Source organism: Mesorhizobium sp. L2C066B000 (assembly GCF_000502335.1).
Classification (GTDB): Bacteria; Pseudomonadota; Alphaproteobacteria; order Rhizobiales; family Rhizobiaceae; genus Mesorhizobium.
On sequence record NZ_AYWZ01000002.1, the window covers coordinates 283,575 to 338,237 of the forward strand.

General features: G+C 63.4%; 59 protein-coding genes and 1 pseudogene (2 of these 60 running past the window's edge). 21 read left to right on the forward strand and 39 right to left on the reverse strand.

Annotated features, from left to right (window positions below):
* The 4 genes from sdhA to X733_RS155795 form a co-directional block, all read right to left on the reverse strand.
* Positions 1 to 269: the 5' portion of a succinate dehydrogenase flavoprotein subunit gene (gene sdhA / locus X733_RS155810; protein ID WP_023706721.1), read on the reverse strand. The gene continues 1,561 nt to the left of window position 1, outside the view; 269 of the gene's 1,830 nt are visible here — the first part of the coding sequence; the start codon lies at positions 267 to 269; the stop codon falls past the left edge of the window.
* A 1-nt stretch (position 270) separates the two neighbouring features.
* Complete coding sequence (gene sdhD, locus X733_RS155805; RefSeq protein ID WP_023683885.1) at positions 271 to 669, reverse strand: succinate dehydrogenase, hydrophobic membrane anchor protein; 399 nt, start codon at positions 667 to 669, stop codon at positions 271 to 273.
* A complete protein-coding gene (gene sdhC / locus X733_RS155800; protein WP_023683884.1) occupies positions 669 to 1,088 on the reverse strand; it encodes a succinate dehydrogenase, cytochrome b556 subunit in 420 nt (139 codons plus the stop codon). The genes sdhD and sdhC overlap by 1 nt, the downstream gene beginning before the upstream one ends.
* 240 nt (positions 1,089 to 1,328) lie before the next feature.
* Complete coding sequence (locus X733_RS155795) at positions 1,329 to 1,799, reverse strand: hypothetical protein (RefSeq protein ID WP_023709350.1); 471 nt, start codon at positions 1,797 to 1,799, stop codon at positions 1,329 to 1,331.
* Between the two features lie 252 nt (positions 1,800 to 2,051).
* Here X733_RS155795 and X733_RS155790 point away from each other — a divergent pair, with 252 nt between their 5' ends.
* Positions 2,052 to 2,423: a hypothetical protein gene (locus tag X733_RS155790; protein ID WP_023687709.1), complete on the forward strand. Its 372-nt coding sequence runs from the start codon at positions 2,052 to 2,054 to the stop codon at positions 2,421 to 2,423.
* 37 nt (positions 2,424 to 2,460) lie between these two features.
* Here X733_RS155790 and X733_RS155785 read toward each other — a convergent pair whose 3' ends face one another.
* Positions 2,461 to 3,657, reverse strand: a complete 1,197-nt coding sequence (locus X733_RS155785) for a GGDEF domain-containing protein (RefSeq protein ID WP_023698369.1) — start codon at positions 3,655 to 3,657, stop codon at positions 2,461 to 2,463.
* Between the two features lie 163 nt (positions 3,658 to 3,820).
* Between X733_RS155785 and X733_RS155780 the strand changes: the two genes are divergently transcribed.
* Positions 3,821 to 4,132, forward strand: coding sequence for a hypothetical protein (locus X733_RS155780; RefSeq protein ID WP_023706723.1), 312 nt, complete (start codon positions 3,821 to 3,823; stop codon positions 4,130 to 4,132).
* Positions 4,133 to 4,240: 108 nt separating this feature from the next.
* Here the strand turns inward: X733_RS155780 and leuC are convergent, their stop codons facing one another.
* The 8 genes from leuC to rplS all read right to left on the reverse strand — a co-directional run bounded on the left by leuC (position 4,241) and on the right by rplS (position 10,343).
* Positions 4,241 to 5,650, reverse strand: coding sequence for a 3-isopropylmalate dehydratase large subunit (gene leuC / locus X733_RS155775; RefSeq protein ID WP_023670518.1), 1,410 nt, complete (start codon positions 5,648 to 5,650; stop codon positions 4,241 to 4,243).
* A gap of 71 nt (positions 5,651 to 5,721) precedes the next feature.
* Positions 5,722 to 5,931 carry a hypothetical protein gene (locus X733_RS1000000170155; RefSeq protein ID WP_196813720.1) on the reverse strand — a complete coding sequence of 70 codons (210 nt, stop codon included), beginning with the start codon at positions 5,929 to 5,931 and terminating at the stop codon, positions 5,722 to 5,724.
* On the reverse strand, positions 5,928 to 6,563 hold the full coding sequence (locus X733_RS155770) for a class I SAM-dependent methyltransferase (protein WP_023815323.1): 636 nt from the start codon (positions 6,561 to 6,563) through the stop codon (positions 5,928 to 5,930). The genes X733_RS1000000170155 and X733_RS155770 overlap by 4 nt, the downstream gene beginning before the upstream one ends.
* 58 nt (positions 6,564 to 6,621) lie before the next feature.
* Positions 6,622 to 7,428: an amino acid ABC transporter permease gene (locus X733_RS155765; RefSeq protein WP_023683878.1), complete on the reverse strand. Its 807-nt coding sequence runs from the start codon at positions 7,426 to 7,428 to the stop codon at positions 6,622 to 6,624.
* Between the two features lie 242 nt (positions 7,429 to 7,670).
* Complete coding sequence (locus X733_RS155760; RefSeq protein WP_023737994.1) at positions 7,671 to 8,471, reverse strand: transporter substrate-binding domain-containing protein; 801 nt, start codon at positions 8,469 to 8,471, stop codon at positions 7,671 to 7,673.
* 237 nt (positions 8,472 to 8,708) lie between these two features.
* On the reverse strand, positions 8,709 to 9,206 hold the full coding sequence (locus tag X733_RS155755) for a MarR family transcriptional regulator (protein ID WP_023683877.1): 498 nt from the start codon (positions 9,204 to 9,206) through the stop codon (positions 8,709 to 8,711).
* On the reverse strand, positions 9,203 to 9,631 hold the full coding sequence (locus tag X733_RS155750) for an organic hydroperoxide resistance protein (protein WP_023818317.1): 429 nt from the start codon (positions 9,629 to 9,631) through the stop codon (positions 9,203 to 9,205). Before X733_RS155750 ends, X733_RS155755 begins: the two co-directional genes overlap by 4 nt.
* Before the next feature lie 151 nt (positions 9,632 to 9,782).
* Positions 9,783 to 10,343 carry a 50S ribosomal protein L19 gene (rplS, locus tag X733_RS155745; RefSeq protein WP_023747377.1) on the reverse strand — a complete coding sequence of 187 codons (561 nt, stop codon included), beginning with the start codon at positions 10,341 to 10,343 and terminating at the stop codon, positions 9,783 to 9,785.
* Between the two features lie 326 nt (positions 10,344 to 10,669).
* Here rplS and X733_RS155740 point away from each other — a divergent pair, with 326 nt between their 5' ends.
* Positions 10,670 to 11,422, forward strand: a complete 753-nt coding sequence (locus tag X733_RS155740) for a sulfite exporter TauE/SafE family protein (RefSeq protein WP_023745412.1) — start codon at positions 10,670 to 10,672, stop codon at positions 11,420 to 11,422.
* Here the strand turns inward: X733_RS155740 and trmD are convergent.
* Both trmD and rimM read right to left on the reverse strand, forming a co-directional pair.
* Complete coding sequence (gene trmD / locus X733_RS155735) at positions 11,404 to 12,102, reverse strand: tRNA (guanosine(37)-N1)-methyltransferase TrmD (protein WP_023818318.1); 699 nt, start codon at positions 12,100 to 12,102, stop codon at positions 11,404 to 11,406. The genes X733_RS155740 and trmD overlap by 19 nt on opposite strands.
* On the reverse strand, positions 12,099 to 12,698 hold the full coding sequence (gene rimM, locus X733_RS155730; protein ID WP_023818319.1) for a ribosome maturation factor RimM: 600 nt from the start codon (positions 12,696 to 12,698) through the stop codon (positions 12,099 to 12,101). The genes trmD and rimM overlap by 4 nt, the downstream gene beginning before the upstream one ends.
* 118 nt (positions 12,699 to 12,816) lie before the next feature.
* Here rimM and X733_RS155725 point away from each other — a divergent pair, with 118 nt between their 5' ends.
* Together X733_RS155725 and X733_RS155720 are read left to right on the forward strand one after the other, a co-directional pair.
* Positions 12,817 to 13,755, forward strand: a complete 939-nt coding sequence (locus tag X733_RS155725; RefSeq protein WP_023818320.1) for a tyrosine recombinase XerC — start codon at positions 12,817 to 12,819, stop codon at positions 13,753 to 13,755.
* 73 nt (positions 13,756 to 13,828) lie between these two features.
* On the forward strand, positions 13,829 to 14,890 hold the full coding sequence (locus X733_RS155720) for a TraB/GumN family protein (RefSeq protein ID WP_023818321.1): 1,062 nt from the start codon (positions 13,829 to 13,831) through the stop codon (positions 14,888 to 14,890).
* A gap of 853 nt (positions 14,891 to 15,743) precedes the next feature.
* On the opposite strand, the gene lpdA is transcribed toward X733_RS155720, so the two are convergent.
* The 11 genes from lpdA to mdh all read right to left on the reverse strand — a co-directional run bounded on the left by lpdA (position 15,744) and on the right by mdh (position 27,609).
* Positions 15,744 to 17,150, reverse strand: a complete 1,407-nt coding sequence (gene lpdA / locus X733_RS155715) for a dihydrolipoyl dehydrogenase (RefSeq protein ID WP_023818322.1) — start codon at positions 17,148 to 17,150, stop codon at positions 15,744 to 15,746.
* 23 nt (positions 17,151 to 17,173) lie between these two features.
* The gene (locus tag X733_RS155710) at positions 17,174 to 17,929 is read right to left on the reverse strand and encodes an SDR family oxidoreductase (protein ID WP_023818323.1); all 756 of its coding nucleotides are present in this window, start codon (positions 17,927 to 17,929) and stop codon (positions 17,174 to 17,176) included.
* Positions 17,926 to 18,432 (reverse strand): hypothetical protein, encoded by a 507-nt coding sequence (locus X733_RS155705; RefSeq protein WP_023818324.1) that lies wholly within the window; start codon positions 18,430 to 18,432, stop codon positions 17,926 to 17,928. The genes X733_RS155710 and X733_RS155705 overlap by 4 nt, the downstream gene beginning before the upstream one ends.
* Positions 18,429 to 19,166: a DUF4241 domain-containing protein gene (locus X733_RS155700; protein ID WP_031193173.1), complete on the reverse strand. Its 738-nt coding sequence runs from the start codon at positions 19,164 to 19,166 to the stop codon at positions 18,429 to 18,431. Before X733_RS155700 ends, X733_RS155705 begins: the two co-directional genes overlap by 4 nt.
* Before the next feature lie 16 nt (positions 19,167 to 19,182).
* The gene (gene odhB, locus X733_RS155695; protein WP_023694512.1) at positions 19,183 to 20,475 is read right to left on the reverse strand and encodes a 2-oxoglutarate dehydrogenase complex dihydrolipoyllysine-residue succinyltransferase; all 1,293 of its coding nucleotides are present in this window, start codon (positions 20,473 to 20,475) and stop codon (positions 19,183 to 19,185) included.
* A gap of 46 nt (positions 20,476 to 20,521) precedes the next feature.
* Positions 20,522 to 23,509, reverse strand: coding sequence for a 2-oxoglutarate dehydrogenase E1 component (locus X733_RS155690; protein WP_023736764.1), 2,988 nt, complete (start codon positions 23,507 to 23,509; stop codon positions 20,522 to 20,524).
* Positions 23,510 to 23,637: 128 nt separating this feature from the next.
* A complete protein-coding gene (gene sucD / locus X733_RS155685) occupies positions 23,638 to 24,543 on the reverse strand; it encodes a succinate--CoA ligase subunit alpha (RefSeq protein WP_023687695.1) in 906 nt (301 codons plus the stop codon).
* A 12-nt stretch (positions 24,544 to 24,555) separates the two neighbouring features.
* Positions 24,556 to 25,047 (reverse strand): DUF1579 family protein, encoded by a 492-nt coding sequence (locus X733_RS155680; protein ID WP_023818326.1) that lies wholly within the window; start codon positions 25,045 to 25,047, stop codon positions 24,556 to 24,558.
* 2 nt (positions 25,048 to 25,049) lie between these two features.
* Positions 25,050 to 25,421: a cupin domain-containing protein gene (locus X733_RS155675; protein WP_023738005.1), complete on the reverse strand. Its 372-nt coding sequence runs from the start codon at positions 25,419 to 25,421 to the stop codon at positions 25,050 to 25,052.
* A gap of 6 nt (positions 25,422 to 25,427) precedes the next feature.
* Positions 25,428 to 26,621 (reverse strand): ADP-forming succinate--CoA ligase subunit beta, encoded by a 1,194-nt coding sequence (gene sucC / locus X733_RS155670; protein ID WP_023818327.1) that lies wholly within the window; start codon positions 26,619 to 26,621, stop codon positions 25,428 to 25,430.
* Positions 26,622 to 26,640: 19 nt separating this feature from the next.
* On the reverse strand, positions 26,641 to 27,609 hold the full coding sequence (gene mdh, locus X733_RS155665; protein WP_023670541.1) for a malate dehydrogenase: 969 nt from the start codon (positions 27,607 to 27,609) through the stop codon (positions 26,641 to 26,643).
* Between the two features lie 235 nt (positions 27,610 to 27,844).
* On the opposite strand from mdh, the gene X733_RS155660 reads away from it, so the two are divergent.
* On the forward strand, positions 27,845 to 28,273 hold the full coding sequence (locus tag X733_RS155660; protein WP_023818328.1) for a GNAT family N-acetyltransferase: 429 nt from the start codon (positions 27,845 to 27,847) through the stop codon (positions 28,271 to 28,273).
* 208 nt (positions 28,274 to 28,481) lie between these two features.
* On the opposite strand, the gene zapE is transcribed toward X733_RS155660, so the two are convergent.
* Together zapE and X733_RS155650 are read right to left on the reverse strand one after the other, a co-directional pair.
* Complete coding sequence (gene zapE / locus X733_RS155655; RefSeq protein ID WP_023818329.1) at positions 28,482 to 29,666, reverse strand: cell division protein ZapE; 1,185 nt, start codon at positions 29,664 to 29,666, stop codon at positions 28,482 to 28,484.
* Between the two features lie 30 nt (positions 29,667 to 29,696).
* Positions 29,697 to 30,236 carry a protease inhibitor Inh/omp19 family protein gene (locus X733_RS155650; protein ID WP_023687689.1) on the reverse strand — a complete coding sequence of 180 codons (540 nt, stop codon included), beginning with the start codon at positions 30,234 to 30,236 and terminating at the stop codon, positions 29,697 to 29,699.
* A 433-nt stretch (positions 30,237 to 30,669) separates the two neighbouring features.
* Here X733_RS155650 and X733_RS155645 point away from each other — a divergent pair, with 433 nt between their 5' ends.
* The 8 genes from X733_RS155645 to X733_RS155610 all read left to right on the forward strand — a co-directional run bounded on the left by X733_RS155645 (position 30,670) and on the right by X733_RS155610 (position 37,783).
* Positions 30,670 to 31,236 (forward strand): hypothetical protein, encoded by a 567-nt coding sequence (locus tag X733_RS155645; protein WP_023726038.1) that lies wholly within the window; start codon positions 30,670 to 30,672, stop codon positions 31,234 to 31,236.
* Between the two features lie 98 nt (positions 31,237 to 31,334).
* Positions 31,335 to 31,496, forward strand: a complete 162-nt coding sequence (locus tag X733_RS1000000167830; RefSeq protein ID WP_023671746.1) for a DUF1328 family protein — start codon at positions 31,335 to 31,337, stop codon at positions 31,494 to 31,496.
* 73 nt (positions 31,497 to 31,569) lie between these two features.
* The gene (gene dapF, locus X733_RS155635; protein WP_023752716.1) at positions 31,570 to 32,454 is read left to right on the forward strand and encodes a diaminopimelate epimerase; all 885 of its coding nucleotides are present in this window, start codon (positions 31,570 to 31,572) and stop codon (positions 32,452 to 32,454) included.
* Complete coding sequence (mtaB, locus tag X733_RS155630; RefSeq protein WP_031193174.1) at positions 32,454 to 33,773, forward strand: tRNA (N(6)-L-threonylcarbamoyladenosine(37)-C(2))-methylthiotransferase MtaB; 1,320 nt, start codon at positions 32,454 to 32,456, stop codon at positions 33,771 to 33,773. The genes dapF and mtaB overlap by 1 nt, the downstream gene beginning before the upstream one ends.
* A gap of 12 nt (positions 33,774 to 33,785) precedes the next feature.
* Positions 33,786 to 35,762 carry a signal recognition particle-docking protein FtsY gene (gene ftsY / locus X733_RS155625; RefSeq protein ID WP_023818331.1) on the forward strand — a complete coding sequence of 659 codons (1,977 nt, stop codon included), beginning with the start codon at positions 33,786 to 33,788 and terminating at the stop codon, positions 35,760 to 35,762.
* A gap of 61 nt (positions 35,763 to 35,823) precedes the next feature.
* Entirely contained in the window at positions 35,824 to 36,495 is a 672-nt protein-coding gene (locus X733_RS155620) for a septation protein A (protein WP_023818332.1), read from the forward strand.
* 60 nt (positions 36,496 to 36,555) lie between these two features.
* The gene (locus tag X733_RS155615) at positions 36,556 to 37,176 is read left to right on the forward strand and encodes a pyridoxamine 5'-phosphate oxidase family protein (protein WP_023818333.1); all 621 of its coding nucleotides are present in this window, start codon (positions 36,556 to 36,558) and stop codon (positions 37,174 to 37,176) included.
* A gap of 58 nt (positions 37,177 to 37,234) precedes the next feature.
* Entirely contained in the window at positions 37,235 to 37,783 is a 549-nt protein-coding gene (locus X733_RS155610) for an NADPH-dependent FMN reductase (RefSeq protein ID WP_023683853.1), read from the forward strand.
* 83 nt (positions 37,784 to 37,866) lie between these two features.
* On the opposite strand, the gene X733_RS155605 is transcribed toward X733_RS155610, so the two are convergent.
* Both X733_RS155605 and X733_RS155600 read right to left on the reverse strand, forming a co-directional pair.
* Complete coding sequence (locus X733_RS155605; protein WP_023683852.1) at positions 37,867 to 38,073, reverse strand: 4-oxalocrotonate tautomerase family protein; 207 nt, start codon at positions 38,071 to 38,073, stop codon at positions 37,867 to 37,869.
* 165 nt (positions 38,074 to 38,238) lie between these two features.
* On the reverse strand, positions 38,239 to 39,159 hold the full coding sequence (locus X733_RS155600) for an SMP-30/gluconolactonase/LRE family protein (RefSeq protein ID WP_023671738.1): 921 nt from the start codon (positions 39,157 to 39,159) through the stop codon (positions 38,239 to 38,241).
* A 285-nt stretch (positions 39,160 to 39,444) separates the two neighbouring features.
* On the opposite strand from X733_RS155600, the gene X733_RS1000000170160 reads away from it, so the two are divergent.
* On the forward strand, positions 39,445 to 39,612 hold the full coding sequence (locus X733_RS1000000170160; RefSeq protein ID WP_023818334.1) for a hypothetical protein: 168 nt from the start codon (positions 39,445 to 39,447) through the stop codon (positions 39,610 to 39,612).
* Positions 39,613 to 39,796: 184 nt separating this feature from the next.
* Here X733_RS1000000170160 and X733_RS155595 read toward each other — a convergent pair whose 3' ends face one another.
* The 4 genes from X733_RS155595 to ccmA form a co-directional block, all read right to left on the reverse strand.
* Entirely contained in the window at positions 39,797 to 40,378 is a 582-nt protein-coding gene (locus X733_RS155595; RefSeq protein ID WP_023818335.1) for a DsbE family thiol:disulfide interchange protein, read from the reverse strand.
* Positions 40,375 to 40,566 (reverse strand): heme exporter protein CcmD, encoded by a 192-nt coding sequence (gene ccmD / locus X733_RS155590; protein ID WP_023671735.1) that lies wholly within the window; start codon positions 40,564 to 40,566, stop codon positions 40,375 to 40,377. The genes X733_RS155595 and ccmD overlap by 4 nt, the downstream gene beginning before the upstream one ends.
* A 122-nt stretch (positions 40,567 to 40,688) precedes the next feature.
* Entirely contained in the window at positions 40,689 to 41,354 is a 666-nt protein-coding gene (gene ccmB, locus X733_RS155585; RefSeq protein WP_023818336.1) for a heme exporter protein CcmB, read from the reverse strand.
* A 229-nt stretch (positions 41,355 to 41,583) separates the two neighbouring features.
* Entirely contained in the window at positions 41,584 to 42,192 is a 609-nt protein-coding gene (gene ccmA, locus X733_RS155580) for a heme ABC exporter ATP-binding protein CcmA (protein ID WP_023818337.1), read from the reverse strand.
* Positions 42,193 to 42,477: 285 nt separating this feature from the next.
* On the opposite strand from ccmA, the gene acnA reads away from it, so the two are divergent.
* The 3 genes from acnA (at position 42,478) to X733_RS155560 (ending at position 47,400) form a co-directional block, all read left to right on the forward strand.
* Entirely contained in the window at positions 42,478 to 45,168 is a 2,691-nt protein-coding gene (gene acnA, locus X733_RS155575) for an aconitate hydratase AcnA (protein WP_023818338.1), read from the forward strand.
* A gap of 393 nt (positions 45,169 to 45,561) precedes the next feature.
* On the forward strand, positions 45,562 to 46,341 hold the full coding sequence (locus X733_RS155570; protein ID WP_023683845.1) for a thioredoxin family protein: 780 nt from the start codon (positions 45,562 to 45,564) through the stop codon (positions 46,339 to 46,341).
* A gap of 672 nt (positions 46,342 to 47,013) precedes the next feature.
* Complete coding sequence (locus X733_RS155560) at positions 47,014 to 47,400, forward strand: DUF2794 domain-containing protein (RefSeq protein WP_023683844.1); 387 nt, start codon at positions 47,014 to 47,016, stop codon at positions 47,398 to 47,400.
* Between the two features lie 114 nt (positions 47,401 to 47,514).
* Here X733_RS155560 and X733_RS155555 read toward each other — a convergent pair whose 3' ends face one another.
* The 4 genes and pseudogenes from X733_RS155555 to X733_RS155545 form a co-directional block, all read right to left on the reverse strand.
* Positions 47,515 to 48,096, reverse strand: a complete 582-nt coding sequence (locus tag X733_RS155555) for a GNAT family N-acetyltransferase (protein WP_023818340.1) — start codon at positions 48,094 to 48,096, stop codon at positions 47,515 to 47,517.
* Positions 48,097 to 48,213: 117 nt separating this feature from the next.
* Positions 48,214 to 48,954: a Bax inhibitor-1/YccA family protein gene (locus X733_RS155550; protein WP_023671726.1), complete on the reverse strand. Its 741-nt coding sequence runs from the start codon at positions 48,952 to 48,954 to the stop codon at positions 48,214 to 48,216.
* 239 nt (positions 48,955 to 49,193) lie between these two features.
* Positions 49,194 to 51,757: pseudogene (locus X733_RS01000000166045) on the reverse strand (ABC transporter permease).
* Complete coding sequence (locus tag X733_RS155545; protein ID WP_023738019.1) at positions 51,757 to 52,458, reverse strand: ABC transporter ATP-binding protein; 702 nt, start codon at positions 52,456 to 52,458, stop codon at positions 51,757 to 51,759. Before X733_RS155545 ends, X733_RS01000000166045 begins: the two are co-directional and overlap by 1 nt.
* A gap of 103 nt (positions 52,459 to 52,561) precedes the next feature.
* On the opposite strand from X733_RS155545, the gene X733_RS155540 reads away from it, so the two are divergent.
* Together X733_RS155540 and thpR are read left to right on the forward strand one after the other, a co-directional pair.
* Positions 52,562 to 53,206, forward strand: coding sequence for an arylesterase (locus X733_RS155540; protein ID WP_023818341.1), 645 nt, complete (start codon positions 52,562 to 52,564; stop codon positions 53,204 to 53,206).
* Positions 53,207 to 53,476: 270 nt separating this feature from the next.
* Positions 53,477 to 54,073, forward strand: coding sequence for an RNA 2',3'-cyclic phosphodiesterase (gene thpR, locus X733_RS155535; protein ID WP_023818342.1), 597 nt, complete (start codon positions 53,477 to 53,479; stop codon positions 54,071 to 54,073).
* Here the strand turns inward: thpR and X733_RS1000000167845 are convergent.
* The gene (locus X733_RS1000000167845; protein ID WP_081740626.1) at positions 53,977 to 54,504 is read right to left on the reverse strand and encodes a low molecular weight protein-tyrosine-phosphatase; all 528 of its coding nucleotides are present in this window, start codon (positions 54,502 to 54,504) and stop codon (positions 53,977 to 53,979) included. The two genes, thpR and X733_RS1000000167845, sit on opposite strands and share 97 nt — an antisense overlap.
* A gap of 104 nt (positions 54,505 to 54,608) precedes the next feature.
* On the opposite strand from X733_RS1000000167845, the gene X733_RS155530 reads away from it, so the two are divergent.
* On the forward strand, positions 54,609 to 54,663 hold the 5' end (the start) of the coding sequence (locus tag X733_RS155530; RefSeq protein WP_023706758.1) for a 4a-hydroxytetrahydrobiopterin dehydratase. It continues 242 nt past the right edge of the window; only the first 55 of its 297 coding nucleotides appear in the window; its start codon is at positions 54,609 to 54,611; its stop codon lies off the right edge, out of view.

Here is a 54,663-nt window from a genome sequence, read left to right on the forward strand (position 1 = left end):
CCCAGCCAGTCCGAACCCTTGACGGTGTCGTACATGTGCCACTGCCAGGAGTCCGGACCCATGTTGGACAGCGACGCGGCAATGCCGCCTTGTGCCGCCACCGTGTGCGAGCGGGTCGGGAACACTTTGGTGATGCAGGCCGTGCGCAGGCCCTGCTCGGCCATGCCGAGCGTGGCGCGCAGGCCGGCGCCGCCGGCGCCGACGACCACCACGTCGAACTTGTGGTCGACAAAGGTATAGCCGGTGGCCGATTTCGCGTCCTTGGCCAAATCAGCCTCCGAATGCCAGTTTGAGCAGGGCGAAGATCGAGGCGACGCCGACCGCTATGGTGAAAAACGTGCTGAGTGCGATCAGCGCCAGCTTCATGCCTTCGGCATGCACGTAATCCTCGATAATGACCTGCATGCCGACACGCATATGGGTGAGACCGGAAACGAGCACCAGCGCCAACACCAGCGCCACGAACGGACTGGCGAGCGCCGCCCGCACCTCGGCGAAGCCGGCGCCATTGAGCGCGATCAGGAACCCGACGAAGAACAGTATCAGCGGGATGTTGGCAATGGCCGTCAGCCGCTGTCGCCAGAAATGCCCGGTGCCTTCGCGGGCCGAGCCCAGACCGCGGACCTTGGCCAGCGGCGTGCGCATATCGTTGTTGTTCGTGCCGCTCATCACAAGGTTCCCCGCGCCATGTAGCCGGCGACCCAGATCAGCAGCGTGAGCAGGATGGAACCGGCGAGCGTCGCCCAGGCGATCTTCGATGCCGTGTGTTTCTCCAGCCCGGCGCCGGTGTCCCAGACGAGATGGCGCACGCCGCCCAGCATGTGGTGCATCAGCGCCCAGGTGTAGCCGAACAGGATGAGCCGGCCGAGCCAGGTGCCGAAGGCCCAGTTGATCCAATCGAAAGCGCCTTGCGAACTCGCCGCCGCCATCAGCCACGCGGCGACCAGCAGCGTGCCGAAATACAGCGCCCCGCCAGTGATGCGGTGAATGATCGACATCGTCATGGTGATCGGTGGGCGGTAAATCGTCAGGTGCGGCGAGAGCGGCCGTTCACGTCTGGCGGTTCGGGTGGCTGGTGATTTGCTCATGGCTGCCCCAGTTCGATGTCCGGAGCCGCGGTGGAAAGCGGCACTTACCGCCTCGATATATGACTTCAGACAGCCGGTTTCTAATGCTCTTTTTGCACCGCGTCAAAGCCGGAAAATCGTTTTGAAAACGTCATTTAGTCTGACAAAAGGCTGCTGTTTCGCTTCAATCGATTTGGCCACCGTCGAAAGCCAGCGCACCGTTCGCTGCAGTGCGGCATTTCCTTTGCAATCGACGCCAGGCTATCGTTTGCAGGTCTGTGGTGTCGAGCCCCTCTTCATCACCAGCGCCTCGCGCGCGTCGATCACGATTGCGTCATGCGACGCAGCTTCCTGGTAGCGGCTGGACTGGTTGGCGGGTGATGCGGCAAACTCCTCGGTCGTGCCATCGGGCCTGACAACGCGCAACGCCGTGCCGAGGTTCTGGATGGTGATCATGCCGCCATTGCCGCATCTGTAAGTTGCCGTGCCGACAGCAGACCGCGGCGCGGTAAGGTCGGTGACGATCTTGGCTGAAGGTGCGGCAGGCGCTGTCGGAGCCGTTGCGGAAGCCGGGGGCGCCACAGGTGCGGCGGACTGCTGAGCCGGCACGGGCGCGACAGTGGGTGGTACGGTATTCACCGCCGTCGGCGCGCCGTTCTGCGGCACGCAGGCTGCGGCAGTCAGCAAGGGGATCGACAACAGCGTCACCCGAAACGTCCGGCGTAACGCCATATGCTGTCCTCCTGCGCGGCTAACTAGCCGCGATGTTCCACCAAGATCAAGCTCACCCGACGTCAGCGTAGTTGTGTGCGTCGCGGCCGATGGTGCGGGCAAGCATGGCCGAATGATGACGCCCGGGTTTCCATCCCGTCGGATATTAACCATGTTTGGCGAGAGATCGCCGCCGGATGCGCCTGCCCTCTTAACAAAGGTTAAGAAAAGGTTAATTTCCGATTCGATCGGGTCCACAGCAGAGAGGACACCATGCTTTCGAATTCAGGAAGAGCGCGCCTTGCGGCGCTTGTGCTGGCGACAGCCAGTCTCGGCTTCGCCGCCCCGGCAATGGCCTGGTCGCGCCATCATGACCGCGTCTATGCCGATTCCCTAGGCAATCTCGTCATCGACAGCGCCGCCGGCTACAAGCGCATCATTGTCGGCCAAGGCAGGCTGGCCAAGAAATTGTCCGACTACACCAGCGCCGGGCAGCCGGAAGCGGAACCGGAAGTCCTTTATGAAGACGAGGCGGATCACATCTCCAGGCGTGGCTGCTACCAGCCGCCGGTGTTCGTGAAGGGCCGCTCCTATATGTACGGCCTCTCCGATGGCGAAATGCCCAACCTCAGCCCTTGCCGCTGATGATCCGGCACGGCCGAGAGGCCGTTTAAGCGAGACGCTAACCGACGCTGCCTGTATCCGGGATGAACACCGTTTCCGCCCGCTCATAGGACAATCGCACGCTGTCGCGGCCGTTCTTCTTGGCCTTGTAGAGCGCTTCGTCGGCGCGCCGCATCAGCGGCTCCAGCCCTTCGTCGCCGGTGCGCGCCGCGACGCCGAAGCTCGCGGTCACCCTGGTGCCCGGCGGCAACCCGTCGACACTGCCGGCCGAATAGTGCGTGCGCACGGCTTCGGCAAACAGCCGCGCCGTGGCAAGATCGCTCAGCGACAGAAGCACAGCGAACTCCTCGCCGCCGATGCGGCCGGCAACCGCACGCGTGCCGGCGGCCGCGCGAAGCTTGGCGGCGAAGTCGGCGATCACCTGGTCGCCCGCGGCATGTCCGTATTTGTCGTTGAGCGCCTTGAAGTGATCGAGATCGGCCAGCACCAGCGCGACCGGCACCTTGGTAACAGCGCAATGCTGCAGCACCAGCAAGGCGCGCTCCTCGAAACCCCTGCGGTTGAGCAGGCCAGACAGCGGATCGGTGTGCGTCTCGGTCTTCAGCGCCTTCATCACGTCGAGCGCAGCTGCCGAGAACAGGCAGAGCGCGATCAGCAACGACAGCAGCGCGTGCGTCAAAAGCGCCGTCGTCCAGTAGGACGAGCCATAAAACCCGTCATAGCTGGTGAACGGCCCGTGCGAGATGACGACGAGCAGCGTGCGGCCGATGAAGTTCAGCCCGGACAGCAGCGACAACACGAACAGGATTTTTTCCGTCGGGCCGTTCTTGCGCACGGCGCGCAGCTCGGCAGCGACCAGCAGGCTGAGGCCGCCAAAGCCGAAATTGATCGACAGGATGCGCCAAGTCAAGTCCGGCTGGACGAACAGGAACCAGCAGAATGCCACCATCCCGCCACCCGCCAGAATGCCGATCGCGATATAGGGCACGCGCCTGCCGTAGCGTGAGATGATCGCACCGACGAGGCAACAGGCGGCGAGCGTGAAGCAGAGGTTGGAGACCAGCTTGGTCAGCACCATGCCGCCGGGCAGCGTGAAATACTGCAGCAGGAAGCCGGGCGCGGACACGCAATAGCTCGTGCCGAGCACAGCCAGATAGGGCCGGTGGCGCTGATAGAACCACAGCACGAGGAACGCCGCGCCGAGCGCCAGCGCGATCGTCGGATTGAGCAGCGCTATGAACAGGCCGGTGTCCAAAGGACGGTGACTTCCCCGCTTGACGTCAGGGAAGACCTTAGAGCGCAAGCCCCAACAAGCGGTTAAGCCGGGACGAATATGCAAGTCGCCACTCATGAAGCTGGTGCACGGAACCGGGACCTGAGGCCGGCGTTTCCTGACAGCAATCAAGGAGAAGTTGTTCATGGCCGACACGATCACGCTGACCGATCACGAAGCAATTCGCTCATGGGCCGCAGGGCGCGCCGGATTTCCGGCGATCGTCGATGTATCGCCCGAAACCGGAACGCAGCCGTTGCTGAGGCTCGTCTTCGGCCAGCACGCCTATCAGGACCAGGATCAGCCTGAACGCCCGGTCAACGCAGGGGGCTACGAGCTGGTCGAATGGGACGAGTGGTTCAAGATCTTCGACGAGCGCGAACTGGCGCTGGTGGTCGCGACCGACGAACCCGGCAGCCGGGAGGAATTTCATGAAATCATCCGGCGTGCCGGCTAGGGCATAATACCCCAAGGGTCTTAGAGCGGCGCGCTTTAAACAAAACCCCGAACGGTTTTGCCGTTCGGGGTTTTGCATACGCTCAGATCAGGCTTGAACCAGTCTGCGCTATTTCCAGTCGCGGATGTCGACGAAATGGCCGGCGATCGCCGCCGCCGCCGCCATTGCCGGCGATACCAGATGGGTGCGGCCCTTGAAGCCCTGCCGGCCTTCGAAATTGCGGTTCGAGGTCGAGGCGCAGCGCTCATGCGGCTTCAGCCGGTCGTCGTTCATGGCCAGGCACATCGAGCAGCCCGGCTCGCGCCAGTCGAAACCGGCGGCAATGAAGATCTTGTCGAGACCCTCGGCCTCCGCCTGTTCCTTGACCAGACCGGAGCCCGGCACGATCATCGCATCGACATGCGCACTCACCGTCTTGCCTTCGACCACCTTGGCCACCGCACGCAGATCCTCGATGCGGCCATTGGTGCAGGAGCCGATGAAGACGCGGTCGAGCGTGATGTCGGTGATCTTCGTGCCCGGCGTCAGCCCCATATAGTCGAGCGCGCGGATCTTTGACGTCCGCTTGTTCTCGTCCGTGATCTCTTCCGGATTGGGAACGACGCCCTGCACCGAAACGACGTCCTCGGGCGAGGAACCCCAGGAGACGATCGGCGGCAGCTTGGCCGCGTCGAGCACGATCACCTTGTCGAAATGCGCGCCCTCGTCGGACTGCAGCGTCTTCCAGTATTCGAGCGCGGCGTCCCACGACGCGCCCTTCGGCGCGCGCGGCTTGCCCTTGACATAGGCGAAGGTGGTTTCGTCGGCCGCGATCAGGCCGGCGCGCGCGCCGCCCTCGATCGACATGTTGCAAATCGTCATGCGGCCTTCCATCGACAGCGCGCGGATCGCCTCGCCGGCATATTCGATGACATAGCCGGTGCCGCCGGCGGTGCCGATCTCGCCGATGATGGCCAAGATGATGTCCTTGGCGGTGACGCCTTCCGGTAACTGGCCATCGACACGCACCAGCATGTTCTTGGCCTTGCGCTGGATCAGCGTCTGGGTCGCCAGCACATGCTCGACCTCGGAGGTGCCGATGCCATGTGCCAATGCGCCGAAGGCGCCATGCGTCGAGGTGTGGCTGTCGCCGCAGACAATGGTCATGCCAGGCAGCGTGAAGCCCTGCTCCGGCCCGATGATGTGGACGATGCCCTGGCGGATATCGTTTTCGGAGTAATATTCGACGCCGAAATCCCTAGCGTTCTTGGCCAAGGCCTCGACCTGGATGCGGCTTTCCTCGTTCTTGATGCCGAACTTGCGCTCGGGCGAGGTCGAGACATTGTGATCGACCACGGCCAGCGTCTTTTCCGGATGCCGGACTTTTCTGCCGGTCATGCGCAGACCTTCGAAGGCCTGCGGGCTGGTCACTTCATGGACGAGATGGCGGTCGATGTAGAGCAGACAGGTGCCATCATCCTGGCGGTCGACGACATGGTCGTCGAAAATCTTGTCGTAGAGGGTGCGCGGTGCGCTCATGTGCGTAAATCCGTCGATTTGCAAAAAGGGGAAGGGCAGACGCGCGAAGCCTTCGGCGCGGCGAAAGCGGCTTAGCTAAGTCGGCTGGTGAGCGCGCCGGAAATGCGCGAAGAGAAACGCGACGGCAGGCGTTTTCTGTCCTGCAGCACGAAACCCTTATAGGCCGGATCGCCAAAAAGCTCTTCCATGGCGTGGCTCATACCAATGTTTTGGCTTTTCGGCAATTGCGGCGTGTTTTCGCTTCTCCCCTTGTGAGAGAAGGCGAAGAGGGCGGCGCTCAAAGCACCTCGAACACAAAAGTCTTCACCAGCGCGTCCGGCTCGGCGATCGCATAGCAGCGGAACCATGGGCTTTGCTCGGCCGGCCGCCATTTCCCGGCCCGCTCCAGCCCGTCGAACACGTCCTGGAAGCCGCCGCTTTCGAAAACCTGGTCGCGCACGGTGAAGATGGCGTGGCCGCCTTTCCTGGTGATGCGGACAAGCTCGTGCAGGCCGGACGCCGGCGCATGGCCGATGGTGAACACGCCAGTCGAGAAGAAGGCGCGGAAATGCCCGTCCGGCCAGGGTAGCGGCCCGCCGAGCATGGCCTGCTTCAGATCGCCATAGGCATTGCGGCTGCCGGCGATCTTCAGCATGTCGTCGGAGAGGTCGAGGCCGGCAATGTCGTGATAACCCAGCGCCTTCAATGACGGGCCTGACAGGCCGGTGCCGCAGCCGGCGTCGAGCAGCGGGCCTTCACCCACCTTCACATGGCGCGCCACCCAGGCGGTGATCAGGAACGGCAGCAGATAGCCGAGCGAAGCGGTCTCGCCGTCATAGGTCGCGGCCCAGTCTGCATAGGCCTTGGCCAGCCCTTCCGGCGTGTCGGCCGAATAGACGGTACCCAGCGCCGCATTGGCCTTGTCGATCGTCATCGCCTGCATCCTCCGGAATCCTGTCCTCCGCGATCGTAGCCGTGCCCGCGTCGGACTTCTATTCCTGCTGCGCCCGCCGCAGTCGTTGCTCCAGCCCCCGCAGCGCCAGCGACAGGCTGACGGTGAGGATGAGATAGATATAGGCGACGATCGAATAGGTCTCGAAGAAGCGGAACGAGCCGGCGGCGTAGATCTTGCCCATCTGCGTGATGTCGGCGACGCCGAGCACCGAGACCAGCGAGGAATCCTTGACCATGGCGACGAAGTCATTGCCGAGCGGCGGCAGGATGGTGCGGATCGCCTGTGGGAAGACGATCAGCCGGAAGCGCTGCGTGCGCGTCAGCCCGAGCGCCTTGGCAGCCTCGATCTGGCCTTTCTCGACTGACTGGATGCCGGCGCGGAAGACCTCGGAGATGAAGGCGGAATAACCGATGGTCAGCGCCATGATCGCACGCCACAACAGCGACACGTCGCGCACCAAAAGCTCGCCGAGATAGCCGGCGTTTTGCAGCGGCGCGGTCAGCGCATTCCACGCAGCCACGAAGGCCGGCGCGCCGGCGAAGGCGATCCAGAACAACAGCACCAGGATCGGCACGCCGCGGATGATCTCGACATAGAAACGAGCGATCTGCTTGAGCCAACGCGACCCCGACAACCCCATCAGCGCAATGCCGAGCCCGACGGCGGAAGCCAGCGCGAAGGCGACCACGGTGACAAGAATGGTGATGCCGATGCCTTTGGCGACGGTGGCAAAAACCTGGGCGTAGAGATCGCTGGCGGCAATGGAGAGCGCAGCGACGACGGCGAGCGCGATCGCGGCGGCAAGCCACCAGGGAAAATCGGGTTTTGAGGTTGAGGCGAGCATCAATGCCCAACGCTGGTGAACAGCTGCGCTCGCAAGATCTGCCGATCTCCCCCCTTGCGGGGGAGATGTCCGGCAGGACAGAGGGGGGTGCTGTCCCTCCAACCTGTCAAACGGTTACAGTCACAACCTTTGGCCTCTTTGGAAAAGCTCAAAACAAAAGGGAGGCGATCCTTCACACCCCCCTCTGCCCTGCCGGGCATCTCCCCCGCAAGGGGGGTCAGCGGCCGTCGCGCCAAGACGGCCTACTGCCCCATCTTGTAGTCGAGAAACCACTTCTTGTTCAGCGCCTCGATCGTGCCGTCGGCCTTCAGCGCCGCGATCGCCGCGTTGACCGGCTTCACCAGGTCCGAGCCCTTCGGGAAGATGAAGCCAAAATCCTCGGTGCCGAGCGGGCCGCCGATCAGCTTGAGCTTGCCGCCGGAGGCATCGACATAGCCTTTGCCGGCGGTGCCGTCGGTCAGGACGACATCGACGTCGCCGGATTTCAGTGCCTGCACCGAAGCGCCGAAGGTCTCGAACTGCTTGATGCGCGGGTTCTGCTCATTGCCGTCGAGCACGCTGTAGACGGCGGTGTAGAACGGCGTCGTTCCGGCCTGCGCGCCGATCAACCCGTCGTTGAAGGCGGCGAAGGTCTTGGCGTCGGTGAAGCGGCTTTCATCGGCGCGCACCAGCATGAACTGCTCCGAACGCATATAGGGGTCGGAGAAATCGACCTTCTCCTTTCGGTCGTCCTTGATGGTGATGCCGGTCATGCCAATGTTGTACTGGTTGTCGGAAACCGCCTGGATCATCGCGTCCCAGGAGGTGTTCTGGTACTCCACCTTGAAGTTCAGCCGCTTGGCGATTTCGTCCATCGCGTCATACTCCCAGCCGATCTGCTTGCCGGTCTTGGCGTCGATGAACTGCAGCGGCGGATAGGCGTTTTCCGTCACCACCACGACCTTCTTGCCGCCGAGATCGGGCAGCGCATCGGCCGCCCATGCAGCGACGGGCGCGAGGAAACAGGCCGCGAGGGCGGCCAGCAGCAGCTTCGATTTGGTCATGACACGCTCCAGGATGAGAAGCCCGCTTGCAGCCGGGCTCGCATGAAAATCCAGGCGCGACTTTAGCCGTCCGCAGACGGCTTGCAAGCCGGTCCGGTGCTCAGCGTCCGGTGAAAGCGGATTCCAATGCCTTCAACCAACGCGGTTTTAGAACGCCCCGTGGTCGGAATTTATTCCGTGATTGCGCCGCCGGCAAACCAGACCCCTCCTGGACACGGGAACCCGTCAGATGACGGATCAGGATGGTGACGTAGCCTCACGCAGCTTGGCGACAAATCCGGTCAAGGTCCGGTGCAGCGACTTCAGCTCCTCGACTTCCAGCGGCATGGCGCAGGCAAGGCCTGCGGATACGTCCTTGATGCGGGCGCGCAGCGCCTGGCCCTTGGCAGTCGGCTCGACCAGCACGCGGCGCTCGTCGGCCGGATCGCGACGGCGGGTGACGAGACCAGCCGCTTCCATCCGCTTGAGCAGAGGCGTCAATGTCGCCGAATCCAGCCCCAGCGCCTCGCCGAGTTCGCCGACCGTGCTCGGCGCATGCTGCCACAGCGCCAGCATCGCCAAATATTGCGGATAGGTCAGGCCGAGCGGGTCAAGCAGCGGCCGATAGAGCTTGGTCATCAGCCCGCTCGCCGAATAGAGCGCGAAGCAGAGCTGTTGGTCGAGGCGCGGAACGGCGATCCTCCCGGCGGTGTCCGCCGGGACTTCGCTGGCCCTGGTTTCGGTCTTCGTCGTCATGCTGCCTTTGCCGGAAGCGCCACTGTCGAAAGCGCCACCTCGATATTGCCTTTGATCGCATTGGAATAGGGGCAAATCTGATGCGCTGCCGATACAAGCGCTTCCGCCACCGCCTGATCAAGGCCTTTCGTCTCCGCGGCGAGTGCGACACCAAGTTTGAAGCCTTCACCATTGGGAAGCAGGCTGACGGTGGCGCTCACCGCCGCATCCTGCAGCGGCAGCTTCTGCTTGCGCGCGACAAAGCGGATGGCGCTTTCGAAGCAAGCGGCATAGCCGACCGCGAACAGCTGCTCGGGATTGGTGGCGCCACCCTGTCCGCCGAGCTCCTTCGGCAAAGCGAGGTCGACCTTCAGCAGGCCGTCGCTGGTCTCGCCGTGGCCGGCGCGGCCGCCGGTGACGCGAGCCTGTGTGGTGTAGAGTGCCATGTCAGTTCTCCATTTGCTTTGTACGATCATTTAGTGTACAGGATAATTCGAGTCAACAGCCGCGGCGCAACTCTCGGCCGGCAATCGTTCACAGTCTGGTGAAACGAAAAAAGGCGGCCGAAGCCGCCTTTTCAAAATCCTTGGACCAGGTTTATTCGGCCGGGGTCGCTTCCGCCGCCTTTGCAGCCTCGTCGGCGGCCTTTGCAGCCTCGTCGGCGGCCTTCTTCTCGGCGGCTTCCTTGGCGGCCGTCTCGGCGGCCAGCGCCTGGGCAGCGGCAACCTTCTCGGCTTCGATGCGGGCCTTCTCGGCGTTCAGCGCGTCGCGCTCCTCATCGTTGAGCTTGCGGGCGCGCACGCCGGTGTTTTCCGAAATACGGGCCGACTTGCCGCGACGGTCGCGCAAATAATAGAGCTTGGCGCGGCGCACCTTGCCGCGGCGCACGATCTCGACGCCTTCGACCATCGGCGAGTAGACCGGGAAAACGCGCTCGACGCCTTCGCCGTAGGAGATCTTGCGGACGGTGAAATTTTCCTGGAAGCCCGCGCCGGCGCGGGCGATGACGACGCCCTCATAGGCCTGGACGCGGGTGCGGGTGCCTTCGGTCACGCGGACCTGGACGCGCACGGTGTCGCCGGGCTGAAACTCGGGAAGCTTGCGCTTGGCTTCGATCTTGGCGGCCTGTTCGGCCTCGAGCTGACGGATGATATCCATCTCAATAGTCCACTTCTTGTTCTTCCGACAGTCAGAGCGTCCGACACTCGCCTTGCAGTTCCATTGACCGCTCGGCTATGCCCTTTGTCCCCGAGACATCTTGTCTTCGAAACATTGGGCAGGGGCGACTACACCGTCATTGTTGACGGGTCCGGGAGATTTTTCTCGCCAGTACGGGCGGGCACATACAGCTATTTCACTGACTTGTCACGCCTTGGCCCTGTCTTTTTTGGTCGCATGCCACCACGCAATCGTCCAGTGCAGGGTTGCGCCGGCCCTTCAAGCTTCCTAATCCGGGAGCAGCACACTTGTCCGGCGGCCTCACAATGTCTGTTTTCGACGCAGTCCTGCTCTTCCTCGCGGGTTTTCTGTCAGGCGCCGTCAACGCCGTTGCCGGCGGCGGCACCTTCATAACCTTCGGCGCCATGACGCTGGCCGGCCTGCCGCCGATCGTCGCCAACGCCACCTCCTCGGTGACGCAGTTTCCCGGTTACATCACCTCGACGCTGGCTTACTGGACCGACATCAAGCATTTCTGGCGCGGCGCGCTGCTGCTTTGCCTGATCTCGGCTTTGGGCGCGCTGGCTGGTGCGCTCATCCTGCTGGCGCTCTCAAATCCGTCGTTCCGCGCGCTGGTGCCGTGGCTGCTGCTTGCGGCAACCGCCTTGTTCGCCGCCGGGCCGTGGCTCAAACCAACGCCGAAGCCTGGGCATGAAGCCACGGTCGGCTCTCTGACCGGTTCGCTGGCGCAGTTCGCCACCGCCATCTATGGCGGCTTCTTCGGCGCCGGCATGGGCGTCATGATGCTGGCGACGCTCGGCCTGACGCAATCCGGCGACTATCACCGACTGAACGCGCTGAAGAACATGCTGGCCGTGGTCATCGCCGCCGTTGCCATACTGGTCTTCGTTTCCGGCGGCGTTGTTGCCTGGCCGCAGGCAATCGTCATGATCCCCGGCGGCGCGCTCGGCGGCTATGCCGGCGTCTGGATCGCCAAGCGCGTGCCGCAAAACGCAGTACGCGGCTTCGTCATCGCCGTCGGCCTGTTTCTCGCCGTTTACTACTTTGCCAAGGGCTGAGCGGCGAGCAAATCCGGCCGGCGCTCCCTGGTCAGCTTCTCGGACTCCGCGCGCCGCCACGCGGCGATCTTCTTGTGATTACCGGAGACCAGCACGTCGGGGATGGGGCGGCCTTCGAACTCCTGCGGTCGCGTGTAATGCGGGTGTTCGAGCAGGCCGTTCTCGAAACTTTCTTCCTCGCCCGACACCGCATTGCCCATGACGCCGGGCAACAGCCGCACAACGGCGTCGAGCAGTACGAGCGCCGCCGGCTCGCCGCCCGACAGGATGAAATCGCCGATGGAGACCTCTTCCAGTCCACGCGCCTCGATCAGCCGCTGGTCGACGCCTTCGAACCGGCCGCAGACGATGACGGCGCCTGGCCCAGCGGCCAGTTCGCGCACACGTGCCTGCGTCAGCGGTTTTCCACGCGGGCTCATCAGCAAACGCGGCCGCGGATCGCCCGCCGGCGACGTGTGGTCGATCGCCTTGGCCAGCACATCGGCGCGCATCACCATGCCGGCGCCGCCGCCGGCCGGCGTGTCGTCGACGGTGTGATGGCGATCGCTGGCGAAGTCGCGGATCTGGATCGCTTCCAGCGACCATGTCCCGACTTCGAGCGCCCGTCCGGCCAGCGACAGGCCTAGCCCGCCCGGAAACATCTCGGGATAGAGCGTCAGCACCGACGCCTTGAACGTCACCGGTTGCCTCCGGCTTCGCGCGGCCCGCGCGGTCGGCCCTTCGCGCCGAAATCTTCTTCGCGCGGCGCGTCGCCATCCTCATCCTCGACAAGGCCGGCGGCTGCCGGGTCGACGCGGAGAAAACCTTCGGCAATCGAAACCTGAGGCACGGCGGCCTGGGTGAACGGGATCAGCACGCCTTTGCGCCCGCCGAGGGTAACGTCGAGAATGTCGCCGCCGCCGAAATTATGCACCGCCACCACCTTGCCGATGACCGCGCCCTTATCGTCGCGGACTTCAAGTCCGACGAGATCGGCGTGGTAGAATTCGTCCTCCTCGCCATCGTCGGGCAGCATCGAGCGGTCCACGAACAGCTCGGTTCCGGCCAGCGCCTCGGCGGCATTGCGATCGGCAATGCCCTTGAAGCGCACCACCACGACGGTGTTGGCCGGCCTTATGTCGGTGATCTGGAAAACGCGGCCGTCCTTGGCATAGAGCGGCCCATAATCGGCCAGCGCCATCGGCTCGCCAGTGAAGGTCTTCACCCGCAATTCGCCCTTGATGCCGTGGGCGGCGCCGATCACGGCCATTTGCACGGAGTTCTGGGGCTTCGACATGGCTGATATCCTTTGCCCTGCTCTAGCGCCCTACCGGCGTCATTTCAATGATCGCCCGTGGCCATTTCAATGACAGGTTCTTCACCGCTTCCTAACCCGGCTGCCTGACAATGGCGGCATGCAGGAATTTCTCATCCCGGCAAAGCCCGACCTCCAGGCAGCGCGCGAAAGCTGGCTGAAGATGCTGGCGCGCGAGCGCCGGCTGTCGCCGGCGACCGTCGAAGCCTATGAGCGCGACACGCGCCAGTTCCTGCATTTCCTCACAGGGCATCGCGGCGACTCGCCTGGTCTTTCCGACATCGCGACTCTCCGCCCGGCCGATCTGCGCGGCTTTCTTGCCGCGCGGCGCAACGCCGGCGCCGGCGCCCGCACGCTCGGACGCGGCCTCGCCGGCATCCGCTCGCTGCTGCGCTTCCTCGAACGGCGCGGTCTCGCCAATGCCGCCGGTGCCGCTGCGTTGCGCGCGCCGCGCCAGCCGAAATCGCTGCCCAAGCCGCTGACCGCCAGCGATGCCAAACATGTCGTGTCGGTGGAAGGCCAGCTGGCTGAAGAGCCCTGGATCGCCGCCCGCAACGCCGCCGTGCTGACGCTGCTTTATGGATCGGGCCTGCGCATTTCCGAAGCGCTGGGCCTCAGCGCCGCCGACCTGGCATCGGAAGCCGACACCGTGCTGCGCGTCACCGGCAAGGGTGGCAAGACACGGCTGGTGCCGGTGCTGCCGGTGGCGCTCAGGGCAATCGCCGAATACCGAAAACTGTGTCCCTACCATCTCGATCCCAAGGGCCTGCTGTTTCGCGGCGCCCGCGGCGGGCCGCTCAACCCGGCCATCGTCCAGCGCGACATGGCCAGGCTGCGCTCGGCGCTGAACCTGCCCGACACCGCGACGCCGCACGCGTTGCGCCATTCCTTCGCCACCCATCTGCTCGGGCGCGGCGGCGACCTGCGCACCATCCAGGAACTGCTCGGCCACGCCAGCTTGTCGACGACGCAGGTCTATACCGGCGTCGACACGGCAAGGCTGCTCGAGATCTACGAATCTGCCCATCCCCGCGCGTGACACTGTATAAGTCCAGGACAATTTCCCCACGCCGGTTAACCGTTTCGCCGCTTTTCAGTCCTAGAACCGCACCATGAAACGCGCCCTTGCCATCGCCGACCGCGCGGCCCTTGTGTCGCTGAAGCTGCTCGTCGCGCTCAACGCCCTGTTTTTCCTGTCTTTTCTCGTCGCGTTGCTGCTTGCCATGGGCAAGGCGCATGCCGAAGCCCCGGCCTGCGCCGGCGCCGATCTGCTATCGGCCCTGCAGAAGGAAGACCCCGCCGCCTATGCCAGGATCGAGACGGAAGCAGCAGCGACGCTGAACGGCAAGGGCCTGTTGTGGAAGTTGGAGAAATCAGGCGAAAAGCCGTCCTTCCTGTTCGGCACCATGCACATGACCGACCCGCGCGTGACCACTCTGCCGCCGGCAGCCAGGAAAGCCTATGACGCTGCCGGCACCATCATCATCGAGACCACCGACGTGCTCGACAAGCAGAAGATGATGGAGGCCATGCTCAAGGAACCCGAGCTGATGATGTTCACCGACAACACGACGTTGTCGTCGCTGTTGTCGCCGGAGGATGCGGCGGTGGTGAACAAAGGGCTCGATGCGCGCGGCATTCCGCCGGCGAGCGTCTCCAAGATGAAGCCGTGGCTGCTGTCGGCCATGGTCGCGCTGCCGGTCTGTGAGGTCGCCCGTCAGGCAGGCGGCGCACCGGTTCTCGACGTCAAGCTGGCGCAGGACGCCAAGGCTAATGGCAAGCCGGTGGAAGGGTTGGAGACCGCAGCCAGCCAGCTGCGCGCCATGGCCTCGCTGCCGCTTGCGTTCCACATCAAGGGGCTGGTCGAGACCCTGAAGCTCGGCGACAAGATAAACGACATCAACGAAACCATGATCGTGCTTTACCAGCGCGGCGACACCGGCACCTTCTGGCCGCTGTTGCGTTCGATCTCGCCCGACGAAGACGACGCAGGTTACGCCGAATTCGACCGGACGATGATCACCGGCCGCAACAAGGTCATGGCCGACCATGCCACACCGATCCTGGCCAAGGGCAATGCCTTCATGGCCGTCGGCGCCATGCATCTTCCCGGCCCCGAAGGCCTGGTCGAGGATTTTCGCAAGGCCGGCTATACCGTCACCGCCGTCGACTGAGCAGCGCCCGTCTTGAATACCGAATCACGTAAGCCCGGCTCTGTGCGGTGCGCAACTGATTCGCAAAGCGGAGGCGGTTGGCCCTATTTTTGGCGGAAAAGGCCAGCTAAGCTCGTTCTACCTCGTTCGTGATTGATTTTGCGGGGGAAATACAGGCCAACAAGCGGTTGCGAATCAGAATTTTCCTGCGTTCGTCAATTTGAAGGCCTAGTATGAACCCGTTCAACGGTTGCGCGTTGAGGGGTGTTGATTGATGCTTTTCATCCACGGAGGACACTTTTATGGCGAACCCTAACGATCCAGCGCCCAGGTCGGGTGGTGGCAGCGGCTGGCTGATTGCGCTGGTCGTCGTCATCCTTGCGATTGTCGCGTACTATGTTTTCGGCAGAAGCGGCGAACATCCTGCGCCCGCAGAGCCGCCGGCAGCCAGCACACCGGCGCCCGCACCTGCACCGGCTGAGCCGATGAAGCCCGCCGAACCGGCTCCCGCACCAGCCCCTGCGCCCGCACCGGCTCCTGCGCCAGCTCCGGCACCCGCGCCTGCTCCGGCGCCGAGCCCGTAATCTGGCCAACTGATCTGGCATCTTGTTCCAGCCAAGAACGGCCTGCTGAAAAGCGGGCCGTTTTGTTTGGGGCACCTATCGGCGAGCGTCGCGATTCTTCACCGCCCCCTCTGTCCTGCCGGACATCTCCCCCTCGAGAGGGGAGATCGGCAGTTCACGAACAGCGCCAGGTTAGAAACGTGAGAAACTTGAAAGCTCGCGACGCGGCGGTGAAGTCCAATCTCCCCCCTTGCTTGAGGGGGAGATTGCCGGCAGGCCAGAGGGGGGGGTGCTGTCCCTCCAGCGTTTCCTTAAATATGGATCGGCTTGAAGAACGTCGCCAGCGCCGCTTCCTTGACCGCTTCCGACATTGTCGGATGCGCGTGGCAGGTGCGGGCGAGGTCTTCGGAAGAGCCGCCGAACTCCATCAGCACCGCCGCCTCATGGATCATCTCGCCGGCGCCGAAGCCGACAATGTGGACGCCGAGCACGCGGTCGCTGGCTTTGTCGGCGAGGATCTTCACGAAGCCGTCTGTGTGCAGCATGGCGCGCGCGCGGCCGTTGGCGGTGAACGGGAATTTGCCCATCTTGTAGTCGATGCCGGCCTTCCTCAGCTCTTCCTCTGTCTTGCCGACCGAAGCGATTTCCGGGCTGGTGTAGACGACGCTCGGAATGACGTCGTAATTCACGTGGCCGGCCTGGCCGGCAATGGTCTCGGCCACCGCCACGCCTTCATCCTCGGCCTTGTGCGCCAGCATCGGCCCGGCGATGACGTCGCCAATGGCGTAGATGCCGGCCACGTTGGTCCTGAGATGCCCGTCGGTCTTGACCCGGCCGCGCTCGTCGACCTCGACGCCGGCTTCTTTCAACCCGAGGCTGTCGGAATAGGCCCGGCGTCCGGTCGAGATCAGCACCGCGTCGGCCTCGATGGTCTCGGCCGCACCACCCTTGACCGGCTCGAAGGTAACGGCGGCGCCCTTTTTGGCCTTGGTCACCCCTGTCACCTTGGAGCCGAGCTTGAACTCGAAACCCTGCTTGGAAAGCAGGCGCTGGAACTGCTTGGAGACCTCGCCGTCCATGCCGCCCAGGATGGTGTCGAGGAATTCGACCACGGTGACCTTGGCGCCGAGCCGTGCCCAGACCGAGCCGAGCTCCAGACCGATGACCCCACCGCCGACCACCACCAGATGTCCCGGCACTTTCTCCAGCGACAGCGCGCCGGTCGACGATACGATCACCTTCTCGTCGATGTCGACCTTGACGCCGGGAATGCCGGCGACATCGGAGCCCGTGGCAATAACGATATTTTTCGTCTCGATCTCCTCGACCTTGCCGTCCTCAGCCGTCACCAACACCTTGCCGGCCGCAACCACCTTCCCGGTGCCGCGGAAACTATCGATCTTGTTTTTCTTGAACAGGAAGGCGACGCCATTGACGTTGGCCGAAACGGTCGCGTCCTTGTGCGCCATCATCTTCTTCAGATTGAGTTTCGGCGCCGGTATCTCGACGCCCAGCGCATCGAAGGAATGGCCGGCCTCGGCAAACATTTCCGAGGCATAAAGCAGCGCCTTGGATGGGATGCAGCCGATGTTCAGGCAGGTGCCGCCGAAAGTGGCGTTCTTCTCGACCACCGCGACCTTGAGCCCGAGCTGTGCCGCCTTGATGGCGCAGACATAGCCGCCCGGTCCCGACCCGATGATAACGACATCATAAGCCATGTTCGTTTCCCTTAGCTTGGGGCTCAGCGGCCGCCGCTTACATTCAGGATTGCGCCCGTCGTGTAGGACGCTTCATCCGACAAAAGATAGAGAACGGCATACGCGACTTCATCGGCCGTGCCGGCTCGTTTCATTGGCAGCATGTCGCGGAACCGCTCGACCCGGTCCGGCTGGCCGCCCGAAGCATGGATCTCGGTGTCGATAATGCCCGGCCGTATCGCATTGACGCGCACGCCTTCGGTCGCGACTTCGCGCGCCAGCCCGAGCGTGAACGTGTCGATCGCCGCCTTGGACGCAGCATAGTCGACATATTCGCCGGGCGAACCGTGTATCGACGCCGCCGACGATATATTGACGATGGTGCCACCCTTGCCGCCATTCTTGCTCGACATGCGCCTGACCGCTTCGCGCGCGCACAGAAACGAGCCGATGACATTGATGCGCATCATGCGCTCCAGCCGCGCCAGGCTCATCTCGTCGACGCGCGCCTTGACGTCGACGACGCCGGCATTGTTGACCAGCGCGTCGAGCCGGCCATAGGCGCGATCGACGGCTTCGAACATGGCGACGATGTCGGCTTCGACGCCGACATCGCCCTTGACGGCAAATGCCTCGCCACCCGCCGCCTCGATTTCCTCGACCAGCGCCTTGGCGGCAGCCTCGTTCGAGGCATAGTTGACCGCGACCCGGTAGCGCGCCTTTGCCGCAAGCCGGCAGGTGGCCGCGCCAATGCCACGACTGCCGCCGGTGACCAGAAGCACCTTCTTGGACGCGCTCATTCCTGGCAACCTTTCAGCAGAAACACGTCCCATGGCAGTTTCGAGAAACCGTTCGGGCCGAAGGCCGTCGACATCTGCAGCGACGGCCCGAGATCGGGGAAGATCAGGCTCTGCGGCGCGTCCGTGCCTTCCGCCGCCAGAAGCGCGATGTTGCCCTTATCGTCGGCGCTGTAGATGACACCCTGCCAGACCGTGCAGGCGGCAAGCTCGTCACCGGTGACGTCGCCGGTCGGGCATTTGTACATCAGCGAACCTTGCGGTCGCGAAACACCGGATGTCCACATGACAATGCCGTCGAGAACGATGCCCTTGTCGAGCACCATCTTGAACGAGTTGGTGACGGTGACCGCATCCGTCGTCGGCCGGAAATCAATGCCGGCCTCGCTTTCGGCATCGCCATAGACAGCAAGCGCCAGCGGGCAGGCGGCATGCGCCTCGTAACCCGCTGCGAGAACAGCCAGCCCGGCCATAAATCCGATCATTGGCGAAGCGATGTTTGTCATGAATTGCTCTGGCTGCTCTCGCGGCCGTCGGCGTTTTCGAGCACCTCGAAATCGGTCATCAAGACCAGCGGCTCGCCGGCCGCATCCAGTCCCCAGAAGGAATGATAGTTCCCATCACCGAAGCCAGTGTCGAACATGGCTATATTAAGCGGATTTCCATCAACCGGATTATCCATGCGGAACTTGTCGAACGAGCATGCAACGTCAGCAAGATAGCTGTCGAGTTCCTCCTGGTCGGACATCAGCGTCAGAACCGACTTGTCCATGAACGAAGCAACATTATCATCGACAATAAATCCAGACTTCCAGGACGATGTGCCGACGTCGCGGACGAAGGCAGCCAACTCCCACCGCACCGGCAAGTCAGTGCCAAACCGCAATACCGCTGCACCAACACGGCCTTGCGCCTCAAGCAACGTGACTGGATAGCATCCCGGCCTGACCTTACGGCTAAACACAGGCCGTTCCAGCCCGGTAATCAGTGGATCGCAAGCGATGATTTCGCCGGTCGGTAGCTCAAGCTCACCGATCGCGGTGACGATGATCTTCCGCTCCGCCATTTCGGCTTCGCTGAGAGCGAAGACACCGAGATTGCTGCTCGCCGGCGCCGAATCCCATTCAGTCGATGTCGCCGGCGGAGAGATGGCGGCGGAAGCCGCCGGCCGGGAACGCCTCAATACGCTACCCGCTACTCGACCCAGCTTGAACCCAAACCGCGCCAGCCAGCCGCTCATGACGGATCAGCTCCGATCACAAATCAAGCACCAGCCGTTCCGGATCTTCCAGGCTGTCCTTGACGCGGACCAGGAAGGTCACCGCTTCCTTGCCGTCGACGATGCGGTGATCGTAGCTGAGCGCCAGGTACATCATCGGCCGGATGACGATCTGGCCGCCGACCACGACGGGCCGGTCCTGGATCTTGTGCATGCCAAGAATGCCCGACTGCGGCGCATTGAGGATCGGCGTCGACATCAGTGAGCCGTAAACGCCGCCATTGGAGATGGTGAACGTACCACCCTGCATGTCGGCGACCGACAGCTTGCCGTCCCGCGCGGCAATGCCCAGCCGGCCGATGTCCTTTTCGATCTCGGCAATCGACATTTGGTCGGCATTGCGCACCACTGGCACGACGAGACCCTTTTCGGTGCCGACGGCAACGCCGATATGGGCATAGTTCTTGAAGATGATGTCGGTGCCGTCGATCTCGGCATTGACCGAGGGGATTTCCTTCAAGGCGTGGGTGACCGCCTTGGTGAAGAAGCCCATGAAGCCGAGCTTCACGCCATGCTTCTTCTCGAAGATGTCCTTGTACTTGGTCCTGAGCGCCATCACCGCCGACATGTCGACCTCGTTGAAGGTGGTCAGCATGGCGGCGGTCGACTGCGCTTCCTTCAGCCGGCGCGCAATGGTCTGGCGCAGCTTGGTCATGCGCACGCGCTCCTCGCGCGACGCATCGTCGCCCGAGGACGGCGCACGCACGGCGACCGGAGCCGGTGCGGCTTTCGGAATTTCGGCCGGCTGCGACGGCGCGCCCTTGGAAATCGCGTCGAGCACATCGCCCTTCAGCACCTGGCCGCGCTTGCCCGAGCCAGAAACCTGGTCGACCGACAGATTGTTCTCGGCGATCAGCTTTGCGGCAGCTGGCGCCGGCGGCATTGTGCGCGGCTCGACCGGCCCGGCATCGCCGGCAATCTTGGCGGTCTCGGCCGCGGCCTGCTTGGTCGTATGTGCCGCGTCGGGGCTCGACGCCTGCGACACAGCTTGCGGCTTGGTCTCCTGCTTGGACGCCGGGGCGGCGGTAGCGCCTCCAGCCGAGATCGAACCCAGCAACGCGCCGACGCCGACGGTCTCGCCTTCCTTGGCGGTGATCTCGCCCAGCGTGCCGGCGGCGGCGGCAGGCACTTCCACCGTCACCTTGTCGGTTTCGAGCTCGACCAGCGGCTCGTCGACGGCAATGGCATCGCCGACCTTCTTGAACCACTTGCCGATGGTCGCCTCGGTGACGGATTCGCCGAGAGTGGGAACGCGGATTTCGGTAGCCATTGTGCTGTCCGTTTCTTCTCTGTCTGTTCTATTCGCCGGGTTTGTTCTATTCGCCGAGCGCGTCTTCGAGCAGGGCAGCGAGCTGCGCCAAATGCTTCGACATCAGACCGGTCGCCGGCGATGCCGCCGCCGGACGTCCTGTGTAGCGCACCCGCTGGTGCTTGGCGTCGATATGAGCCAGCACCCATTCCAGATACGGATCGATGAACGACCAGGCGCCCATATTCTTGGGTTCCTCCTGGCACCACACCATCTCGGCATTGCGGAAGCGCGACAGTTCGGTGATCAGCGCCTTGGCCGGGAACGGATAGAGCTGTTCGACGCGCAAGAGATAGATGTCGTTGATGCCGCGCTTCTCGCGTTCCTCGTACAGGTCGTAATAGACCTTGCCCGAGCACAGCACGACGCGGCGGATTTTGGAATCCTTGGTGAGCTTGATCGCCTGGTTCTGCAACAGCTGGGCGTCGTCCCACAACAGCCGGTGGAACGAGCTTTCGCCCGAAATCTCCGGCAGCGTCGACACTGCCCGCTTGTGGCGCAGCAGCGACTTCGGCGTCATCAGGATCAGCGGCTTGCGGAAGTCGCGCTTCAGTTGCCGGCGCAATATGTGGAAGTAGTTTGCCGGCGTGGTGCAGTTGGCGACTTGCATATTGTCTTCGGCGCAGAGCTGCAGGAAACGCTCGAGCCGGGCCGAGGAATGTTCCGGCCCCTGGCCCTCATAGCCATGCGGCAGCAGGCAGACCAGGCCCGACATGCGCAGCCACTTGCGCTCGCCCGACGAGATAAACTGGTCGAACACCACCTGGGCGCCGTTGGCGAAATCGCCGAACTGCGCTTCCCAGAGCGTCAGCGCCTTAGGCTCGGCCAGGCTGTAGCCATACTCGAAGCCGAGCACCGCCTCTTCCGACAGCATCGAGTTGATGACTTCGTAGCCGGCCTGTGCGGCCGAGAGATTGTTGAGCGGGATGTAGCGGGTCTCGTCGCGCTGGTCGTAGAGCACGGAATGGCGCTGCGAGAAGGTGCCGCGTTCTGAATCCTGGCCGGAGAGCCGGATCGGATTGCCGTCGAGCAGGATGGCGCCGAAGGCCAGCGCCTCGGCCGTCGACCAGTCGATGCCTTCGCCGGAGTCGATCGCCTGGCGGCGGTTTTCGAGGAAGCGGATGATGGTCTTGTGCGCCTCGAAACCTTTCGGCACCTCGGTCAGTTTCTTGCCGATGTCCTTCAGCACCTTGACCGGCACGGCGGTCTTGCCGCGGCGCTGTTCGTCCTGGTTGTCGGCGGTGCGCAGACCAGACCAGGCGCCGTCCAGCCAGTCGGCCTTGTTGGGCTTGTAGTGCTGGCCGACTTCCCATTCGGACTCCAGATGGGCGCGCCAGTCGGCCTTCATCTTGTCGAGTTCGGCCTGGCTGATATGGCCCTCGGCGATCAGCCGCTCGCCATAGATCTGCACCGTCGTCTTGTGGTTGCGGATGTTGGCGTACATGATCGGCTGGGTGAAAGCCGGCTCGTCACCCTCATTGTGGCCGAAGCGGCGATAGCAGAACATGTCCACCACCACCGGCTTGTGGAACTTCATGCGAAATTCGATCGCCACCTTCGTGGCATGCACCACCGCTTCCGGGTCGTCGCCATTGACGTGGAAGATCGGCGCCTCGATCATCTTGGCGACGTCGGACGGATAGGGCGACGAGCGCGAGAAGCGCGGATTGGTGGTGAAGCCGATCTGGTTGTTGATGATGAAATGCAGCGTGCCGGCGACGCGGTGGCCGCGCAGGCCCGACAGGCCGAGGATTTCGGCGATTACGCCCTGGCCAGCAAAGGCGGCGTCGCCATGCAGAAGCAGCGGCAGCACCTTGGCGCGCTCTTCCAGCGGCACGATCTCCTCGCGGCTGCGGCCGAACAGATAGTCCTGCTTGGCGCGCGCCTTGCCCATCACAACCGGATCGACGATTTCCAGATGCGAAGGATTGGCGGTCAGCGACAGATGCACCTTGTTGCCGTCGAATTCGCGGTCCGACGAGGCGCCGAGATGGTACTTGACGTCGCCCGAGCCCTCGACCTCGTCAGGAGCGGCCGAGCCGCCCTTGAATTCGTGGAAGATGGCGCGATGCGGTTTGGCCATCACCTGGGACAGCACGTTCAGCCGGCCGCGATGCGCCATGCCGAGCACGATCTCCTTCATGCCGAGCTGGCCGCCGCGCTTGATGATCTGCTCCAGCGCCGGGATCAGGCCTTCGCTGCCATCGAGGCCGAAGCGCTTGGTACCCTTGTACTTGACATCGATGAACTGCTCGAAGCCTTCGGCCTCGACCAGCTTCTGCAGGATCGCTTTTTTTCCCGTAGCGGTGAAGGAAATCTCCTTGTCGGCACCCTCGATGCGCGCCTGGATCCAGGCCTTCTCCTCGGGATCGGAAATGTGCATGAACTCGACACCGAGCGTCGAGCAATAGGTGCGGGTCAGGATCTCCAGCATCTGCCGGATGGTGCCGAATTCGAGGCCGAGCACATTGTCGAGGAAGATCGGCCGGTCGTAGTCGGCTGCGGTAAAACCGTAATTTTCCGGCGACAGCTCGTTATAGTCCTCAAGCGGCTTGGCGATGCCGAGCGGGTCGAGATTGGCGTGCAGATGGCCGCGCATGCGGAAGGCGCGGATCATCATGATGGCGCGCACCGAATCGCGCGTCGCCTGATGCACGTCGGCATCCGACAGCACGACGCCATTGGTGACCGCCTTGTCCTTGACCTTCTTTTCCAGATGCTTCTCGACGATGCCCCAATTGCCGTCCAGCGCCGACACCAGTTCGCCATTGGCCTGCAGCGGCCAGGACGGCTTTGCCCAGGAAGCGCCCTTGGCGTTCTTGCGCACATCGCCGGCGTCGTCCTTCAGCCCGGCGAAGAAGTCCTGCCATTCGGGGTTTACCGACTCTGGATCATCCTCATAGGAGGCGTACAGCGCGTCGATATAGTCGGCATTGCCGCCATAGAGGAAAGAGGTGAGCGAAAATTGGTCGTTGGCCTGATCTTGTCTTGCCATTTTTGTCCGCGGAGCCTGGCTCCGTCTCCTTTTCAAAAGCGAATAGTGAGTAGCGAATAGCGAGTAGGGATTTTTCCCGGGTCGCGCCGTTACTCTCTTTTCCCTATTCGCTATTCACTACTCGCTACTCACTTGGCCTTGATCGCCTCGACCAGCGTCGTGCCCAGACGCGCCGGCGATGGCGATACTTTAATGCCGGCCGATTCCATCGCCGCGATCTTGTCTTCCGCGCCGCCCTTGCCGCCGGATATGACCGCGCCCGCATGGCCCATGGTGCGACCGGCCGGCGCGGTGCGCCCGGCGATGAAGCCGGCCATCGGTTTCCTGCGGCCGCGCTTGGCCTCGTCCTTGAGGAACTGCGCGGCGTCTTCCTCGGCCGAACCGCCGATCTCGCCGATCATGATGATCGACTTGGTCTCGTCGTCGGCGAGGAACATTTCGAGCATGTCGATGAACTCGGTGCCTTTGACGGGGTCGCCGCCGATACCGACGGCGGTGGTCTGGCCGAGGCCGACATTGGTGGTCTGGAACACTGCCTCATAGGTAAGCGTTCCCGAGCGCGAAACAACGCCGACCGAGCCCTTGCGGAAGATGTTGCCGGGCATGATACCGATCTTGCATTCGTCGGGGGTGAGCACGCCGGGGCAGTTCGGGCCGATCAGCCGCGAGGTCGAGCGGTCGAGCCGCGCCTTGACCCTAACCATGTCCATCACCGGAATGCCTTCGGTGATGCAGACGATCAGCGGGATCTCGGCTTCGATGGCTTCGAGGATGGCTTCGGCGGCGCCCGCCGGCGGCACATAGACCACCGAGGCATTGGCGCCGGTCTTTTCCTTGCCCTCGGCAACGGAACCGAAGATCGGCAGGTTTTCGCCCTTGGCGCCGGTCCAGGTCTCGCCACCCTTCTTGGGATGGATGCCGCCGACCATCCTGGTGCCGTGATAGGCCAAGGCCTGCTCGGTGTGGAACGTGCCGGTCTTGCCGGTCAGGCCCTGAACCAGCACCTTGGTGTTCTTGTCGATGAGAATGGACATCGGAGCCCTTTTCTAAAAACCGTTGATCGAGGAAGGCGAAACGCGCCGGTAGACGCCGCTCACCATGTCTTGCCAGCTGTCGCTGCCGGCAGGTTTGAAATGCAGTCGCATCCGGTAGGCATCGGGAGTGTCGAAAATATACGTCACGCGCGCTGAGCCGCGCGGCGACGACCGCTCCAGAACCAGCTCATCGTCGTTCCACGTTCCTGTGGCCGGCGAGGCCGGCACAAAACCCATCGAGTCGAACTGGTGCATCGTGAAGAGCCTGTTTGGCTGGTCGAAGCCGAACACGCTGTGCGAGCCGAACGAGACCGTGCCGTCGCGGCGCTGGCGATAGCGCTGCACCACGAACAGGCCGCCGAACTGTGGCTCCGCCAGCACTTCCGACGTCGCCGGTCCACCATCGGCCCATTGTGTTTCCGCCACCTCTTCCTCGCCGCGCCACGCGCCGACCAGCGCCTGCAGGCGCTGGTGATCGGCCGAGAGCGAGGAGAACGCGTTCATGGTCAGAGCCGCTTCAGGTCGGAGACGGTGAGGTCGCTCTTGGCGTTGCCGGTGTTGAGCGTCGTTGCCGGCTCGAACATCAGCACCACCGGCTCGGCGGTCAGCGAGCGCGGCCGGTGCTCGACGCCCTTCGGCACGACGATGAAATCACCCTCGCCGAGTTCGACCGGACCGTCACGGAAATCGATGGCGATCCTGCCCCGCAGGACGAGGAAGGCTTCGTCCTCATGCTCATGCGCGTGCCAGTCGAAGGTCCCGCCGAACTTGGCGACCTTCGCCTGGCTGTCATTGACGTCGCCGGCGATATGCGGATCGAAGACCTTGGTGATCGTTCGATCCGCCGCCTCGACCAGGTTTATCTTGCGCGGAGGCATTCGCCTTCAGCCCTTCACCGCCGCCACGATCTTCTTGGCCGCGTCGTCGAGATCATCGGCCGACACGACGTTCAGACCGCTGTCGTTGATGATCTTCTTGCCGAGCTCGGCATTTGTACCTTCAAGGCGCACCACCAGCGGCACTTGCAGGCCGACTTCCTTGACCGCGGCAATGACGCCCTCGGCAATGATGTCGCACTTCATGATGCCGCCGAAGATGTTGATTAGTATGCCTTTGACGGCCGGATCCTTGGTGATGATCTTGAACGCCGCCGTCACCTTCTCCTTCGACGCGCCGCCGCCGACATCGAGGAAGTTGGCGGGCTCGGCGCCGTAGAGCTTGATGATGTCCATCGTCGCCATCGCGAGGCCGGCGCCATTGACCATGCAGCCGATATTGCCGTCGAGCGCGACATAGGCGAGGTCGTATTTCGACGCCTCGATCTCCTTCTCGTCCTCTTCGGTGGTGTCGCGCAGCTCCATCAGTTCGGGGTGGCGAAACAGCGCGTTGTTGTCGAACGACACCTTGGCGTCCAGCACGCGCAGGCGGCCGTTTTTCATCACGATCAGCGGGTTGACCTCGAGCAGGCTCATGTCCTTCTCGACAAAGGCCTTGTAGAGGATCGGGAACAGCGTGCCGGCATCCTTGGCGGCATCGCCAGTGAGGCCCAGCGCTTCCACCAATATGTCGACGTCGGTGGTCGTCACGCCGGCCAGCGGATCGATGGCGCGGGTGATGATCTTTTCCGGTGTGTCGTGGGCGACGCCTTCAATGTCCATGCCGCCCTCGGTCGAGACGACGAAAGCGATGCGGCCGACGGAGCGGTCGACCAGGATCGACAGATAAAGCTCGCGATCGATGTCGGCGCCGTCCTCGATATAGAGGCGGTTGACCTGCTTGCCGGCGGGGCCGGTCTGCTTGGTCACCAGCGTGTGGCCGAGCATCTCATTGGCGTTGGCAACGACTTCGGCAACCGACTTAGCCAGCCGCACGCCGCCCTTTGCGTCGGGCGACAGTTCCTTGAACTTGCCCTTGCCGCGGCCGCCGGCATGGATTTGGCTCTTCACCACATAGAGCGGACCGGGAAGCGCTTGTGCCGCGGCTTCCGCTTCGCTTGCCTTGAACACCGGCACGCCTTCGGCCACCGGCGCGCCAAAGCTCTTCAGCAGCGCCTTGCCTTGATATTCATGGATGTTCATCTGGATGGTCTCCGGAGGATTATTTCGAGGCGAGATGCGGGGCGATCTTGACGCAAGCCTCGGTCAGGCCCTGCACCGTCGCCACCGAAGCGTCGAACATCTTCTGCTCGGCCTTGTTGAGGTCGATCTCGATGATGCGCTCGACGCCGCCGGCGCCGATGACCACGGGAACGCCGACATAGGTGCCCTTGACGCCATACTGGCCCGAGAGATGCGCAGCGCAAGGCAGCACGCGCTTCTTGTCCTTGAGGTAGGATTCGGCCATCGAGATGGCCGAGGCTGCCGGGGCGTAGAAGGCCGAGCCGGTCTTCAACAAGCCGACGATCTCGGCGCCGCCGTCGCGGGTGCGCTGCACGATCTGGTCGAGCTTTTCCTTCGAGGTCCAGCCCATCTTGATCAGGTCCGGCAACGGAATGCCCGAAACCGTGGAGTAGCGGATCATCGGCACCATGGAATCACCGTGGCCGCCGAGCACGAAGGCGGTGACGTCCTCGACCGAGACCTTGAACTCCTCGGCCAGGAAATAGCGGAAGCGCGCGCTGTCGAGCACGCCGGCCATGCCGACGACATGGGTCTTGGGCAGGCCGGAAAACTTCTGCAGCGCCCAGACCATGGCGTCGAGCGGGTTGGTGATGCAGATGACGAAAGCCTTGGGCGCGTATTTCTTCAGCCCTGCGCCGACCTGTTCCATGACCTTGAGGTTGATGCCCAGCAGATCGTCGCGGCTCATACCCGGCTTGCGCGGCACGCCGGCAGTGACGATGCAGACATCGGCGCCCTCGATCCCGGCATAATCATTGACGCCGGTCAGCCGGGAGTCAAAACCGTCGACCGGCGAAGACTGCGCGATATCGAGCCCCTTGCCTTGCGGAATGCCCTCGGCAATATCGAACAGCACCACGTCGCCGAGGTCCTTGAGGCCGATCATGTGAGCGAGCGTGCCGCCGATCATGCCGGAGCCGATAAGCGCTATCTTGTTGCGTGCCATGTGAGGAAAATTTTCCCTTTGTCTGTGACGACGCCCAAATCTCTGGTGATCTGGTTGACGGCGTCGAGGAAGAGGCCGGAATGCTGTGGTCTCAGCGAGATTTCGCCGCATCCAGTAGCCCTGGTGGAAAATATATTCAATCGATTATTTTCGAGTGAATAATTTCAATCGGTTAGAAACATTGGGGTTTACGTAAACGTCAAAGTTTGTAAGCCGACTTGAGAGGTTTTACACAATGAACGTGGAAATCAGAAGACTCTATCCAGGCGATGACGCCCTTGTGAAGCGCCTCGCCGAAGACGTGTTCGACGAGCCGGTGCGGGCCGACAGGCTTGCCGCTTACCTCGCCTCGCCGGGTCATTTAATGATTGTCGCGCTGGCAGACGGCGTCGTCGTCGGCCAATGCGCTGCCATCATCCACCGCCATCCCGACAAGGTGACCGAACTCTACATCGACGAAGTCGGCGTCTCGCCGGCCTTCCAGCGCCATGGCATCGCGCGAAAGATGCTCGACGCCATGTTCGCGCTCGGCCGCGAGCAGGGATGCGGCGAAGTCTGGGTCGGCACCGAGCCGGACAATGTTCCAGCGCGGGCCCTTTATGAAACGCGCAGGGAGGTGCATGGGCCGGCGGAGTCGTTTGTGATGTATGTGTATGAGCTTTAGGCGTCGGCGGGACAGCGCCCCCCTCTGCCTTGCCAGGCATCTCCCCCACGAGGGGGGAGATCGGACGTCACGCGACCTTTCGCCAATCTCCAATGGCCGCAGGAATGAGCGGAGCGCCGAAACCGCCAATCTCCCCCCGTGTGGGGGAGATGTCCGGCAGGACGGAGGGGGGCGCGAAGGATCACTACATAATGACCTCTTCGAACCCTCAGACCTGCGCTTCCGCGTTGTCCTTCTGCCGTTCCGCCCAGTCCTCCAGCCAGTCGCGGCTTTGCATCTCGATCAGCCGCGAGGCGGTGCGTTCGAATTCGAACACCTCGACGCCGCGCCTGGCCGTATAGAGCTCAGGCGGCGAGGCGTCGGCGCTTACCACCAGCCGCGTGTGATGATCGTAGAGCGTGTCTATCAGGAGGATGAAGCGCTTGGCCTCGTTGCGCTTGCCTTCGCCCAGCACCGGCACGTGATCGATGAAGACGGTCGAGAAGCGGCCGGCAATGGCAAGGAAATCGCGCGCGCCGAGCGGCTTTTCGCAGAGGTCGGCGAAGGAAAACCGCGCCGCATTGCCGGCAGCACCCGGTATTCTCACCTGCCGCCCCTTGAGCGTCAGCGTGGTCTCGGCCGTTGCCGCCCCATGCGTCATCGCCTGCCAGGCTTCGTCGAGCATACGATCGGCTTCCGCATCCGCCGGGGTGACATAAACCGGCGTGCGGGCGAGCTTTTCCAGCCGGTAGTCCTTGTCGGCATCGAGCGTCAGCACATGGGCGTGGCGCTCGAGAATGCTGATGAAGGGCAGGAAGAGTTGGCGGTTCAGCCCGTCGCGATAAAGATCCTGCGGCGCGACATTCGAGGTGGCGACCAGAACCACGCCATTGGCGAACAGCGCCGAAAACAGCCGCGACAGGACCATCGCATCGGCAATGTCGGTGACTGAAAACTCATCGAAGCACAGCACCCAGGCCTGTTCGGCAAGCTGAAGCGCGACCGGCGGGATCGGGTCGTCCTCCTTGACGTCGCCGTTCTTGCGCGCCTGCCGGTGCTTCTGGATGCGGTCCTGCACATCGGCCATGAAGTCGTTGAAATGAACGCGGCGCTTGCGCCTGACCGGCAACAGCTCGAAGAACATATCCATCAGCATGGTCTTGCCGCGACCGACGCCGCCATGAATGTAGAGGCCCTTGACGACCTCGCGCGTCTCGCCCTTGCGGGCAAACAGCCAGCCGAGCGCGCTCGACTTGTGCGCCAGCCGCTTGACCGAGATCTCGTCGGTCAGCCGGTCGAGCGCGGCGGCGATGCGCTCCTGCGCCGCATCGCGCTCGATGGCGCCGGTTGCGACCAGATGGTCGTAGCGCTGCCTGACGGTCGCATGGGTCTGGAGGCCGTCACGCAGATGCATCGGTCACGTCGCTGTCTAGGGATAGGCAGCCTATCTTGTAAGCGATATCGGCAAGCCGTTGGTAGTCTGGCCGTCGAATTTCGAACCGCCCGAGGAATAGAGCCGCGCCAGCGTGCCGCCATTCTCGTCATAGAGCGTCAGCTGCTTGCCGGCGACGTTCCACGATTTGATGCCGTCGATGGGCGGCGGGCAATGCAGCGGCCCGGCGCGGAAGCCGGCGCCGAATTTGGTCTGCGGCGTCGCCACCTTGCAGCTCTGTCCGGACACGCTGGCGTTCCAGACGCCGGCAACGCTCGCAGCGGTAAGGTCGGAGGCTCCGGCCGGCGCCGATCCGTCCGGCGGCAGCGAGGCGACCTGCGCGCCTGCCGGCGCGGTCGGGAATTGCGATGGGTCGGTGGTGCCCGGCGCTGCCGGGGGCGGCAGTTGGCTTCCGCTCACCGTGCCGGCGGGCGCGGGCTGCAGCGGGGCGGGCTGCTGGTCATCCATCGATGAAAAACGCGAGGTCGAACAGCCGCTCGCAACGAGCGCTGCCAGCGATACGGCCATCAGCCCGCTTCTCGAAAAAATCATTCCAACCTCCGTCGGATCCGGCTGGGGGGAAGCCGTCCGCACAATCTCAGCCCTCACCAAGATGGAGAAGGTGGCGAAATTTCAACCCGATATGGTTAAAATAGGGTTTGCACCACGAATTGTTGTAAATTTGTCGCAAAATGGCTGGCGGACAAAAGGCATGTCTTCGCTCTAGCGCGGTTCCAACCGGTACATTGGTTGCGAAAGCGGCACCGGAGCCCGCAGCAGGTCGGCGCATCGGCGGTCGAGCGCAACTGCCGGCGCAAAACTGACTGAAGCGCTTGAGGCGCAAGGCCTGGCGCGTGAGCGGTTTCGCGCCTTCCGTCCGGGCGAGCTTTGGGACGTTCCCGAGATCGAGCGCGGCTGAAGTCTGCATTTGGCCGTTTACGGCACTGCCGTTTTAGCCGATGTTCTATCGCAACAGGGGGAACAGATGAAATCAATCTTGGCAGTTTTGATCGCGCTGGTAATTTCGACGCCGGCCGCTTTCGCGGGCGAAATCTCCGATCGCGCCGCTGAAGCCGAAAAGGCACTGCAGGCGGGTGATGGCGCCGGCGCGCTGGACAAATTCCGCAGCGCCGAGGACGCTCTGTGGCAAGCGATGCCGCTTGGCGTGCAAAATGTGAAGCATATCCTGTCGGCCAGCGGGTTCGGCGCCTACGCCGAGCGCCCGAACCATGTCTACAAGCCGGGCGAAGAGATTGTGCTTTATATGGAGCCGGTCGGTTACGGCTACGGCTCGGATGGGCTCGGCAACAACCAGATCGCGCTTTACGTTGACCTTACCGTGCTTTCCCAGTCGGGCGAGAAGCTGGGCAGCGTCGAAAAGCTTGGTCGGGTCCAGCTCGCCTCGCGCTCGCATAACCGAGAGATGTTCTTCAAATTAAACGTCTCCCTGGATGGCGTTCCCCCCGGCAAATACCGCGCGGATTTCCTCATGCACGACGAGAACTCGCCAAAGACGGCGCCTTTCACGACCGACTTCGAGATTGCCGAATAGCGCGCCCAGTCGGAAACAGCCTCGCGGCAACGGAACCAGAGCGCCGCAGATGCGTTCTTAAGCCGGCTGCAGGCCAGTCAATTTGCGAGGCATTGTCCATGATCAAATGGATCATCATTCTTCTCATCGTTGCTGCCGCCGCCAGCCTGCTCGGCATGCCGGCGCTGGCCGGTGCCGCCGCCACCGGCGCGCGCCTGCTGATCGGCATCGTTCTCGTCATCTTCCTGCTGATCGTGCTCGGCGTTTTCGCGGTAACCTAAACGCAGCCCACACTGGTAATTCCCGCCCGTTTCCGCCATATAGCGGCGAAACGTACAGGAATTACCTCAGATCATGGCAGGCACTGCCCCCTTCGCCAAGATGAACGGCATCGGCAACGAAATCATCGTCGCCGACATGCGTGGCCGTGCCGATAGGGTCACGGCGGCGTCGGCTGTCGCGCTGAACGCCGATGCGGCGACCAGGTTCGACCAGATCATGGCGATCCACGATTCGCGCACGCCGGGCACCGCCTTTTACATCGACATTTTGAATTCCGACGGCTCGGGCGCGCAGGCCTGCGGCAACGGCATGCGCTGTGTCGTCCAGGCGCTGGCCGCCGAAACCGGCCAGAAGACTTTCACCTTCGAGACCCGCGCCGGCATCCTCAACGCCGTCGAAAATGCCGACGGCACCATCTCGGTCGACATGGGCACTCCGCGCTTTGGCTGGCAGGACATTCCGCTGGCCGAGGAATTCCGCGACACCCGCATGATCGAGTTGCAGATCGGCCCCATCGACGCGCCGGTGCTGCATTCGCCTTCGGCTCTCTCGATGGGCAACCCTCACGCCATCTTCTGGGTCGACAACGATGTCTGGTCCTACGAACTCGAGCGTTTCGGCCCGCTGCTCGAAAACCATCCGATCTTCCCCGAGCGCGCCAACATCACCATCGCCCAGGTAACGTCGCCGGAGACGATGATCATCCGCACCTGGGAGCGCGGCGCCGGCCTGACCAAGGCTTGCGGCTCGGCCGCTTGCGCTTCCGTCGTCGCCGCTGCCCGCACCCGGCGCACCGGCCGCAGCGTTACGCTGATGACGCCCGGCGGCGGCTCGCTGCATGTGGAATGGCGCGACGACGACCACGTCATCCTGACCGGCGCTGCCGAATGGGAGTTTTCCGGCAATTTCGATCCGTCGACCGGCACCTGGGCCCGCGACACCGAAAGCGCGGCCTGATGTTTGCACTTGCCGATACCAAGGGCCCCAACTCCCAAGGCATAGACGTCGTCACCTTTGGCTGCCGTCTCAACACCTATGAATCCGAAGTGATGCGCCGCGAGGCCGAAAGCGCAGGTCTCGGCGCGCTCAAAGGCGGCGCCATTATCTTCAACACCTGCGCCGTCACCGCCGAAGCGGTGCGCCAGGCCAGGCAGTCGATCAGAAAGGCCCGCCGCGAAAATCCGGCGGCGCGCATCATCGTCACCGGCTGCGCCGCGCAAACCGAACCGCAGAATTTTGCCGCCATGGACGAGGTCGACCTCGTGCTTGGCAACGAAGAGAAGCTGAAGGCCAACTCCTACCGCGCGCTGCCGGATTTCGGCGTCAACGACAGCGAGAAGGCGCGCGTCAACGACATTTTCTCGGTGCGCGAGACCGCCGGCCACATGGTCGACGCCATTGAGGGCCGGGCACGTGCTTTCGTCCAGGTGCAGAACGGCTGCGACCATCGCTGCACCTTCTGCATCATCCCCTATGGCCGCGGCAACTCACGCTCGGTGCCGATGGGCGCCGTGGTCGAGCAGGTCAAGCGTCTGGCCGGCAACGGCTATGCCGAGATCGTGCTGACCGGCGTCGACATGACCAGCTTCGGCGCCGACCTGCCGGGCGCGCCGAAGCTGGGAAAGCTGGTGAAGACCATCCTGAAGCAGGTGCCTGATGTGAAGCGGCTGCGGCTGTCCTCAATCGATTCGATCGAGGCGGATGATGATCTGCTCGACGCCATCGCCACCGAACCCAGGCTGATGCCGCATCTGCATCTGTCGCTGCAATCAGGTGACGACATGATCCTGAAGCGCATGAAGCGCAGGCATTTGCGTGACCAGTCGATCCGCTTCTGCGAGGATGTGCGCAAGCTGCGCCCCGAAATCGTCTTCGGCGCCGACATCATCGCCGGCTTCCCGACCGAGACCGAGGAAATGTTTCAGAATTCGATAAAGATCGTCGAGGAATGTGGGCTGACGCACCTGCATGTCTTCCCGTTTTCGCCGCGCGAAGGCACGCCCGCCGCGCGCATGCCGCAGGTCCGCCGCGAACTGGTCAAGCAGCGCGCGGCCCAGCTGCGCGCCGCTGGTGAGGCTGCGTATGGCCGCCATCTGTCGTCGCTTCCCGGAACGCGCCAGTCGATCCTGGTCGAGCGCGACGGCCTCGGCCGCACCGAAGGGTTCACGCTTGCGGCGCTCGACACGGGCGCGCCGGGCGAGATCGTCGAGGCAGACATCACCGGCCATGACGGCGCGCGCCTGATAGCAGCCCCGCTCACTGCCCGCGCCGCCTGAGACGATTGAAGCATGGCCGGTTTTTTCAAGAACATATTTTCGTTCGGCAAGAAGGAAGTCGTCGAGGAGCGCATCGACGAAACCGCTCCCCTGCCGCCGATCAAATGGGATGCGCTTGAGGCGCTGAAGCCGGCGGCCGAGCAGGTCGTTCCGGAGTTCTTGAAGCGCGAGGAGCCCGAGCCGCCGACGCCCCACCCTCCCCTCGATGGGGAGGGCCGCCACGAAGTGGCGGGGAGGGGGGAGAGCGCCGACGCCGGCGCCACTCACCCCCAAGCTTCGCTTGGGGCCTCCCCCATCGAGGGGGAGGTAAAGCCTGCGCCGCAGTCGGCGCCAGAAGAACCGAAGCCCGAACCCGCGCCGACCATCCCGCCCGCGCCGGAACCGGTCGTCCCATCCGAGCCGGAACCGTTGCCGGAGCCCGCGCCGGAAGAAGCCCCCGAACCTGAGACGCCTGCCGAGCCGCCGGAGCCCGAGGAAGTTCCCGCGCCGCCGGCTGTTCCGAAGCCCGCGCCCGAACCGCAGCCGCAAGAAGTTCCGGCCGCACCGGCCAAGCCGGAGGTTGAACCAGCGCGCCCGGAGAGGCAGCCGGAACCGGCCCCCGTTGAAGTACCAACGCCTGCCGAGGAGCCGGCCGAAGCACCAGCCCCGATCGAAGTGCCGCAACCGTCCGCGCCTCCCGCACAGCCTACCTCAGAGGTAAGCGCCGCCCCTCATCCGCCTGCCGGCACCTTCTCCCCGTATAGCCACGGGGAGAAGGACGAGGCGCCCCACCCTCCCCTCGATGGGGAGGGTCGACGCGAAGCGGCGGAGTGGGGTGATGGCGCCGACGCCAGCGCAAATCACCCCCACCCCCAAGCTTCGCTTGGGACCTCCCCCATCAAGGGGGAGGTAAAGCGCACGTCGGTTGAAGCTGTACCCGCGCCGGTCGAAGCCAAGACCATCGTTGCCGAGCTAGCGCCCGCGCCGGCCCCGCAACCTTCGCCACAGTCAAAACCAGCTCCCGGCAAAGTCACCGTCACCAAAAAGGTCGAGCAGAAAGCCGAGCCGCAAAAGGCGCCCGAACCGGCGCCGCGACGCTCCTGGTTCCAGCGCATGCGCGACGGGCTTGCCCGCTCCTCGAAAGAACTCACCGGCAACATTGCCGGCGTCTTCACCAAGCGAAAGCTCGACGAAGAGACGCTACAGGACCTCGAAGACGTGCTGATCCGCGCCGATCTCGGCATGGAAACAGCCTTGCGCGTCACCGATGCGCTCGCCGCCAGCCGCTATGGCAAGGATGTCTCCGACGCGGATGTCCGCACCATCATGGCGGCCGAGGTGGAGAAGGTGCTGGCCCATGTCGCCATGCCGCTGGAGCTCGACCTCTCGCACAAGCCGCATGTCATTCTGGTGGTCGGCGTCAACGGCACCGGCAAGACCACGACCATCGGCAAGCTCGCCGCCAAACTGACCGATGGTGGCCTGTCGGTGATGCTGGCCGCCGGCGATACCTTTCGCGCTGCAGCCATCGAGCAGCTGAAGATCTGGGGCGAGAGGACGAAGTCTCCGGTCATCGCCTCGAAGATCGGCGCGGATGCCGCCGGCCTCGCCTACGACGCTTTCGAACGCGCCAAGGAGGCCGGCTCCGACGTACTGATCATCGACACCGCCGGCCGGCTGCAAAACAAGACCGAACTGATGGCGGAGCTGGAAAAGATCGTGCGCGTGCTGGGCAAGCTCGATCCGGAAGCGCCGCATACCGTGCTGCAGACGGTCGACGCCACCACCGGCCAGAATGCGCTCAATCAGGTCGAGATCTTCCGCAATGTCGCCGGCGTCAACGGCCTGGTGATGACCAAGCTGGACGGCACGGCGCGCGGCGGTATTCTGGTCGCGATCGCGGCAAAGCACAAACTGCCGGTCTATTTCATCGGCGTCGGCGAACAGGTCGACGACCTCGAACCATTCTCGGCCGGCGAATTCGCCAGGGCGATCGCCGGCGTAGCGTAACAGGCAATGATCCCGAAGAGCTGACGGCTTTTTGGACAAGATCATGCGTCAGAAGGAAGTCATGAACCCACCCATCCTCGAACGCGACCCGTCCGATCCGCGAAAGAAGAAAGAAAGCGTCAATCCGCTGCTCAAGCTGGTGCTGGAACTCGGGCCGCTGATGGTGTTCTTCTTCGCCAATGCACGCGGCGCCTGGCTGATACAGAAATTTCCTGTCCTGGCCGAATTCGGCGGGCCGATCTTCGTCGCCACCGGCCTTTTTATGGCGGCGACGGCGATCGCGCTGATCGCCTCCTGGCTGCTGCTGCGCACCTTGCCGATCATGCCGATGGTCTCGGGCGTCGTCGTCTTCATCTTCGGCGCGCTGACGCTCTATTTGCAGGACGACGTGTTCATCAAGATGAAGCCGACCATCGTCAACACCCTGTTCGGCGGCGTGCTGCTCGGCGGTCTGTATTTCGGCCGATCGCTGCTCGGCTATGTCTTCGATTCGGCCTTTCGCCTCGATGCCGAAGGCTGGCGCAAGCTGACTTTCCGCTGGGGCCTGTTCTTCCTGTTCCTGGCTCTTGCCAATGAAGTGGTGTGGCGGAATTTTTCCACCGACTTCTGGGTTACCTTCAAGGTCTGGGGCATCATGCCGATCACCCTGTTGTTCACCTTCAGCCAGATGCCGCTAATCCTGCACCATTCGATCGAGGATAAGGCCGAGAAGGTGGAAGAAGCCGGCAAGTAGAGCAATTCCAGGAAAAGTGTGAAGCCGTCCGGAATTGCGTCAGAATAAACGGAGACGGCCATGGAATTCGTCACCACGCGCGATGAACTGAGGACGATCTACAAGACGCCGCGGCCGACCGACACCTCGATGCGCAAGGAACTCAGGGCGCTCGACGGCCACTGCCGCTCTTTCATCGGCAAGAGCCCTTTCGTGCTGATCGGTTCTTCCGACGGCGCCGGCAATGCCGACGTGACGCCGAAAGGCGACAGGCCCGGCTTCGCCCTTGTCCTTGACGACAAGACCATCGCCATTCCCGACCGGCCCGGCAACAACCGGCTGGATACGCTGGAAAACATCCTGCTCAACGCTTCGGTCGGGCTGCTTTTTCTCATCCCCGGCATGAACGAGACGCTGCGCATCAATGGCGACGCCCGCATAACCGTCGATGCCGGTTTGCGCGAGCGCCTCACCGTCGACGGCAAGCAACCGCAAAGCGTCGTCGTGGTGAGCGTCAAGGCCGCTTACATGCACTGCGCCAAGGCCTTCATGCGCTCCGAATTGTGGAAGCCGGACAGCTGGCACGACCGCGCGACGTTGCCGACACTCGGTCAGATCCTGTCCGATCAGATGGCGCATGCCGAAACTGCCGACGATTTCGACCGCTCGCTGGACGAGGCCTACAGCAAGACCCTGTGGTAGATTTCGGGTACGATTCGCCATTGCGGTCCTTTGCCGGTTTCCCTAGCCCTGTTTCCCCATGATCGAACTCCTCGCCATCTCCGGCAGCCTGCGCGCCGCCTCGACCAATTCGGCGCTGCTGGCGGCGCTGTCCGCGAACGCGCCTTCGGATTGCCGCGTAACTGTCTATGACGGGCTCGGCCTGCTGCCGATCTTCAACCCGGATGACGAAGGCGAGCGCACACCGGCCGAGGCCATGCGGCTGATCGAGGCCGTCACCAGCGCCGACGGCATCATCGTCTCCTGCCCCGAATATGCCCATGGCGTGCCCGGCGGCATGAAAAACGCGCTCGACTGGCTGGTCTCGCGCGACGCCGCCGTCGGCAAGCCCGCCATGCTGGCCCACGCCTCCGCGCGCTCGCTCTATGCCCGCGCCGCGCTGGCCGAGATCATGCGCACCATGTCGTTCGCGCTTTGTGAGAATGCGGTTCTGGAGATTGCCTTGCTCGGCAAGAAACCGCCGGAGATAGAAGCGATCCTGGGAGAGGACGAGAACCTGCGGGCCATGCGCGAAGCGGTGCAGGTTTTCGCGAGTTTTATACGCGCAAACGTTGCCTCGTCATCCTAGGGCGGAGCAAGCAGCGAAGCGACGCGGCGCAGACCCTAGGATGACGAACGAAAGGGTGCGGCGCACCCCAACGTGCCGCAGTGCTACCCCTTCCGCAACGTCTCGACATCGGTCACACCGACATACCAGTCGCGCGCGTTGACCTCTTCGAACACCACCCAGACGTCGTCATTGCTAAGCCCGGTGGCGTCCATGATCGCCGCCGTGACCTTTTTGGCGATGTCGGCCTTCTTGCCAGCGGGATCAGCGGCGATCACTTCCTTGACGATGCGGATGTTGACGAATGGCATGACGTCCTCCCCTTGAATTGTGTCTGATACCGCCGCCGCTGGGCGGCTTCGAAATCCGCTCCGGCGAACCGCTTGGCGGCGGTTCCGGCGGCCGCCGCGCAACAGGCGCCGCGGACATGCGCAGAAACGCCATCAAGGGCCGCCAGAGAAGCGTTTCCAGCAACCTCAATACGTCTTCGCCCCGTTCACCATCAGCCGCACCATGTAGAGCGACGTGGTGCCGGCGATGTAGAGGCAGTTCAGCTTGTTGCCGCCGAACACGCAATTGGCGGTCACTTCCGGCACCTTGACCTTGCCGATCAGCGTGCCGTCGGGATCGTAGCAATGGATGCCGTCGGCGGCACTGGTCCAGATGCGGCCGGCCTCGTCGAGCCGGAAGCCGTCGAATAGGCCGGCCGTGCAGTCAGCGAACACCTTCCCGCCCGAGACCTTCTTGCCGTGCTTGCCGACGTTGAAGACCCGCATATGCGCGGGGTTCTGCGCGCCATGGGTGCGGCCGGTGTCGACGACATAGAGCTGGCTTTCATCCAGTGAAAAGGCAAGCCCGTTCGGCCGGACCATGTCGGTGATGACGGCCTCGACCTCGCCCGTATCCGGATCGACCCGGTAGACATTGCAAGCGCCGATCTCGCTTTCGGCCTTGTCGCCCTCATAGTCGGTGTCGATGCCGTAGCTCGGATCGGTGAACCAGATCGAGCCGTCGGATTTCACGACCGCGTCATTGGGCGAATTCAGCCGCTTGCCTTTCCATTCGGCCGCGATGGTGGTGACGGAACCGTCATGCTCGGTGCGGCTGACGCGGCGGCCGGAATGCTCGCACGTCACCAGTCGGCCCTGGCGGTCGACGGTGTTGCCGTTGGAATTGCCGGAGGGCTGACGGAAGACGCTGACATTGCCGTCGGTCTCGTCATAGCGCAGCATGCGGTTGTTGGGGATGTCGGACCAGACGACATAGCGGCCGGCGGCGAACCAGGCCGGCCCTTCCGCCCACTGACATCCGGTAAACAGCTTTTCCACCTGGGCGTTGCCGTTGAACAGCCGCGCGAAACGCGGATCCAGAATTTCGTAATAGTCTGCGGTCGCCATGCATTTCCTCCGGGCATCACGTGACGCGCGGATCAAGCCAGCCTGCGGGCGCGATGGCAAGGTGGCGCAGGCGCAATTTGTAAGACAAAAGGTGCTCGGCCGGCATGGCCCGCCAGCCTGTCCGGCCGTTTATGGTGTGTAGCGCTGTATTAACCCGCTATGCGCCCTGTGCAATGGTGCATTGCAACATCTTCTTTTTGCATCGCACCATTCCTATGTCATGTTGCGAACGACCAAGGGAGGAACAAATTCACCGCTGATATGCGGCACGAAAGGACCCTTGCTATGGCTTTTGACAACCTCTTCTCCCGCGCGCGCTCCTCCATGGCCAAGCGCCGCCACTACAACCGCCTCGTCGCGGAAATCGAAAACCTGACGAGCCGCGATCTGGCCGACCTGCGCGCCGACCGCTCGGAAATGCTCTACCAGGTTCACAAGCAGATCTACGGCTGAGCTTTCAGACGACTGTTCGACGGCACGACCCCCTCACCCGGATTGCCAAACCGAATTGCAAAAGCAATTCGGGCAATCCGACCTCTCCCCGAGGGGAGAGGAGCCAGCGCCGACGCCTTCCCTCTTCTCCCCTCGGGGAGAAGGTGGCCGCGTAGCGGCCGGATGAGGGGGCATGGCGCCGCCGTCAGCCCGGCGCCGCGAGCGCCTTTTCAATCTGCGGCAACAGCAGATCCCTCGCCGACTCCCCTGTCAGCGGCCCGACATGCTTGTAGGCAATCTTGCCGTCCTTGCCGATGACGAACGTTTCCGGCACGCCGTAGACGCCCCAGTCGATGGCCGTGCGGCCGGCCTCGTCGACACCTATCGCCTGGAACGGATTGCCGAGATCACCAAGGAACCGGCGCGCGTTTTGCGCTTGGTCCTTGTAGTTTAGCGCGGCCATGACGAAGCGCTTGTCCTGGGACAGCGCCAGGAGCACCGGATGCTCTTCCCGGCACGGCGCGCACCACGATGCAAAGACGTTGACCAGCGTTACCTTGCCGGCGAAGGCTTTCGAATCCAGCCCGGGCAGGTTTGACCCTTCCAGCGCCGGCAGGTTGGTCTGCGGCGCCGGCAGGCCGATCAGCGCCGACGGCACTGCCGCCTCATCGCGTCCCGACAAAAGCTGCGACAGGAACAATCCGGCGAGGCCGAGAAAAACCAGCAGCGGCAACAGCACGATCAGGCGGCGGCGCGGCGACGCCGGCGTTTCGCTTTCCGTGCTCATGGCTTGCTGGCCCCAGTGCTGGCCCCAGTACCGGCTTTGTCCGAGCGACGCCGCACGCCGGCCGCTTCGAGGTCTGCCAGTTCGCGCTTGCGGGTCCGCTGGTCGAGCAGGATCCAGCCGATCAGCCCGGCCAGCACGATCACCGTAATGCCATAGGCGGCCGCGACATAGAGTGCGTGTGCACTCATGCGCTTCGCTCCCCTTCCACCGTCACTTCGTCGTGCTCGATCATGGCCTTCCCATGGCTTTGCGGCTTTCTTAGCTTTGCGGCTGGGGCTTCGCAATTGATCGTCGCGCCGCAGCGGTCATATCAATCCGTTCCATGCCGCAGCGCCAGTGCTGCCGCCACCGGACCCAGCACGGCAAGAAACAGCGTCAGCGCGGCAAGAATGAGGAAGGGCTGCAGGAATGGATCAGGATCGGCCACCGCGCCGTAGCTCGCCGACACCCCGAAGATCAGCACCGGGATGGTCAGCGGCAGCACCAGCACCGAGATCAGCAGCCCGCCACGCGGCAGCGCCACCGCCACCGCCGCCCCGACCGCGCCGATGAAAGTGATCGCCGGCGTGCCGACCAGCAGCGTGAGCGCGGTGGCGCCGATGCTGAGCGGCTCCATGTTCATGAACAGACCGAGCAGAGGAGCGGCGACCACCAGCGGCAGAACGCTGCCCATCCAGTGCGCCAGGCACTTCACCAGCACCGTCAGCGCCAGCATGTGGCGGTCATTGCCGAGCACCAGAAGATCGAGAGAACCGTCTTCGCGATCGGCCTGAAACAGCCGGTCGAGCCCAAGCAGGCAGGCGAGCAGAGCGCCGATCCAAAGGATCGCCGGACCGATGCGGGCGAGCAGCTTCAGGTCCGGCCCGACACCGAAGGGGATGGTGGCGATGATGGCGAGGAAGAAGATGACGCCGGTGAGCGCCCCGCCCCCGGCACGGATTGAGAGACGGATGTCGCGCAGGAAAAGGGCTAGCATTGGCGAGCCGCGCCTGCGGTTTGATCGCCATCTTGCCGAAGGTGGCGTTCCTTCACACCCCCCTCTGTCCTCCCGGACATCTCCCCCGCAAGGGGGGAGATTGGCAGTTCCGTTGCTGACGCCTCTTTTTCAATGCCGGTGATTGGCGAAAGCCGGCATGACATCTGATCTCCCCCCCTGCGGGGGAGATGCCCGGTAGGGCAGAGGGGGGTGGGCGGGAATGCCGACATCACCCTATTGCTCCCATCCTCAATTCCTTCGCCCCATCCAATCCCAGCGGCAGGTGCGTCGCCGCGACAATAATCCCGCCCTCCGCGCAATGCCTCGTCATCAGCCCCGCAAACCGCGCCTCCGAAGCCTTGTCCAGCCCAGCCGTCGGCTCATCCAGCAGCCACAGCGGCTTATGACTGACCAGCAATTTCGCAATTGCCGCGCGCCGCCTTTGCCCGGTCGACAGATAGCCGAAAGGCAGATGGCCGATGCCGCCGAGACCAACCGTCTCCAGCGCCTCCCCCACACCCGACTGCCCGTCGCCGTTGAAATCGCGCCAGAAGCGCAGATTCTCCGCCACGCTGAGCGCCGTCTTCATTGCATTGAGGTGGCCGAGATAGTGGACCGCCGAAGCGGTCGTCGGAAACGTCTCGCCGCCGCCCTCGATGCGCACATCGCCTTGCGCCTTCGGCAGCAGCCCGGCGATGACCCTGAGCAGCGTCGATTTGCCTGAACCGTTCGGCCCGGTGACGACCAGCACCTGGCCCTTGTCGAGCGCAAAACCGATGCCGGAAAAGACCGTCTCGCCGCCGCGTTCGCCGCCCAGATTTTCGGCAATCAGCCGCATGCCTGCTCGTCCCGAAAACTTTACCGCGCGATAGCTGCCGCATCGCACAAATTTGCTCCGCAACTGTCTAGAACTATTCCAGAAAATTCTCTATATGCGGGACATCCGTGCCAGCGGTCGGCACGGGAACAGAATTTGCGCCGAACCAGCGCACGCGCCGCCTTGAACGGCTCGGGTTGGCTGGGAACGGACAGCGGAAATGGCCGTACCCGCACCTTTGCGCGTGATTGCATGCCCATCGGCGTCCGTTCCCTTTCAGGCTGAACAGACAAGGACGGACCGCACGTGTCAAAATCCCTCGACAGTTTCAATTGCCGCCGCACCCTCACCGTGGGTGGCGCGGACTATGTCTATTACAATCTGGTCGAGGCCGAGAGGAACGGCCTCACCGGCATTGCCCAGCTGCCTTATTCGATGAAGGTGCTGCTGGAAAACCTTTTGCGCAATGAAGACGGCCGCTCCGTCACCAAGGACTCTATCCAGGCTGTGGCCGGCTGGCTGACCGACAAGGGCACCGCCGGCGTCGAGATCGCCTATCGCCCCGCGCGTGTCCTGATGCAGGATTTCACCGGCGTCCCGGCGGTGGTCGACCTGGCCGCCATGCGCGACGGCCTCAAGGCGCTCGGCGGCGATCCGCAGAAGATCAATCCGCTGGTGCCGGTCGACCTCGTCATCGACCACTCCGTCATCGTCGACGAATTCGGCACGCCACTGGCCTTTGCCAGGAATGTCGAGCTCGAATATGAGCGCAACGAAGAGCGCTATAAATTCCTGAAATGGGGCCAGCAGGCGTTCCACAATTTTCGCGTCGTGCCGCCCGGCACCGGCATCTGCCATCAGGTCAACCTCGAATATCTCGGTCAGGTCGTCTGGACCAACACGGAAGACGGCGAAACCACCGCTTATCCCGACACCTGCGTCGGCACCGATTCGCACACCACCATGATCAACGGCCTTGGCGTGCTCGGCTGGGGCGTCGGCGGCATCGAGGCCGAGGCGGCGATGCTCGGCCAGCCGGTTTCCATGCTGTTGCCCGAAGTCATCGGCTTCCGCCTCACCGGCAAACTCAGGGAAGGCATCACCGCCACTGACCTGGTGCTGACCGTCACCCAGATGCTGCGCAAGAAGGGCGTCGTCGGCAAGTTCGTCGAGTTCTTCGGCCCGGGCCTGTCCAACATGACGCTGGCCGACCGCGCCACCATCGGCAACATGGCGCCCGAATATGGCGCCACCTGCGGCTTCTTCCCGGTCGATGGCGAGACCATCCGCTACCTCACAATGTCGGGCCGCGAGGAAAGCCGCATCGCCCTGGTCGAAGCCTATTCCAAGGCGCAAGGCATGTGGCGTGACGCCGGCTCGGCCGACCCTGTCTTCACCGACCTGCTCGAACTCGAGCTCGACAGCGTCGTGCCGTCGATGGCAGGTCCCAAGCGTCCCGAAGGCCGCGTTCCGCTCGAAGGCATTCCGGCCGGCTTCGCCAAGGCGATGGAGACCGAGTACAAGAAGGCTGCCGAAATCCACAAGCGCTATGCCGTCGGAGGCACCGACCATGATCTCGGCCATGGCGATGTCGTGATTGCCGCCATCACGTCCTGCACCAACACCTCCAACCCGAGCGTGCTGATCGGCGCCGGCCTCTTGGCGCGCAACGCCAACCGGCTCGGCCTCAAGCAGAAGCCGTGGGTGAAGACCTCGCTGGCGCCGGGCAGCCAGGTGGTCGCCGAATATCTGGAAAAGTCCGGCCTGCAGAAGGAGCTCGACCAGATCGGCTTCAACCTGGTTGGTTTCGGCTGCACCACCTGCATCGGCAATTCCGGCCCGCTGCCGGCGCCGATCTCCAAGACCATCAACGATAAGGGCCTGATCGCCGCCGCAGTGCTCTCCGGCAACCGCAACTTCGAAGGCCGTGTTTCACCTGACGTGCAGGCGAACTATCTGGCGTCGCCGCCGCTGGTGGTAGCCCATGCTTTGGCCGGCACCGTCACCAAGGACCTGACCACCGAGCCACTCGGCGAAGGCCGCGACGGCAAGCCGGTCTATCTCAGGGATATCTGGCCGAGTTCGGCCGAGATCCAGGAGTTCATCGAGAAGAACGTCACACGTGAGCTATTCGCCCGCAAATATGCCGACGTCTTCAAGGGCGACGAATACTGGCAGAACGTCAAGGCGCCGGAAGGCCAGACCTATGCCTGGGACGACAACTCGACCTATGTGCAGAACCCGCCCTATTTCGCCGGCATGACCTCCGGTTTCGGCAAGATCGGCGACATCAAGGGCGCGCGCGTGCTCGGCCTGTTCGGCGACAAGATCACCACCGATCACATCTCACCGGCGGGTTCGATCAAGGCCGCTTCCCCGGCCGGCAAATACCTCACCGACCATGGCGTCGGCGTTGCCGACTTCAACCAGTACGGCACAAGGCGCGGCAACCATGAGGTGATGATGCGCGGCACCTTCGCCAACATCCGCATCCGCAACCACATGCTGGGCGAGAACGGCCGCGAGGGCGGCTACACCATCCACTACCCGTCGAAGGAAGAGGAATCGATCTACGACGCGGCGATGAGATACAAAAAGGAAGGCGTGCCGCTGGTCATCTTCGCCGGCGTCGAATACGGCAACGGCTCCTCGCGCGACTGGGCAGCTAAAGGAACGAATCTCCTCGGTGTCCGTGCCGTCATCGCCCAGTCCTTCGAGCGCATCCATCGCTCCAACCTGGTCGGCATGGGCGTCATCCCCTTCGTCTTCGAGGAAGGCACCTCATGGGCCTCGCTCAACCTCAAGGGTGACGAGCTGGTCGAGATCGACGGCATAAGCACCATCAAGCCACGCCAGACGATGATCGCCAAGGTGACCTATGGCGACGGCACCGTGAAGAACGTGCCGATCATCTGCCGCATCGATACGCTGGACGAACTCGACTACTTCAAGAATGGCGGCATTTTGCAATACGTGCTGCGCGATCTGGCCGCGTAGCGGCCAGGGCTTAGGCAGTAGGGATTGGGCGGTAGCGGGGAACGACATCCCCTACTCCCTACTCCCTACTCCCTACTCCCTACTCCCTACTCCCTACTCCCTACTCCCTACTCCCTACTCCCAGTCTTTCCAAAGCATTGCCCGACCCGATCGAAGCCCCGCCCTGTACGACAGGAGTAAAAACCGGCTGGGCTCAGCAAGATCTGCCCCACGCTCCTGATGCCATGCTCCCGATCGAACCGGGCGGTGAAGTGCTCCCCCTGTGATGGCCATACCCATGGTTGCGGCAGCAAAAATTTCACCGCAACGTGACTTCCCGTTGACTGTCGCTTCTGCCACAAATCTGGGCAAACCAGAACAAGGCCGGCGTCACCGGCGGGAATCGGAACGATCATGGCACCTCGACACCCTCTCCGGCTTGCGGCTTTTGCGCTGGCCTTCTCGGCGCTTGCCGGGACCGGGTTCGCCGAGGAATCGGGAACGACCCAGACCGACAAACCGCAGATTGACAGGCCCTTGGGCGTGGTCGAGCTGTTCACCAGCCAGGGCTGCAATTCCTGCCCGCCGGCGGACGCTTTCTTTGCCGAGCTGGCGGCCAAGGACAACGTCGTCGCGCTCGCCTACCACGTCAATTACTGGGACTATCTCGGCTGGCAGGACACGCTGAGCAGCAAGGACAATACCGACCGGCAATATGACTATATGCGCGCCTTCGGCACCCGCTCCGTCTACACGCCGCAAGCCGTCATCAATGGTCGCAGCCATGTCAACGGCGCCAGCCGCAAGGAGGTCGACGGCGCGCTTGCCCGCATGGAGAAATCCGGTGAAGGCATGCGGGTCAGCGTCAAGGTCAGCCGCACCAGCGATCGCGTCATGATCGATGCCGGCGACGCCGGTAGCGGCCCCAGCGACGCCCATGTCGTCATCGTCTATTTCGAACCACCGCAGACGGTGACCATCGCCAAGGGCGAGAACACCGGCCGCAGCATGACCTACTGGAACGCTGTCACCGGCATCCAGACCGCCGGCATGTGGCACGGCAAGGCGCAGCGCTACGAATTGCCGATGACCGAGATCGCCAAGAAAGGCGGCTGCGCCGTGCTGCTGCAATCGGTCGGCAAGGACGGCCTGCCGGGGCCTATTCTGGGCGCGGCGTTTATTCACAAGCCTTAAGAGGCTGGTCCATATCTTTTGATATCGGCGGGACAGCACCCCCCTCTGGCCTGCCGGCCATCTCCCCCGCAAGGAGGGAGATTGGCAGCTTCNGGACAGCACCCCCCTCTGGCCTGCCGGCCATCTCCCCCGCAAGGAGGGAGATTGGCAGCTTCGCCACATCCGCCATCCTGTCCCACGTTTGAGATTGGCGAAAGCAAACGCGAAATCTGATCTCCACGCTTGCGGGGAGATGTCCGGCAGGACAGAGGGGGTGTGAAGGATCACGACGACAAGTGTCTGGCGCCGCCCAACAAAAAAACCGACGTCAGCTTGCTTCTGACGTCGGTCATTTAGGCTTTGGGATCGTCGCACCCGGTCTCTCCCTGAGGAAAGTCCGAGGTTGGTTCGATCCGACGCAGACCCGTGGGCGGGGGGCTTGGGGTTTACGAGCCGGTGCCGGACCGAACCGTCTCAGGCAACGCCCGTAAATTCGTCGGACATTGGGGCATGAGCGCGGATAAAAAAAGGCGGAAATGTGGCGAGGCATCACCAATTCAAACACCGCGTTTTATAAAAGTGACTGGACGTTGCGAAAACAGCGCGGTCCCGGGATGGTTAGCCGGGCCTTGCAATTCCACGGCGAACACGCCAACTTCTGCAAGCGAGATTCATTTTCAAAGGGATCGCGGGATGACCGATCGCAGCGGTGGGACGGAGGATGGGGACGCATCCGCAATATTGATCCCGCTGCACGAGGCGCGACGCGAACGCCTCGACCAGCCGGTCCGTTTCGACCGGCGTGAACTCGACGAGATCCTGAGGCTGTACGGACGCATGGTCGCCGCCAACGAATGGCGCGACTATGCCATCGATCATCTGTCTGATCGGGCTGTGTTTTCAGTCTTCCGCCGGGCCAGCGAAGTGCCGCTGTTCCAGATCGTCAAGGATCCGAAACTGGCGCGCCGGCAAGGCGCCTTCGCCGTCATCGCCGCCGGCGGCCGAATCCTCAAGCGCGGCCAAGAACTCGGTCGCGTGCTCAACGTCTTCGATGCTAAGCTGAAGATTGTCCAGGCCTAATTGAGAATTGGGGAATTGAAGAACTGAAGAATTGAAAAGAGGATGTAACGGTCGAAATACCGCCGGGTTTGTTCTCAGCTATTCAAATCCTCAATTCTTCAGTTCTTCAACTCCTCAATTCCCCCTCCTCAGGCTCTCACGAAACTTCCGCTCCGGCAGCGAATGCGGATCGGGCGGAACCGTTACGCCGCCATTCAGCGACAGCTGCATGAACACCGTGTCAAGCCAGCGCCCATGCTTGTAGCCGGAGCCTTCCAGGCGACCGGAATGGCGAAAGCCGAGCTTTTCATGCAGCCGCACCGAGGCGCTGTCTGCATGGCCGTCGCCGATCACCGCGACGATCTGGCGAAAGCCCGCCATACGGCAGGCTTCAATCAGCGCCTGCATCAGCAGCAGCCCGACGCCCTGGCCCTTCGCATCAGGCGCGACATAGACGGAATCCTCTACGATGAAGCGGTAGGCCGGGCGCGGCCGGAACGCGCCGGCATAGGCGTAGCCGAGCAGCGCGCCACCTCGTTCCGCCACCAGATAGGGAAAGCCCCCCGCCGTCAGGCTGTCGAAGCGCCCACCCATCTCAGTGCGGCTGGGCGGCTCCAGCTCATAGCTCGCGGTGCCATGCGTCACGGCATCGCCGTAGATCTCGGTGATTCGGCCGAGGTCGCCTTCCAAGGCCGCGCGGATGGAAATAGTGCTCATGATTTATGCAGACGATTCATCTGCCTCCATGACAGCAAAGGCCGGCACAAAAGAAAAGGGCGGCCGTTGGCCGCCCTCTTGATATCAGCTGGTCCAGTTGCCTGATGGGAAGACCGCCTAGCGGCGATCGCCCATGAACTGCAGCAGGAACATGAACAGGTTGATGAAGTCGAGATATAGCCTCAACGCGCCCATGATCGCCTTGCGGCCGGCAACGTCGGCCTGATCGCCTTCGTAGTACATTTCCTTGATGGTCTGCGTGTCATAGGCGGTGAGCCCGGCGAAGATCAGCACGCCGATCGCCGAGATGGCGAAGCCGAGCGCCGACGATTGCAGGAAGATGTTGATCAGCATGGCGATCACCAGGCCGACCACGCCCATGACCAGGAACGAGCCGAAGGCCGAAAGGTCGCGCTTGGTCGTGTAGCCGTAGAGCGACAGCGCGCCGAAGGCGGCCGCCGTGGCGAAGAACGTCTGGGTGATCGACGCGCCGGTGTAGACCAGGAAGATGGTCGACAGCGACAGGCCGACCAGGCCCGAATAGACCCAGAAGGTGGTTTGCGCCGCGGCCACGCTCATCGACTGGATCCTGAACGACAGGAAGAAGACGGCGGCGAGCGGAGCCAGGATGACCACCCAGCGGAAGGCGCTGGCATAGATCAGCGTGCCGAAAGCGGTCAGCTGTCCGTCGCCGGTGACGGCGAGCTGGAAAGCGCCCCAGGCGGCGACGCCGGTGATGAGGAGGCCAAGCCCCATCAAATTGTAGACCTTGAGCATGTAAGTGCGCAGGCCTTGGTCAATGTCGGCGCGCGCGCCCGGCACGGCCGAAGTCTGGTAGTTGCGAATGGGCTCAGCCATTGGAATCCTCTGTTGCTTCTGCCCCGTACGGTGTCAGGCCCTTTCGGACCTGGGCGCCGCTGGCGGGGCTCCAGCATGCCTGTGGCGAAATATGATGTTTCTTGACGTCAAGAACAAGACCGTAACGGGCTGCAACGCTTGGTGAATCTCCGGAAGCCGGTTTTCTTGGGCTTCCATGACTGCACATTACCAAGATTTAATCGGAAACGGCAGATTCGGCCAACCTTGCCGCTTGGGGCCTAGAGGTTGCGCAGCACCGGCGCCGCCCTGTGGCCGAGCACCCGCCAGGTGCCGGCAAGGCCGATGCCGACCGTGATCACCAGCGCAAACACCAAGGTCGCCACTGCCACCTCCGGCATGAAATGCGACGGCAGTGTCATGATGCGGGCAACGATGTACCAGGCGGAGACGCCGCCGGCAGCCAACGCGAACACCGCGGTGGCCAGGCCGATCAGCATGTATTCCAGCGAAAACGCCGTGATAAGCGTGCGCCTCGTGGCGCCCAGCGTCTTCAGCACCACGGCATCGTGGATGCGGGCGCGATTTCCCGCGGCGAGCGCGCCGGCAAGCACCAGCACCGAAGCGATCAAGGCAACGCCGGCCGCGGCCCGGATCGCCGTGCCGAGCTGGCCGACCAGCCGGTTGACGACATCGAGCGCGTCCTTGACCCGAACTGTCGTCACCGCCGGGAAGGCGCGGGTGACGGCGTTCAGCAGGCGGGCATCCTCTGCTGCCGTGGCATCCTTTTCGGTCAGCGTCGCCAGCCAGCCATGCGGGGCGCCGGCAAAAGTGTTGGGCGAGAACACCATGACGAAGTTGATGCCCATCGTCTCCCATTGCACCTCTCGGAAATTGGCGATCCTGGCCGTCACATTGCGTCCGAGCACATTGACGGTGACGGTATCGCCAAGCTTCAGGCCGAGCGCCTTGCCTTCATCGTTGGAGAACGAAACCAGCGGTTCGCCGCTGTAATTCTCCGGCCACCAGATGCCTTCGGTCAGTGTCGCATTGGCCGGCTGTTTGGCGTCGTAGGTCAGGCCGCGATCGCCGCGCAGCACCCAGGCGCCTTCCGATGGCACATTGGCCTTGTCGACACTAACGCCGTTCAGCGCCATCACCCGGCCGCGCAGCATCGGCACCTTGACCAGCGTTCCCTTCGGCGCCTCTTTGCCGATCAATGTCGAGAAGGCATCGACCTCGCTATTCTGGATGTCGACGAAGAAGAAATTCGGCGCCCGTTCCGGCAGACTGCCGGAGATCTGCTGCCTGAGATTGCCGTCGACCAGCGCCAGCGTCACCAAAAGCGTCAGCCCGAGCCCGAGCGACAGCACGACGGACGGCGTCAGCGCGCCGGGCCGGTGGATGTTGCCGATGGCGAGCCGAAGCGCGACCGAGCGCACACGCGGGCTTTTGCGCGCCACCCACTGCACCAGAGCACCGACCAGGCGCAACACCAGAAAGGCAAAGATCGTCGCGCCGACGAAGATCAAGGCGATGCGCCGGTCGCCAGAAAACAGGATGGCCAAAGCCGCCAAAGCGAGCGCGATGCCGACCGCCGTGGCAAGATAGGGCAGGCGTGGAAAGCCTCGGCCCTCAAAACCCATTTCGCGAAACAGCGCGGTCGCCGGCACATCGCGGGCGCGGCCGAGCGGCAACAGCGCGAAGGCCAGCGTCACCAGCAGCCCGAACAGCGCGGCAAGAGCCAGCGCACCGGGATAGAAGCCGCCTTCAGCCGGCACCGGAATGACCGACTGGAGCGCAGCGCTGGCTGCAAACGGCATGGCGGCGCCGAGGATGAGGCCAAGCGCGATGCCGAGGCCGGCGATCATCAGGATTTGCACGAGATAGACGGTGAAGACGAAGCCGCCCGAGGCGCCAAGGCTCTTGAAGGTGGCGATGACGCCGCGCTTGCCGTCGAGATAGGCGCGCACCGCATTGGCAACGCCGACGCCGCCGACAGATCGGAAGAGCACACGTCNGCCGTCAGCCCGACCAGCGTCAGGAATTGCGAGAAGCGCTCGATGTTGGCCGACAGCGCCGGCGCCGCATTGGAACGCGTGCGGATCGACCAGCCGGCTTCAGGGAAATCGCTCGCCGCCCGATCCTGGATGGCTTTGAGATCGGCTTGGCTGGCGCCGGCCGGCAGCCGAACCTTGTAGGCATTCTCGACTAGGCTGCCCGGCTGGATCAGGCCGGACGCGGCAAGCCCCGCGGTCGAGACCATCAGCCGCGGCGCGAAGCCGAAACCGTCCGACACCGCATCCGGTTCGCTCACCAGCCTGGCCCGCAATTCGAATGTCGCGCTGCCGACCTTCAGCCGGTCACCGATCTCCACATTCAGCCGGTCGAACAACAGGTCGGGCGCGGCGGCGCCAAAGACGCCTGATTTCTCGCCGAACAAATCCTTTCTGCCAAGCTGCGGCGCGGTCTCGATCGCGCCATAGAGCGGATAGGCGTCGTCGACGGCCTTGGCCTCGACCAGCGCCTGGTCGGAGCCGTCTTCCAGCCGCGCCATCGAGCGCATATTGGCGCTGTGCGACACAGTGCCGAGGCGGTCGAGGAAGGTGCTTTCGGCTGGCGTCGCATCGCGCTGGTTGAGCTGGAAGCGCAAGTCGCCGCCAAGCAGCGTCTGGCCCTGGTCGGCAACGCCTGCGGTGATCGCCTGCGCCACCGAATTGACCCCGCCGATTGCAGCGACGCCGAGCGCGATGCAGGCAAGGAAGATCATGAAGCCGGACAGTCCGCCGCGCATCTCGCGCAGCGAAAAGCGGAACGCGAGCTTCAGCGTCTGCGACAGTGGCATCAGGCCGGCACCTTGACCTGCGCTACCGGCGCATCCTCGATGCGGCCGGAGCGCATCGACACCTGGCGCGAGCAGCGCGCCGCAAGGGCCGGATCGTGCGTGACCAGCACCAAGGTCATGCCGCGCTCGGCCGCTTTGGCGAACAAAAGGTCGGCGACCTGCCGCCCCGTCGCCTGGTCGAGATTGCCGGTCGGCTCGTCGGCGATGAGAATGCGCGGCGACGGCGCCAGCGCGCGGGCGATCGCCACGCGCTGCTGTTCGCCGCCGGACAGCTCGCCCGGATAGTGGGTGACGCGGTCGCTCAAGCCCACCGCTGCCAGCTCGCGCGCGGCGACGCCGAACGGATCGGCATGGCCGGCCAGTTCCAGCGGCACTGCGACATTTTCGAGCGCCGTCATGTTGGGAATGAGATGGAAGGACTGAAAGACGATGCCTATGTTTCGGCCCCGAAACGAGGCGATCTGGTCCTCGCTTTGGCCGTTCAGCAATTCGCCGGCAATGCGCACCGTGCCCGAATCGACCCGCTCCAGCCCGGCCAGCACCATCAGCAAGGTCGACTTGCCGGAACCCGAAGGGCCGACAATGCCGGTCGCCTCGCCGCGCGTCACGTCAAGGCTGACGCCTTTCAGCACATGCACAGACGAAGCCCCTTGGCCCAGGGTCAGGGATATGTCTTTCAGCGCGATGACGGCTTCTGTCACAATTAAAGCGTCCTATATCAGGATGAAGGCTCTGCTTGCCGGAAGCCGTCGCCGGAAGAATCCTCGGGTATATGGGGCCTGCCACATGTCTTTCAAACGCAAGATGTCTTTCAAACGCTTGAATGCCGCAGGGCTCGTCTTTTTCGTCACCCTTTGCGGCGCCATTTCGTCGGTACGCGCCGAGACGTTCACCATCGTCGGGTTCGGCGACAGCCTGATGGCCGGTTTCGGCCTCGGGCCTGGCGATGGCTTTACCGACAAATTGCAAGCTGCGCTGCGGGCCAAAAGCCATGACGTCACCGTAGCCAACGCCGGCGTTTCAGGCGACACCTCGAGCGGCGGCTTGGCGCGGCTTGACTGGTCGGTGCCGGATGGGACAAGGCTGGTTATCCTCGAACTCGGCGCCAACGACATGCTGCGCGGCGTCTCGCCCAGCATTACGGAAAAGAACCTGGACGACATGCTGGCGAAGCTGAAAGCGCGCAAGATCGCGGTGCTTTTGGCCGGCATGCGCGCCGCTCCCAATCTCGGCGCCGACTACCAGAACGCCTTCGATGCGATCTATCCAAAGCTTGCCGCGAAATACGATGTGCCGCTCTATCCGTTTTTTCTCGATGGCGTCGCCGGGCAGTCCGGCCTGCAGTTGGAGGATGGCCTGCATCCCAATCCGAAGGGCGTCGCAGCGATGGTCGAGCGCATCCTGCCCGCCGTGGAGAAGGCGATTGCGGCAGTTCAGGGTGGCGGTTGAACGCCGGCGTGACGAGAATAACACGCGGCGATCATTTTGACCGGTGTGGCCAAAAAGGACATATAGCCTCCAAAAGGAGGGTCATATGGCCATTATCATCAAGAGAGAGGACGCTGTTCGCCTCGCGCGAACTTTGAAACAAAAGACCGGGCTGCAGAGGGCCCGGGTCGCCTGTTCGTAAAAATGCCTGCAACCAACAAACCACTTGCCCCGTTTGACTATCGATGATTCGCTAGGGGCACAGTTCGATTCGAGGAAGGGAGGCTCACCATGCCGCGTCTTTTCACCGCCCTCGAAATACCGCGTGACGCCGCTCTTTCGCTGTCCCTGCTCAGGGGCGGCCTGCCCGGAGCCCGCTGGATCGATGTCGAAAACTACCATCTGACGCTGCGCTTCATCGGCGACGTCGAAGGCCATGTCGCCGACGAAATCGCCAACGCACTCGACCGGGTGCACCGCCCATCCTTCTCGCTCACCCTGTCCGGAGTTGGCGCTTTCGGCCAGAAGAAGCCGCACGCCGTCTGGGCCGGCGTCTTCGCCTCGCCCGACCTTTCGGCGCTGCAGAGCGAAATCGACCGCATCTGCCAGCGGCTCGGCCTGCCCGCCGACCCGCGCAAGTTCACCCCGCATGTTACGCTGGCACGCTTGCGCAATTCGAGCCCGCTCGACGTCGCCCAGTACCTGTCGGCGCGCGGCAATTTTGCGACGCTACCGTTTCGCGTCGGCCGCTTCGTGCTGATGTCGTCGCGCGATTCGGTCGGCGGCGGTCCCTACATTGTCGAGGAGGCGTGGCCGCTCTCCGGCGTCGACGCCCGCGCCACCAATCTCGTCGCCAGCGCCTCCGACGCTTCGCGGATCATGCGGTAGACCGAAGCGAACGCTTCGGCCCCGTCATAATAGGGATCCGGCACGTCGCGGGTTTTGCCCTGCGCAAACTCTGCCAAGAGATGAATACGTTCGCGCGCACCGGCCGGCGCCAACGCCTTGAGGTCGCGGACATTCTGCCGATCCATGCCGAGGATCAGGTCGAAGCGCGAAAAATCCCCCGGCCTGACCTTGCGTGCCCGCTGCCCTGATATGTCGATGCCGTGGCGGGCCGCAATCGCGATCGAGCGCGGGTCGGGCGCTTCGCCGAGGTTCCAGCCGCCGGTCGCCGCAGAGTCCAGCACAATACCGTCCAGCACCATGTCGCGGCCGCGCTCCGCCAGCACGGCGCGAAACACGCCTTCGGCCAGGGGTGAACGGCAGATGTTGCCGAGGCAGACGAAGAGTATGGAATTTATCGGCTTTACGCTCATTCGATATGCGCCGTTCGTGCATTTGGAAGCCCAAAACGCAAAGGACTTTTGGGCGACTTGCATTATGGTGAGGGTCGATATCTGGGATAGCACGGGAAATCATCATGAAGAGAGAGAAACTCAGCAAGGACGCCATCGCCGCCGCACTGGCCGAACTGC

Excerpts from the sequence above, each read along its gene's own strand:
- X733_RS155790 (WP_023687709.1), top strand. The coding sequence starts at position 2,052 with ATGCTTTCGAATTCAGGAAGAGCGCGCCTTGCGGCGCTTGTGCTGGCG.
- zapE (WP_023818329.1), bottom strand. The coding sequence starts at position 29,666 with ATGCATCTGCGTGACGGCCTCCAGACCCATGCGACCGTCAGGCAGCGC.
- sdhC (WP_023683884.1), bottom strand. The coding sequence starts at position 1,088 with ATGAGCAAATCACCAGCCACCCGAACCGCCAGACGTGAACGGCCGCTC.
- sucC (WP_023818327.1), bottom strand. The coding sequence starts at position 26,621 with ATGAACATCCATGAATATCAAGGCAAGGCGCTGCTGAAGAGCTTTGGC.
- X733_RS155650 (WP_023687689.1), bottom strand. The coding sequence starts at position 30,236 with ATGATTTTTTCGAGAAGCGGGCTGATGGCCGTATCGCTGGCAGCGCTC.
- mdh (WP_023670541.1), bottom strand. The coding sequence starts at position 27,609 with ATGGCACGCAACAAGATAGCGCTTATCGGCTCCGGCATGATCGGCGGC.
- X733_RS155540 (WP_023818341.1), top strand. The coding sequence starts at position 52,562 with ATGTCTTTCAAACGCTTGAATGCCGCAGGGCTCGTCTTTTTCGTCACC.
- X733_RS1000000167845 (WP_081740626.1), bottom strand. The coding sequence starts at position 54,504 with ATGAGCGTAAAGCCGATAAATTCCATACTCTTCGTCTGCCTCGGCAAC.
- X733_RS155570 (WP_023683845.1), top strand. The coding sequence starts at position 45,562 with ATGGCACCTCGACACCCTCTCCGGCTTGCGGCTTTTGCGCTGGCCTTC.
- dapF (WP_023752716.1), top strand. The coding sequence starts at position 31,570 with ATGGCAGGCACTGCCCCCTTCGCCAAGATGAACGGCATCGGCAACGAA.
- ftsY (WP_023818331.1), top strand. The coding sequence starts at position 33,786 with ATGGCCGGTTTTTTCAAGAACATATTTTCGTTCGGCAAGAAGGAAGTC.
- odhB (WP_023694512.1), bottom strand. The coding sequence starts at position 20,475 with ATGGCTACCGAAATCCGCGTTCCCACTCTCGGCGAATCCGTCACCGAG.
- sdhD (WP_023683885.1), bottom strand. The coding sequence starts at position 669 with ATGAGCGGCACGAACAACAACGATATGCGCACGCCGCTGGCCAAGGTC.
- X733_RS155765 (WP_023683878.1), bottom strand. The coding sequence starts at position 7,428 with ATGCTCGCCTCAACCTCAAAACCCGATTTTCCCTGGTGGCTTGCCGCC.
- ccmB (WP_023818336.1), bottom strand. The coding sequence starts at position 41,354 with ATGCTAGCCCTTTTCCTGCGCGACATCCGTCTCTCAATCCGTGCCGGG.
- leuC (WP_023670518.1), bottom strand. The coding sequence starts at position 5,650 with ATGAGCGCACCGCGCACCCTCTACGACAAGATTTTCGACGACCATGTC.
- rplS (WP_023747377.1), bottom strand. The coding sequence starts at position 10,343 with ATGGATATCATCCGTCAGCTCGAGGCCGAACAGGCCGCCAAGATCGAA.
- X733_RS155750 (WP_023818317.1), bottom strand. The coding sequence starts at position 9,631 with ATGGCACTCTACACCACACAGGCTCGCGTCACCGGCGGCCGCGCCGGC.
- X733_RS155705 (WP_023818324.1), bottom strand. The coding sequence starts at position 18,432 with ATGACAAACATCGCTTCGCCAATGATCGGATTTATGGCCGGGCTGGCT.
- X733_RS155605 (WP_023683852.1), bottom strand. The coding sequence starts at position 38,073 with ATGCCATTCGTCAACATCCGCATCGTCAAGGAAGTGATCGCCGCTGAT.
- X733_RS155755 (WP_023683877.1), bottom strand. The coding sequence starts at position 9,206 with ATGACGACGAAGACCGAAACCAGGGCCAGCGAAGTCCCGGCGGACACC.
- X733_RS155700 (WP_031193173.1), bottom strand. The coding sequence starts at position 19,166 with ATGAGCGGCTGGCTGGCGCGGTTTGGGTTCAAGCTGGGTCGAGTAGCG.
- X733_RS155645 (WP_023726038.1), top strand. The coding sequence starts at position 30,670 with ATGAAATCAATCTTGGCAGTTTTGATCGCGCTGGTAATTTCGACGCCG.
- X733_RS155600 (WP_023671738.1), bottom strand. The coding sequence starts at position 39,159 with ATGGCGACCGCAGACTATTACGAAATTCTGGATCCGCGTTTCGCGCGG.
- mtaB (WP_031193174.1), top strand. The coding sequence starts at position 32,454 with ATGTTTGCACTTGCCGATACCAAGGGCCCCAACTCCCAAGGCATAGAC.
- ccmD (WP_023671735.1), bottom strand. The coding sequence starts at position 40,566 with ATGAGTGCACACGCACTCTATGTCGCGGCCGCCTATGGCATTACGGTG.
- rimM (WP_023818319.1), bottom strand. The coding sequence starts at position 12,698 with ATGTCGAAGCCCCAGAACTCCGTGCAAATGGCCGTGATCGGCGCCGCC.
- X733_RS1000000170160 (WP_023818334.1), top strand. The coding sequence starts at position 39,445 with ATGGCTTTTGACAACCTCTTCTCCCGCGCGCGCTCCTCCATGGCCAAG.
- X733_RS155725 (WP_023818320.1), top strand. The coding sequence starts at position 12,817 with ATGCAGGAATTTCTCATCCCGGCAAAGCCCGACCTCCAGGCAGCGCGC.
- X733_RS155680 (WP_023818326.1), bottom strand. The coding sequence starts at position 25,047 with ATGAACGCGTTCTCCTCGCTCTCGGCCGATCACCAGCGCCTGCAGGCG.
- lpdA (WP_023818322.1), bottom strand. The coding sequence starts at position 17,150 with ATGGCTTATGATGTCGTTATCATCGGGTCGGGACCGGGCGGCTATGTC.
- X733_RS155555 (WP_023818340.1), bottom strand. The coding sequence starts at position 48,096 with ATGAGCACTATTTCCATCCGCGCGGCCTTGGAAGGCGACCTCGGCCGA.
- X733_RS155795 (WP_023709350.1), bottom strand. The coding sequence starts at position 1,799 with ATGGCGTTACGCCGGACGTTTCGGGTGACGCTGTTGTCGATCCCCTTG.
- X733_RS155740 (WP_023745412.1), top strand. The coding sequence starts at position 10,670 with ATGTCTGTTTTCGACGCAGTCCTGCTCTTCCTCGCGGGTTTTCTGTCA.
- X733_RS155770 (WP_023815323.1), bottom strand. The coding sequence starts at position 6,563 with ATGACGATCGACAAGGCCAATGCGGCGCTGGGTACCGTCTATTCGGCC.
- X733_RS155560 (WP_023683844.1), top strand. The coding sequence starts at position 47,014 with ATGACCGATCGCAGCGGTGGGACGGAGGATGGGGACGCATCCGCAATA.
- X733_RS155610 (WP_023683853.1), top strand. The coding sequence starts at position 37,235 with ATGATCGAACTCCTCGCCATCTCCGGCAGCCTGCGCGCCGCCTCGACC.
- X733_RS155720 (WP_023818321.1), top strand. The coding sequence starts at position 13,829 with ATGAAACGCGCCCTTGCCATCGCCGACCGCGCGGCCCTTGTGTCGCTG.
- X733_RS155595 (WP_023818335.1), bottom strand. The coding sequence starts at position 40,378 with ATGAGCACGGAAAGCGAAACGCCGGCGTCGCCGCGCCGCCGCCTGATC.
- X733_RS155660 (WP_023818328.1), top strand. The coding sequence starts at position 27,845 with ATGAACGTGGAAATCAGAAGACTCTATCCAGGCGATGACGCCCTTGTG.
- X733_RS155615 (WP_023818333.1), top strand. The coding sequence starts at position 36,556 with ATGGAATTCGTCACCACGCGCGATGAACTGAGGACGATCTACAAGACG.
- X733_RS155550 (WP_023671726.1), bottom strand. The coding sequence starts at position 48,954 with ATGGCTGAGCCCATTCGCAACTACCAGACTTCGGCCGTGCCGGGCGCG.
- thpR (WP_023818342.1), top strand. The coding sequence starts at position 53,477 with ATGCCGCGTCTTTTCACCGCCCTCGAAATACCGCGTGACGCCGCTCTT.
- X733_RS155690 (WP_023736764.1), bottom strand. The coding sequence starts at position 23,509 with ATGGCAAGACAAGATCAGGCCAACGACCAATTTTCGCTCACCTCTTTC.
- X733_RS1000000167830 (WP_023671746.1), top strand. The coding sequence starts at position 31,335 with ATGATCAAATGGATCATCATTCTTCTCATCGTTGCTGCCGCCGCCAGC.
- X733_RS155620 (WP_023818332.1), top strand. The coding sequence starts at position 35,824 with ATGAACCCACCCATCCTCGAACGCGACCCGTCCGATCCGCGAAAGAAG.
- X733_RS155675 (WP_023738005.1), bottom strand. The coding sequence starts at position 25,421 with ATGCCTCCGCGCAAGATAAACCTGGTCGAGGCGGCGGATCGAACGATC.
- X733_RS155760 (WP_023737994.1), bottom strand. The coding sequence starts at position 8,471 with ATGACCAAATCGAAGCTGCTGCTGGCCGCCCTCGCGGCCTGTTTCCTC.
- X733_RS155780 (WP_023706723.1), top strand. The coding sequence starts at position 3,821 with ATGGCCGACACGATCACGCTGACCGATCACGAAGCAATTCGCTCATGG.
- ccmA (WP_023818337.1), bottom strand. The coding sequence starts at position 42,192 with ATGCGGCTGATTGCCGAAAATCTGGGCGGCGAACGCGGCGGCGAGACG.
- X733_RS155710 (WP_023818323.1), bottom strand. The coding sequence starts at position 17,929 with ATGAGCGCGTCCAAGAAGGTGCTTCTGGTCACCGGCGGCAGTCGTGGC.
- sucD (WP_023687695.1), bottom strand. The coding sequence starts at position 24,543 with ATGTCCATTCTCATCGACAAGAACACCAAGGTGCTGGTTCAGGGCCTG.